Genomic DNA, 57,671 nt, shown 5'->3' on the forward strand with positions numbered 1-57,671 from the left:
CGAAAGCGCGAGTACGCCCAGTACGAGCACTTCCACCCGGCACACCGAGAGCACGCACCAGACGCCGCAGGGCCGCCCTTCGGGCAACGAGGGGACTGTGACGACAGGCCCTAGGACCTCGCCCGGCGGGCCAGGCCGAGGGCGTAGTCGGGCCACCAGGTCCCGGCGGCCGGGCCGCCCCGGCACTGGCCGTCCGAGTCGCCGGGGCGCTTGATCCAGAGGTAGGCGTCGACGAGCGGGTCGCCGGTGCGGTCCGTCGGCGGGACGCCGAGGGCCCGGCCGGGCGGATTGCACCAGGCGTCGGCCCGGCCGCCCGGGAGGGGGCCGTCGCCGTTGCGGCTGGTGTCGACCGTGAAGTGGGCGCCGCCGAGCAGCCCCGACAGCGTGGCGCCGAAGTGCCTCACCACGTCGTCGCGCTGGAAGTTGGACACGTTCAGGGAGAAGCCGTCCGCGTGCGCGACGCCCGCCCGGCGCAGCGGCTCGACCAGCTTGCCCGGGTCGTCGATCCACGCCGGGTTGCCGGCGTCCAGGTAGACCCGGGTGCGCGGCTGCCGCTTGAGCCGCGCGACCGCCCCGGCCAGCAGCTCGTAGCGCTCGCCGTGGTACTGCGACGGGGTGCAGCCGTCCACGACGTGCGGCACCGCGTCCGGCTCCAGGACCACGACCGCCGAGGCGTCGCCGATCGCCGTGGCGAACGCGTCGACCCACTCCCGGTACGCCCGGCCGTCGTGCGCGCCGCCCGCCGAGTAGGCCCCGCAGTCGCGGTGCGGGATGTTGTACGCGACGAAGACGGCGGTGCGGTCCGCGGCGGACGCGCCCCGGACCGTGCGGGTGATCTCGGGCACGGGATCGTCGCCGGCGGGCCAGTCCGCGACCGGTCGCTCCGCGATCCGCCTCAGGATCCGGGCGTCCTCGGTCCTGCCCTGCGCCTCGTACTGCCGCACCTGCCGGGCCGCGTCGCTCTCGGGGTCCACCCAGAACGGCGAGCCCGGCGCGGGGGCCTCCCCGCCGCGCGTGGACGGCGGCCCCACGGGCCCCTCCGTCGGCTCGCCCTCGCCGCAGCCGGTCAGGAGCAGCGTGGCGACGAGGACCAGGGCGGCGGCGGTGACGGTGCGGCGGGACATCCGGCCCCCAGGGTCTGGTACAAGACGGTGCGGAACCACGCTTTACGCGACATTCCGGGTCATCGTGGCACGGTGCTCAGTCGGTGCCGGGCTGCGACACCGCGATGCCCAGCGGCGTCCGCTCGTACAGCACCTGGTGGCCGTACCGCCGCGACGCCAGCAGCCCCGCGTCCCGCAGCACCGCCAGATGCGCGGAGACCGTGGAGGGGGCCCGGCCGAGCAGATGGGCGAGCGCCGTGGTCCCCATCGGCTCGGTCAGCGCGCACAGGACGTCCGCCCGGACCGGCCCGAGCAGCCGCCCCAGCGCCTCCGAGGTGCGCCCGGCGGGCTCGGTCCACAGCCCGCCGATCCCGCGCGCCGGATACGCCACCGTCGGCTGCCACGGCGGATCGAAGCCGCTCACCACGTCCGGCCAGGTGAACACCGACGGCAGCAGCACGAGCCCCTGTCCGTCCAGCGGCCGGTCGTGGTCGCCGGAGTACGCCACCCGCAGCGTGGCCGACTCGGCGGCCCAGTCGAAGGACGGGTGCAGCTCGCCCAGCAGCCGTTCGAGCCCGCCCTCGGCCAGCCGCCGCGAGTGGTAGGCCACGTCCGCCTCCAGGAGCGCCCGCAGGCGGGGCCAGTCCGGGGCGATCAGCGCCTCCCAGGCGTCCTCCAGGAGATCGGCGAGCCACCCCACCGCCCCGGCCGGGTCGGCGAGCATCCGCCGTCCCTCCGGCGTCCCGGCCGCCCCCGGCGTCTCGGCCAGCGCCCGCGCGAAGTCGTCCCGCGCGAGCGCCGGATCGGTCTCCCGGACGGCCGCGATCTCCTCCTCGAACGAGGCGACCGCCCTGATCGGCGGCGGATACAGGAAGTCCGGGCTGTGTCCGCGCCGGGGCATGAGCAGCTGGAGCGGCCCGAGGTCGAGCTCCCGCGCGGCTCCCTCGATCCGCCGCAGCCACGGCAGGTGGTACCCCTGCTGCCGCGGCCGGGCCAGCACCCGCACGGCCGAGTGCGTCTCCCACAGCGGCGAGACCGCGAACCGGATCCGCAGGGGATCGGCCTCCCCGAAGCGCAGGTGGTACGGCACGGCCCCTCCCGGACATTCGTCTCAGGCCGAAAGTCTAGGGTCCGGTCCCCGCGCCCGGCACGCTCCGTCCATGCCCACGAACGACACCCGGACGCCGGAGCCGGCGCCCTCGCACGACGACGCCCCCGCGCCGGGCGCCCCGAGCGCGGCCGCCGACGCGGCGGCCGCGGCCCCCACCGCCTCCGCCGACCCGGGCCCGGCCCCCGGCTCCGGCCCCGTCCCGGCCCCCGGCTCCTCCGCCGGACCCGGCTACCGCGCGGTCTTCGCCGTCCGCGAGTTCCGGTTCGTCTTCGTGGCCCATCTGTTCTCGCTGCTCGGCGTCGTCGTCAGCGAGCTGGCGCTGACCGTCCTCGTCTACGACCTGACCCGCTCCCCGCTGCTCTCCTCCCTCACCTTCGCGCTCGGGTTCCTCCCCTACCTCGTCGGCGGCACGCTCCTCGCCGGCCTCACCGACCGGCTGCCGCCCCGGCGGATCCTCGTCGTCTGCGACCTCTTCTGCGCGGCCTGCGTCGCCACGATGACGGTCCCGGCGACCCCCGTCGCCGTCCTGCTCGTCCTGCGCTGCGCGATCGCCGTCGTCTCGCCGGTCTTCAACGGCACCCGGATGGCGACCCTCGCCGACATCCTCGGCGAGGGCGACCTCTTCGTCCTGGGCCGCTCCCTGCTGCGGATCGTCTCGCAGAGCGCCCTGCTGGCCGGCTTCGCCGTCGGCGGCGTGCTGCTCACCGCCGTACCGCCGCGCGGCGCCCTCGCCGTCACCGCCGCCACCTTCCTCGCCTCCGCGCTGCTGCTGCGACTCGGCACCGTCCGCCGCCCGGCGAGGGCGGCCGGCGGGTCCCGGACCGGCCTCGCCGGCACCTGGGAGGTGCTGCGGAACCGGCGGGTGCGCGCCCTGATGCTGCTCTTCTGGGTGCCCCCGCTCTTCGCGGTCGTGCCCGAGGCGCTCGCCGCCCCGTACGCCGACGAGATCGGCGTCTCCACCGCGGCCCTCGGCCTCCTCATGTGCGCGCTGCCCGTCGGCACCATCGCGGGCGAGCTCTTCGCCGGCTCGTTCCTGAGCCCGGCGACCCGCTCCCGGATCGTCCTGCCGCTCGCGGTCGCGGCCGTCGTGCCGTACCTCCTCTACGCCCCCGCGCCCGGCCTCGCGGTCGCCGCCACCGCCCTCTTCCTGGCGGGCGCGACCGGCGCGTACACCCTCGGCCTCGACGCCTGGTTCGTCGCCGCCGTCCCCGAGGAGCAGCGGGGGAGGGCGATGACCCTGATGACCGCGGGCATGATGACCGTCCAGGGGGTCGGCATGGCGGGGGCCGGGGTCGCGGCCGAGTTCGCGGCCGTGCACACCGTCGTCGCGGGGGCCGGGGTCCTCGGCACGCTCTGCGTCGTCGCCGCCGTCGTCGAGCTGCGGGCGACCGAAAGGCGAGACGGGGCTGACCGGCATATGACCAGTCGGTAAGGTCGACGCGTGCCGAAGCCGCTCAGTCTCCCCTTCGACCCCATCGCCCGAGCCGACGAACTCTGGCAGAAGCGCTGGGGCCCGGTCCCCTCGATGGCCGCGATCACCTCGATCATGCGCGCCCACCAGATCCTCCTGGCGGAGGTCGACGCGGTGGTCAAGCCGTACGGGCTGACCTTCGCGCGGTACGAGGCGCTGGTGCTGCTCACCTTCTCGAAGGCCGGCGAGCTGCCGATGTCCAAGATCGGCGAGCGGCTGATGGTCCACCCCACCTCGGTGACGAACACGGTCGACCGCCTCGTGCGGTCGGGCCTCGTCGACAAGCGGCCCAACCCCAACGACGGCCGCGGCACCCTCGCCTCCATCACCGACAAGGGCCGGGAGGTCGTCGAGTCCGCGACCCGCGACCTGATGGACATGGAGTTCGGTCTCGGCGCGTACGACGCGGAGGAGTGCGCCGAGATCTTCGCGATGCTGCGCCCGCTGCGGGTCGCGGCGGACGACTTCGAGGAGAGGTAGCCCCGCGCGAAGATCGCCCGGAACGTGCCGTTACGCTCGACGGCATGAAATCCAGCGTGCTGACCCGCTACCGCGTCATGGCGTACGTGACCGCCGTCATGCTCCTCGTGCTCTGCACGTGCATGGTCTTCAAGTACGGGTTCGACATGGGCGAGGACGTGACCTTCGCGGTCTCCCAGGCCCATGGCGTCCTCTACATCATCTACCTGGTCTTCGCCTTCGACCTGGGCTCCAAGGCCAAGTGGCCGTTCGGGAAGCTGCTGTGGGTACTGGTCTCCGGGACCATTCCCCTCGCCGCCTTCTTCGTCGAGCGCAAGATCGTCCGCGAGACGCTTCCGCTGGTCAGCGGCGTGCGGCCGGAGCCGGTCGAGGTCTGACCCCCACCTCCGCACGCATGTGCGGAGGTTTGCCGTCGACATTTACTAGGACGTCCTAGTAAATTCGAAGCATGGACGCTGACGCCATCGAGGAAGGCCGCCGTCGCTGGCAGGCCCGTTACGACAAGGCCCGCAAGCGGGACGCCGACTTCACCACGCTCTCCGGTGACGCCGTGGAGCCCGTCTACGGGCCCCGCCCCGGCGACACCTACGAGGGGTTCGAGCGCATCGGCTGGCCCGGTGAGTACCCCTTCACCCGGGGACTCCACGCGACCGGCTACCGGGGTCGGACCTGGACCATCCGCCAGTTCGCCGGCTTCGGCAACGCCGAGCAGACCAACGAGCGGTACAAGATGATCCTGGAGGCCGGCGGCGGCGGCCTCTCGGTCGCCTTCGACATGCCCACGCTCATGGGCCGCGACTCCGACGACCCCCGCTCCCTCGGCGAGGTCGGCCACTGCGGTGTCGCCATCGACTCCGCCGCCGACATGGAGGTCCTCTTCAAGGACATCCCGCTGGGCGACGTCACCACCTCGATGACGATCTCGGGCCCCGCCGTGCCCGTCTTCTGCATGTACCTGGTCGCCGCCGAGCGCCAGGGCGTCGACCCGGCCGTGCTCAACGGCACGCTCCAGACGGACATCTTCAAGGAGTACATCGCGCAGAAGGAGTGGCTCTTCGAGCCCGAGCCCCATCTGCGCCTCATCGGCGACCTGATGGAGCACTGCGCGCAGGGCATCCCCGCGTACAAGCCGCTCTCCGTCTCCGGCTACCACATCCGCGAGGCCGGGGCGACGGCCGCGCAGGAGCTCGCGTACACGCTCGCCGACGGCTTCGGCTACGTCGAGCTGGGACTGAGCCGCGGCCTGGACGTGGACGTCTTCGCGCCCGGCCTCTCCTTCTTCTTCGACGCCCACCTCGACTTCTTCGAGGAGATCGCCAAGTTCCGCGCCGCCCGCCGCATCTGGGCCCGCTGGATGAAGGAGGTCTACGGCGCCAAGACCGACAAGGCGCAGTGGCTCCGCTTCCACACCCAGACCGCCGGTGTCTCCCTCACTGCCCAGCAGCCGTACAACAACGTCGTGCGGACCGCGGTCGAGGCCCTCTCCGCCGTCCTCGGCGGCACCAACTCCCTCCACACCAACGCCCTCGACGAGACCCTCGCGCTGCCCAGCGCCCAGGCCGCCGAGATCGCGCTCCGCACCCAGCAGGTGCTGATGGAGGAGACCGGCGTCGCCAACGTGGCCGACCCGCTGGGCGGCTCCTGGTACGTCGAGCAGCTCACCGACCGCATCGAGGCCGACGCCGAGAAGATCTTCGACCAGATCAGGGAGCGCGGCCGCCGCGCCCACCCGGACGGGCAGCACCCGATCGGCCCGATCACCTCCGGCATCCTGCGCGGCATCGAGGACGGCTGGTTCACCGGAGAGATCGCCGAGTCCGCCTTCCAGTACCAGCGGTCCCTGGAGAAGGGCGACAAGCGGGTCGTCGGCGTCAACGTGCACCACGGCTCGGTCACCGGCGACCTGGAGATCCTGCGCGTCAGCCACGAGGTCGAGTGGGAGCAGGTCCGGGTCCTCGGCGAGCGCAAGGAGCGCCGCGACGACGCCAAGGTCCGCGCCTCCCTCGACGCGATGCTGGCGGCGGCCCGGGACGGCTCGAACATGATCGTCCCCATGCTGGAGGCCGTGCGCGCCGAGGCCACCCTCGGCGAGATCTGCAACGTCCTGCGCGACGAGTGGGGCGTCTACACGGAGCCCCCGGGCTTCTAGGTCGTCCGGCGGGGCGCCTTCGACGCGGCAGGGGCGGTACGGGAACTCCCGTACCGCCCCTGCCGCGTGCTCGTCTCAGCCGGCGGCCGCCACCGCGCCCAGGCCGCCCACGAGGAGGGCGGAGAGGCGGGCCACCCACGCCTCGTCGACGGGCTCGGCGCTGACCAGGGCGCGGTGGACGACCGCGCCCGCGATCACGTCGAAGATCAGGTCGTCGGTGGCGTCCGTGGCCACCGGGTCGCGGCCCGCCGGGAGTTCGCCGCGCTGCTGCGCCCGCATGCGGCCGGCCAGGACCAGTCGCTTCTGCCGGTCGACGATCGAGGCGCGGATGCGTTCGCGCAGCGGTTCGTCGCGGGTGGACTCGGCGACCACGGCCATCAGGGCCGTCTTGGTCTCGGGGCGTTCGAGGAGCGCCGCGAACTGGAGGACGACGTGCTCGATGTCGGCCTGGAGGGAACCCAGGTCGGGCAGTTCGAGTTCGTCGAAGAGGACGGCGACGGCGTCCACCACGAGCTCGTTCTTGTTCGCCCAGCGGCGGTACAGGGTCGTCTTCGCTACCCCGGCACGGCCGGCGACGTCACCCATCGTGAGCTTGGACCAGCCCAGCTCGACCAGAGCGGCCCGGGTCGCCTCCAGGATGGCCGTGTCGGCCTCGGGGGAGCGGGGGCGTCCGGTCCGCCTGACGCGGGGGTTGGTGCGGCTACACATGGAAACCGACCATACCCGCCGGTAGGTATCGCGCCAGAGGCGTGCGATGTGAGGCAGTTCACCGTGCGGATCGCGCCCCGGCCCTCCCGCCGTCTCGCCCCGGACAGTTACGCTACGACCTGTAGCGAAAGGCAATGAGCGGCCTGAGCGACAACCACGGCGCCGGGTGGGGACCCGGCGCGACCGAACACGAGGAACCGTGTCGTCCACGCGTCTCGCACACCGGCGGGAGACCTGCGGACGGCACGGTTCAGCCATGGCTTACCGGTTACGCGCGCGGAAGGGGGAGGATGTACTCATGCAGCCCCGAAACATGTCCATGAGCGGCGTCGTCGACCTCGCCGCGGTGAAGGCGGCCGGTGAGGCCAAGGCCAAGGCGGAGCAGGTGCGCGCCGAAGCCGCCCGGCAGGGTGGGTCCGCCGCCGTCTCGCCCTCCGCCCTGGTGATCGACGTCGACGAGGCCGGCTTCGAGCGCGATGTGCTCCAGCGCTCGGCCGAGGTTCCGGTCGTCCTCGACTTCTGGGCCGAGTGGTGCGAGCCGTGCAAGCAGCTCGGCCCCCTCCTGGAGCGGCTCGCCGTCGAGTACGACGGCCGCTTCCTGCTCGCGAAGATCGACGTCGACGCCAACCAGATGCTGATGCAGCAGTTCGGCATCCAGGGAATTCCGGCCGTTTTCGCGGTGGTCGCCGGTCAGGCGCTGCCGCTCTTCCAGGGCGCGGTGCCCGAGGCGCAGATCCGCGAGACCCTCGACCAGCTGATCCAGATCGGCGAGGAGCGCTTCGGCCTCACCGGCATCGTGGTGGACCCGGACGCCGACGACTCGGCCCCCGCCGCGCGCCCGGCCGGCCCGTACGACGCGCTGCTCGAAGCGGCGCTCACCGCGCTCGACGCCGGTGACCTGGCCGGCGCCGTCCAGGCGTACAAGAACGTGCTGGCCGACGACCCGGCGCACCCCGAGGCCAAGCTCGGCCTCGCCCAGGCGGACCTCCTGCAGCGGGTGCAGGACCTCGACCCGGGCGTCGTCCGCAAGAACGCCGCGGACAACCCGGCCGACGTGGCCGCGCAGATCGCCGCCGCCGACCTGGACCTGGTGGGCGGTCACGTGCAGGACGCCTTCGGGCGCCTGGTGGAGACCGTGCGCCGCACGGCCGGTGAGGACCGGGACGCCGCGCGGGTGCGGCTCCTGGAGCTGTTCGAGGTGATCGGCGCCGACGACCCGCGCGTGACGGCGGGCCGCCAGGCCCTCGCCCGCGTGCTGTTCTGAGCCCTTTCCGCACCCCACGCAGGGCGCCGGATCGTCGGACGATTTGGCGACAGAACGACAGACAGCGGCCGCGCTTTACCAAAACTTGGTAATCGCGGCCGCTGTTACTTGTAGTAAATCAAGTCCGTGATTCTGTCCGGATTCATGCGGCGATCTGCCCATATCGGCGGTCACGCGACCGCACCCTGAGTGCTTGTTCGGCCCCACCCCGCCATCGCCCGGTTATCCACCCGTTACTAGCCAGTAACGAACCCCCTTGTGCGGGGGCCCGGAATGGACCACGATCGGCGACGCTCGGTCCGAACCGCACCACCCCGGCAAACCAACCGGGGAAGCGGCGAAGGTCCCCACCGGGCGGACCGGTGCCCCGGCACCGGTCGTGGACAGGGGGGTTCCCGCTCTCACCGAGTGGGGCCTGTCCAATCAGGTCACGCGAAAAGCGTGGCCCATGGTTGTCGCTCGGGGGTGATCGCCGGTGATTCGGACGCGCAACGCGCCGTTTGACGCCTCGGCGCTCTCCTTCCCGAGGACGTAGCTCTTCTCCCATCCCAGGACGGGCCCAGGGCCCTTCCGGAGATGTACGTCCGAGAAGGAGGAATTCTCATGAAGTCCCAGGTTCGTGGCGGGACCAGATGGAAGCGGTTCGCCGTCGTCATGGTCCCGAGTGTGGCCGCGACGGCCGCGATCGGTGTCGGCCTGGCCCAGGGCGCGCTCGCCGCGTCCTTCAGCATCTCCGGCCAGGAATTCAAGGTTAAGGCGAACAGCCTCGTCGGTACGGACTTCGTCCAGTACGGCAGCGTCGACGCCGGCAAGGACCTCGAGGGCAAGGACTTCGCCGCCCCGGTGGCGGTGTCCGGCTTCTCCGAGGCGTGGATCACCAACATGTGCCAGTCGGTCGTCACGCCGAAGATCCCCTTCGTCGGCGACGTGACCCTCCGCCTGGAGGCCGGCACCGAGGCCGCCAAGACCGGCAAGGCCGAGGACAAGGTCTACGCGAAGGGCATCTACCTCGATGTCTCCGAGCTCAAGGCCGACGCCGAGTTCACCAACATCGACATCGGCGTCGCGGCCGGTGCGCTCCCGAAGGCTCCGGGCAAGCCGGGCATCCAGCCCAACACCAAGGCGAACCCGTACGGCTTCGGCCAGCGCGCCGAGCAGGCGACCCTGAACAACGTCGAGCAGAAGGCGTGGGCCACCACGGCCGGCACCTTCAAGCTCCCGGACCTGCACCTCTCCCTGCACCGCGGTACCTCGCAGGAGTGCTACTAGGAAGACCGGTCCCTCCGGACCGATCGGCACTAGGGGGTGGGGCCGCCGCCCGCGGTCCCACCCGCCAGGTTCGACCTCTCCATCTTCTTTCTCAGCAACACCGCTTCCAGGGAGCTGTTCCATGAGCGCCGAGATCCCCGCCTCCCGCGAAGTCCCGCACAAGGACAACCGGTTCAAGGTCTGGCGGCAGACCCGGCCCTTCTGGGCGGGACTGCTCACCATGATCGGCGGCGTACCGATCGCCTACCTCCCGTACGGGGACATGCGGCTCGGCAACGTCACGCTCGCCATGCAGACGACCGCCGGAGCCGGTGCACTGATCATCGGCGTCCTGCTCATCACGCTCGGTCTGACGATGTGGTTCCAGCCCGTCGTCCGGGTGTTCGCGGGCATCGCCTCGATCGTGCTGGCGCTCGTCTCCATCCCGGTGTCGAACTTCGGTGGCCTGGTCATCGGGTTCCTGCTCGCCCTCATCGGAGGCGGCATGTCCGCCGCCTGGGCCCCCGCGCCCCCGGTCGAGGAGACCGACGACGCCGACGCACAGCACGACGGTCACCCCGAGGAATCCCACGAGGCCGGTGCGGAGCCCCTGTCCGAGCACGAGACCGGGACCGAGGCCGTTCCCGCGGCCGGCGTCCCGGAGCAGCGCGGGGCGGAGCACCAGCTGACCGACACGACGATCGACGCCAAGGGCGGGAGGAACAGTGCGGGGTGACGAGAATCAGTCTGCGCTCGCGAAGGAGGGCCCGCGGCACGCGGCCCCGCGCAAGTCGCTGCTGAACAGGATCCAGGGCCCCGCGGGCAAGGCGATGGCGCTGGCCGCCATGCCGACCGCGGTGTTCGTGGGCATGGGCCTCACGCCCAAGCTCGCCCTCGCGGACGAGAAGGACATCCCCTTCGCACCCGGCCCCTGCGTGACGCGCTCCGACGAGCCCACGCCGGAGGCGACGGAGACGGCGAAGCCGAAGCCGACGCAGACCGCGAAGCCGACGGACACCCCCTCGGCCACCGCCACACCGACCGCCACCGCGACGCCGACGCCGACCGCGACGGAGACCGGGCAGGCGACCACGCAGCGGACGCAGGAGCGGGCGAAGACCTCCCCCGCGCCGACCGCGACCCCGACGCCCACGGCGACCCCGACGCCGACGAAGTCCACGAACCCGCTCGACCCGCTGGGTCTCGGCGACGCGCTCAAGGACCTCTTCGACGGCCCGGACAAGCAGCCGACGGCCACGCCCACCACGGCGGCGCCCACCACGGCCGCGCCGCAGCAGACGCAGGCCCCGGCCCAGAAGCCGGCCACCGCCGACGAGCCGACCGCGACCGCCAAGCCCGAGACCGCCGCGGACCCGGCGGCCGAGAAGACGAAGACGGCGATCGAGAAGGCCGCCGAGCAGGCGGGCGCCGAGACCGAGGAGCTCCCCGAGAGCGCCAAGGGCCTCGATGTCACCAAGGACGAGTCCATACCCGACGGCGCCAAGCCGCGGTTCCCCTGCCCCGAGCTCGACGCGCAGGCCCTCGCGGACGCCGACCTGGAGCAGGGCATCGCCCTCCTGCCGGACGAGCCCTGGCGACTGGAGAGCTCGCTGCTCACGCTGAACGGCCTCAAGTACCACGGCATCGTCGAGGTCAAGACCGGCAGCGGCAAGATCAAGAAGGTCCTGAAGTTCACGGCAAGCTCCGTCGACATCAAGGACCTCCACCAGCTCACCGAGCACTCCGAGGGCCGAACCGGTCACGTCCGCTCCGACAAGGGCTCGACGTCGACCATCCGCAACGGCACGGTGACCATGTACACCGAGGAGCTGAAGGGCAACCTCTTCGGCCTCATCCCGATCACCTTCGGCCCCGAGTCCCCGCCCCCGCTCGACGTTCCGTTCGCCTTCTTCACCAACGTCAAGCTGAAGCAGGCGGGCCAGTTCGGCGGCACCCTCAAGGTCCCGGGTCTCCGCAACACCATCGAGCCCAACTGACCCACGCACGACGACGGTGGGCCGCACCCCTCTCCGGGGTGCGGCCCACCGTCGTGTCCGGGTGAGGTCAGGCGGTCTCGGTGCCGCCGAGGTGGTGGACGCGGACCATGTTGGTGGTGCCGGGGACGCCGGGGGGCGAACCGGCGGTGATGATCATGGTGTCGCCGGCGTTGTAGCGCTGGAGCTTGAGGAGCTCGGCGTCGACGAGGTCGACCATCGCGTCGGTGTTGTCCACGAAGGGGACGAGGAAGGACTCGACGCCCCAGCTCAGGGTGAGCTGGTTGCGGGTGCCCTCGTCGGTGGTGAAGGCGAGGATCTGCTGCTGCGTGCGGTAGCGCGAGAGGCGGCGGGCGGTGTCGCCGGACTGGGTGAAGGCGACCAGCGCCTTGCCGTCCAGGAAGTCCGCGATCTCGCAGGCCGCGCGGGCGACGGAGCCGCCCTGGGTGCGCGGCTTCTTGCCCGGGACCAGGGGCTGGAGGCCCTTGGAGAGCAGCTCCTCCTCGGCCGCGGCGACGATCTTCGACATCGTCTTCACGGTCTCGATCGGGTACGCGCCGACCGAGGACTCGGCCGACAGCATGACCGCGTCCGCGCCGTCCAGGATCGCGTTGGCGACGTCGCTCGCCTCGGCGCGGGTCGGACGCGAGTTGGTGATCATCGACTCCATCATCTGGGTCGCGACGATGACCGGCTTGGCGTTGCGGCGGCACATCTCCACCAGGCGCTTCTGCACCATCGGGACCCGCTCCAGGGGGTACTCGACGGCGAGGTCGCCACGGGCCACCATGACCGCGTCGAAGGCCGCGACGACGGCCTCCATGTTCTCGACGGCCTGCGGCTTCTCCACCTTGGCGATGACGGGGACCCGGCGGCCCTCCTCGTCCATCACCTTGTGGACGTCCTTGACGTCGTTCGCGTCGCGGACGAAGGAGAGGGCGACCATGTCGCAGCCCATCCGGAGGGCGAAGCGCAGGTCGTCGACGTCCTTCTCCGACAGCGCGGGCACGTTGACGGCCGCGCCGGGCAGGTTGATGCCCTTGTGGTCGGAGATGACACCACCCTCGACGACGATGGTCTTGACGCGGGGGCCGTCGACCTCGACGACCCGCAGCTCGACGTTGCCGTCGTTGATCAGTACCTGGTCGCCCTTGGAGACGTCGCCCGGGAGGCCCTTGTAGGTGGTGCCGCAGATCGACTTGTCACCGGGGACGTCGTCGGTGGTGATGGTGAACTCGTCACCGCGCACCAGCTCGACCGGTCCCTCGGCGAAGGTCTCGAGGCGGATCTTGGGGCCCTGGAGGTCGGCGAGGACGCCGACGGCGCGCCCGGTGTCCGCGGAGACCTGCCGGACGCGGTCGTACCGCTCCTGGTGCTCTGCCTGGGATCCGTGGCTGAAGTTGAATCGGGCCACGTTCATGCCGGCCTCGATGAGAGCCTTCAGCTGCTCATACGAGTCGACGGCGGGGCCCAGCGTGCAGACGATTTTGGAACGGCGCATGAGGCGGATCCTATCGGTTTGTTTCACTGCGGAATATTCCGGCTGGCGGAAAGTACAAATGGGCGCGGGGCCGCTCAGGCGTTCACTCGTTCGAGCTCCTGGCGCGCTGAACGAGCGCGTGGCTCTGGCGCGCGATCTCCAGCTCCTCGTCCGTCGGCACCACCGCGACGGCCACCCGCGCGTAGTTCGGCGAGATGATCCGCGCCTCGTCCGACCGCACCGCGTTCAGGTCCGAGTCGACCGCGAGCCCGAGCTCCTCCAGACCCGCGATCGCGGCCTCCCGCACCGGCGCCGCGTTCTCGCCGACGCCCGCCGTGAACACCACCGCGTCCACCCGGCCGAGCACCGCGTAGTAGGCGCCGATGTACTTCTTCAGACGGTGGACGTAGATGTCGAAGGCGAGCGCGGCCCGAGCGTCGCCCTCGTCGATCCGGCGGCGGATCTCCCGCATGTCGTTGTCGCCGCAGAGCCCCACCAGGCCCGACTTCTTGTTCAGCAGGACGTCGATCTCGTCCGCCGACATGCCCGCCACCCGCTTCAGGTGGAAGGTGACCGCCGGGTCGATGTCGCCCGAGCGGGTGCCCATGACCAGGCCCTCCAGCGGCGTCAGGCCCATCGAGGTGTCCACGCACCGGCCGCCCGCCACCGCCGAGGCGGAGGCGCCGTTGCCCAGGTGCAGCACGATCACGTTCACCTCCTCCGGCTCCCTGCCGAGCAGCCGCGCCGTCTCCCGCGACACGTACGCGTGCGAGGTGCCGTGGAAGCCGTACCGGCGGATCCGGTGCGCGTCGGCGGTCTCCACGTCGATCGCGTACCGGGCAGCCGCCTCCGGCATCGTCGTGTGGAACGCGGTGTCGAAGACCGCGACCTGCGGAAGGTCGGGCCGGAGCGCCATGGCCGTGCGGATGCCGACGAGGTTCGCCGGGTTGTGCAGCGGCGCCACCGGCACGAGCCGCTCGATCTCCGCGAGCACCTCGTCGTCGATGACCGTCGGCTCGGTGAACCGCAGCCCGCCGTGGACCACGCGGTGGCCGATCGCCGCCAGCTCGGGGGAGTCGAGGCCCAGCCCGTCCGCCGCCAGCTCCTCGGCGACCGCCTTCAGCGCGGCCGCGTGGTCGGTGATCGGACCGGTCGTCTCCCGCCGCTCGCTCCCACCGCCCTGGAGCGGGGTGTGCACGAGCCGGGAGGTCTCCTCGCCGATCCGCTCGACGAGTCCCTGGGCGAGCCGGCTGTCGTCGCGCATGTCGAGGAGCTGGTACTTCAGCGACGAGGAGCCGGAGTTGAGGACCAGGACGCGGGAGGGGGACGCGGGGGAGGCCGGGCGCGGCTCGTCGGACGGGGCGGCGCCGGGAGTCGGGTGGGCGGTCATGCGGGGAGCTCCTGACCCTGGGAGGGGACCTGGGACTGGATCGCCGTGATGGCGACCGTGTTGACGATGTCGCTGACGAGCGCGCCCCGCGAGAGGTCGTTCACGGGCTTGCGCAGACCCTGGAGCACCGGGCCGACGGCCACGGCGCCGGCCGAGCGCTGCACGGCCTTGTAGGTGTTGTTGCCGGTGTTGAGGTCCGGGAAGATCAGGACCGTCGCCTGCCCCGCCACCTCCGAGTCCGGCAGCTTCGTCGCCGCCACGGACGGCTCGACGGCGGCGTCGTACTGGATCGGGCCCTCGATCCGCAGCTCCGGGCGGGCCTGGCGGACCAGCTTCGTCGCCTCCCGCACCTTGTCGACGTCGGCGCCCGAGCCCGAGGTGCCGGTGGAGTACGAGAGCATCGCGATCCGCGGGTCCACGCCGAAGCGGGCCGCGGTGGCCGCGGACTGGGCCGCGATGTCCGCGAGCTGCTCGGCGTTCGGGTCGGGGTTGACCGCGCAGTCGCCGTACACGAGCACCTTGTCGGCGAGGCACATGAAGAACACCGACGAGACGATCGACGCGTCCGGCTTCGTCTTGATGATCTCGAAGGCCGGGCGGATCGTCGCGGCCGTCGAGTGCACCGAACCGGAGACCATGCCGTCGGCCAGGCCCTCCTGGACCATCAGGGTGCCGAAGTAGTTCACGTCCGAGACCACGTCGTACGCGAGCTCGACGGTGACGCCCTTGTGGGCCCGCAGCGCCGCGTACTTCTCGGCGAAGGAGTCCCGCAGCTCCGAGGTCTGCGGGTCGATCAGCTGGGTCGCGCGCAGGTCCACGCTGAGGTCCGCGGCCTTCTTGCGGATGGTCTCCACGTCGCCGAGCAGGGTCAGGTCGCACACGTCCCGGCGGATGAGGACGTCCGCGGCGCGCAGCACCCGCTCCTCGGTGCCCTCGGGGAGGACCACCCGGCGGCGGTCGGCCCGCGCCTGCTCCAGCAGCTCGTGCTCGAACATCATCGGGGTCACCCGGCCGCTGCGGGCCACGGAGACCCGGCTCAGGAGGTCGGCGGTGTCCACGTGCCGCTCGAAGAGGCCGAGGGCGGTCTCCGCCTTGCGGGGGGTCGCCGCGTTCAGCTTGCCTTCGAGGGAGAAGAGTTCGGTGGCGGTCGGGAAGCTGTTGCCGGGCACGGAGAGGACCGGGGTGCCGGGCGCCAGGCGGGCCGCGAGGGTCAGGATCTCCGCGCTGGGCCGCTCGTCGAGGGTGAGCAGCACCCCGGCGATCGGCGGGGTGCCGGCCGAGTGCGCGGCCAGCGCGCCGACGACCAGGTCGGCCCGGTCGCCGGGGGTGACGACGAGACAGCCCGGCGTCAGCGCGTTGAGGAAGTTCGGCAGCATGGCGCCGCCGAAGACGAAGTCCAGGGCGTCGCGTGCCAGGCCCGCGTCGTCGCCCAGGACGACGGAGGCGCCGAGCGCGTGGGCGATCTGGGCGACCGTGGGCGCGGCGAGCGCCGGCTCGTCCGGCAGGACGTAGCAGGGCACGGGGAGCCGGGCGGCGAGCCGCTCGGCGATGACCTCGCGGTCCTCGCCGGACACCCGGTTGACGACCATCGCGAGCACGTCGCAGCCGAGGACCTCGTACGCCCGGTAGGCGTTGCGCGCCTCGGCCCGGACGGACTCCGCGGGCTGGCCCTTGCCGCCGACCACGGGGATGACGGAGGCACCGAACTCGTTGGCCAGGCGGGCGTTGAGCGCGAGCTCGTCGGGGAGCTGGGTGGCGGCGAAGTCGGTGCCGAGGACCAGGACGACCTCGTACTCGCGGGCCACCGCGTGGAAGCGGTCGACCAGCTGGGACACCAGCTCGTCGGTGCCCCGCTCGGCCTGGAGCGCCGACGCCTCGTGGTAGTCCATGCCGTAGACCGTCGAGGGGTCCTGCGTCAGCCGGTAGCGGGCGCGCAGCAGGTCGAAGAGCCGGTCCGGTCCGTCGTGCACCAGCGGCCGGAACACCCCCACCCGGTCCACCTGGCGGGTGAGGAGCTCCATGACTCCCAGCTCGACGACCTGGCGGCCGTCACCGCGGTCGATCCCGGTCACGTACACGCTGCGCGTCACGCCGTGGTCTCCTGTCCAGTCCTGCGGAAGGGGCCGAGCGGTACCCTCGCGGCACCTTCACGGCCCGTGCGTCAATCGACAGTGCTCAGAAAGCCCCGATAGGGCGGCATTACCCCCTTGACAATACCTCCGTGGCTGGTTAGGTCGCCCGCCGGGCGAAGGGCCCTGACCATGGGACGAAGGGCCTCCGCGGGGTCGCCCCGGGGAACGCGCGGAGCGGCGACGAGCGCGGCCCGCAGGCCCGTCGTGTGAGAATTGCGCTGCTCCCCACCGACCGCGACCGAGCAGGAGACACAGCACGATGCGCATCGGAGTTCTCACCGCAGGCGGCGACTGTCCCGGCCTGAACGCAGTGATCCGGTCGGTCGTGCACCGGGCGCTGACCGGCCACGACGACGAGGTCATCGGCTTCGAGGACGGCTTCAAGGGCCTCCTCGACGGCCACTTCAGGCCCCTCGACCTCAACGCCGTGAGCGGCATCCTGGCCCGCGGCGGCACCATCCTCGGCTCGGCCCGGCTGGAGCGGAACCGGCTCCGCGAGGCCGCCGAGTCCGCCCCCGACCTGGCCCGGCAGTACGGCATCGACGTCCTCATCCCGATCGGCGGCGAGGGCACCCTGACCGCCGCCCGGATGCTCTCCGACGCCGGCATGCCGGTCGTCGGCGTCCCCAAGACGATCGACAACGACATCTCGTCCACGGACCGCACCTTCGGCTTCGACACCGCCGTCGGCGTCGCCACCGAGGCGATGGACCGCCTCAAGACCACCGCCGAGTCCCACCAGCGCGTGATGGTCGTCGAGGTGATGGGCCGCCACGCCGGCTGGATCGCGCTGGAGTCCGGCATGGCCGGCGGCGCCCACGGCATCTGCCTGCCCGAGCGCCCCTTCCAGGTCGACGACCTGGTGAAGATGGTCGAGGAGCGCTTCGCCCGCGGCAAGAAGTTCGCCGTCATCTGCGTCGCCGAGGGCGCGCACCCGGCCGAGGGCTCGATGGACTACGCGAAGGGCGAGATCGACCAGTTCGGTCACGAACGCTTCCAGGGCATCGGCAACCAGCTCGCCGTCGAGCTGGAGCGCCGCCTCGGCAAGGAGGCCCGCCCCGTCATCCTCGGCCACGTCCAGCGCGGCGGCACGCCGACCGCGTACGACCGGGTGCTCGCCACCCGCTTCGGCTGGCACGCGGTCGAGGCCGCGCACCGCGGCGACTTCGGCCGCATGACGGCGCTGCGCGGCACGAACGTCGAGATGGTGCCGCTCGCCGAGGCCGTGACCCGGCTCAAGACCGTCCCCGAGGACCGCATGCGCGAGGCCGAGTCGGTCTTCTAGACCGCCCCCACCCCACCGCCCGCGGGACCTCCGTCCCGCCGGCCGGGACCTCCGTCCCGACCTGTCCCGTCCCGGCGCCGGGACCCCCGGCAGCGGCGAGTGGCCCCGACCGTCCCCCCGTGGGCGGTCGGGGCCACTCGTGCGTGCGGGCCGTCGTCCGGCCCGCGGAATTGCCGGGATCCACTCTTGAGTCCGGACCGGCGATCAACAAGGCTTGGGGCCTGTCCCGGACATGTCCCAAGCCTGTCCGGTGGAGGGGGGAGTGGCGGATGACGCCGGGGGAACGGGCCCCTGACCCGCGCACGGCACGGAGCACCGCCGAGTTCCTCGCGCTGCTGCAGGACCTCAAGGACCGGTCCGGCCTGACCTATCGCGAACTCGCGGCCCGCGCGGAGGCGAGCGGCGACGTCCTGCCTCGCTCCACCGTGGCCAACATGCTCACCCGCCCCACCCTGCCGCGCGACGAACTCCTCGCCGCCTTCGCCCGCGCCTGCGGCCTTCCGCCGGGGGAGCTGGAGACCTGGCGCACGGTCAGGGACGAGCTGGCACGCCGCCGCCCGCCCCCGACCGGCGAGCCGGAGCCGCCGCCCGAGGACGTGCCCGCGGTCAGGGACGAGCACGAGTACGGGCACGAGCACGAGCACGAGACGGACCCGGGGGACGGGACCGAGGCCGTGGAGGGGCCGGTCGTGCCCGCCTGGCCCGGCGAGGCGGCGGGGACGGCGGAGGCCGCACCCGGCCGCCCCGCGCCGCGCGGCCGGATACGGAGGGCGCTCGTCGCGGTGGTCGCGTCGGCCGGGCTCGTGCTGGCCGGGGTCAGCGTCGTCGCGGTGCTCCGGGACGGGCACGGAGGGCACCCGCCGCGCACGGTCACCGCGCCGGCGGCCGGGGACGTACGCGTCCGGGTGGCCGGCACGGACTACTGCCTGGGCGAGCGGCGCGGGGCGCGGAGCGGGCAGGTCCACCAGGTGCCGTGCGCCGGGGCGGGGGTGCCGCTGTACTCGCTGGAGGAGCGGGGCGGAGGCCGGTGGAGGATCGTTTCGGACCATCCCGACTACGGGCCCGGCTGCTCCGGGATACCCTCCGGCGGCCGCGTTCCGGGCGCCGCGTTCGAGGACTCGGAGTGCGCCGACCCGAGCCGGGTGGAGGACTTCGCCCTGGAGCCGTACGGCTCGCCCGTCGAGGGGTACCGGATCGTGCCGGTCGGCTCCGCCACGCCCGGCAGCTGCGTCACGGTCGTCGGCGACCGCTCGGCCGCCTGGGCGAGACTCGCCCAGGCGCCGTGCGCACCGGACGCGGCGGGCCAGCTCTTCGACTTCGACCGAAGGGGGTGAGGGCCGGCCCCGTCGCGGTGCGGTCCCGCGGCGACCTCGTCAGGGAGCCTGCACCAGGCGGGACCTGAGCCGGGCGATCACCGCCGGGTCGAGGCCGACGTGGCCGGTGACGTAGCCGTGGACGGAGCCGTGCCGGTCGCGCAGGTCCGCGAGGAAGAGGCGGAGGACGTCGGCGGGGGCGCGGCCGTATCCGGGCCAGCGGAGTTCGCGGCCCGGGTGGGTCGCGCGCCAGTCGGCGACCAGCCGCTCGGTGGCCAGCTCGGTGAGGGCGAAGTCGGCGAGGATCTCCTCGTCCGGGACGTCCAGGAGGCCGAGGACGAGGGCCGCGAGCAGGCCCGTACGGTCCTTGCCCGAGGCGCAGTGGAAGACGAGCGGCCCGTCGGCGGCGGCGATCACCTCCAGGGCGGTGCGCAGTTCCTCCGCGCCGTCCTCGGCGACCTCGGCGAACCGGTCGGCGAGGTAGCGCCACGGGTCGACGTCGGGGTCGATCTCCGCCTGGTCGTAAGGGCGGTGCTCGATGGAGAGGTTGTGCCACGAGACGTCCTCGGTCTCCGGCAGGCGGCCCTTGGCGGCGATCTCCCACGGGTAGCGCAGGTCGATCACGGTGGTCACGGCCAGCGCCCGGAAGCGCTGGAGATCGGAGGGTTCCGCGTCCGTCAGCTTGGCGAGGGAGTCGGAGCGGTAGAGGGTCTCCCACCGCACGGTCCCGCCGTCGGCGGTCCGATAGCCGCCCAGGTCACGGAAGTTGTGGAGTCGTTCGAACGGTATGTGTCGTCTCACGGGGCCAATCTACGGTCCGGGTACACGACGATCTAGGAACCCACGGCCGTCCAGAAGTGGCCGCTGATCCCGTCCAGGTAGGCCCGGCCCTCGTCGCCGGTCCCGCCGGAGGCGCCCCAGCTGCCGGTGGCCGCCATCCGGGCGTGGTAGTCGGTGTGGAGCCGCTGGAGCGCGGCCTCCAGGGTGCGCCGGGGCAGCGGCAGGATCTTCACGGCCGGTTTCACGTAAGCCTGCCAGCGGGTGGTGGCGGCGTCGCGCAGCAGCTCGGCGAGGCGCTCGTCGCCGCCGGTCGCGGTGACCAGGGCCCGGGGGCTCAGACCGAGGGCCTCGGCGAGCGCGGCGGTCTGGCGCTCGGTGCCGCGCCACTGCCCCTCGTCCTCCATCCGCTGGTACGCGCCGGCCGCCACGCCCACCCGGCGGGCGAGGTCCTCGGCGGTGAGCCCGCGGGCCATCCGGTGTTCGCGGAGGGTGGTGGCGACGGCGATGAGTTCGGCGGGGGAGCACCACAGGACGCCGGCGAGCGCGGTCAGCTCCTGTTCGGTGGGGACGGCCCGGCCGCGCTCCCAGGAGGCGACGGTCTCGGGGGTGACGAGGAGGCCGTACTGCGCGCGCAGGCCGTAGGCGACGTGTCCGTGGGCCATGCCGAGGCCCTCGCGCAGCCGGCGCGCGGCCGGGGCGTCGAAGGGAGGGGAGGGTTGGTGCACCCGGTCAACGTAGGTGCGGACGGTGACGGGTGGCTACGGTGTGTTCGCCCAAATATGCGACGTCGTAGGAACGTCGGAACCGGTCAGTAACCGCGGGGCCTGCCGTCGAGCCAGCGGTACTGGAGCTCGGGCCGCCCTATCTGCCCGTACTGCGGCGCCCGCACCGCCCGGCCCTCGGTCACCAGGTGCTCCAGGTAGCGGCGGGCGGTGATCCGGGAGATGCCGACCGCCGTCCCGGCCTCGGCCGCCGTGAGCCCGGCCGGGGTGTCCCGCAGGGTGCGGGTGACGGACTCCAGGGTGGGGGCGCTGAGGCCCTTGGGGAGCGTGGCCGGGTGGGGGGCCCGCAGCGCGGCGAGCGCACGGTCCACCTCGTCCTGCCCGGACGCCTCCCCGGCCGCCGCCCGGAACTCGGCGTACCGCGCGAGCCGGTCCCGGAGCGTGGCGAAGGCGAACGGCTTCAGGACGTACTGGACGACCCCGAGCGAGACGCCCTCGCGGACGATCGCCAGGTCGCGGGCCGAGGTCACGGCGATCACGTCGGCCGCGTGCCCGGCCGCCCGCAGCGCCCGCAGCAGTTGGAGGCCGTGGCCGTCGGGCAGGTACAGGTCCAGCAGGATCAGGTCGACCGGCGTCCGGTCGAGGAGCCGCACGGCGGCGGCCCGCGAGTGGGCCACCCCGACGACGGTGAACCCCTCGACCCGCTCCGCGTACAGCGCGTGGGCGTCGGCCGCGACGGGGTCGTCCTCGACGACCAGGACCCGCAGGGGGGCGGCGGTCACGCGGTCACCTCCGCGGGGGAGCGGTCCGCCGGGGCGGACGGGTCCGGCAGCGGCAGCCGTACGGTGAACTCCGCGCCGCCGGCCGGGCCGTCGGCGACGGTCAGGGTGCCGGAGGCGCGGGAGACGGCCTGCCCGACGAGGGCGAGGCCGAGGCCCCGGCCCGGGCCCCGGGTGGACCAGCCCCGGCCGAGGACGGCGTCGCGGTCGCCGGCGCGGACGCCGGGACCGTTGTCGCCGACGCGCAGGAGGAGCTCGCCGTCGCCGGTCCGGGCCGCGACGGTGACGGCGACGCGGGCGTGGGGGGTGCCGCCGACGGCCTCCACCGCGTTGTCGATGAGGTTGCCGAGGATCGTCACCAGGTCGCGCGAGGGCAGCGCGGCCGGCACCCGGCCGTCGTCGATGCGGCTGTCCTCGGTGAGGACCAGCTCGACGCCCCGCTCGTTGGCCTGGGCCGCCTTGCCGAGCAGCAGGGCGGCGAGGACGGGCTCGCCGACCGCGTCGACGACCCGGTCGGTGAGCGCCTGGGCGAGTTCCAGCTCGGCCGTGGCGAACTCCACGGCCTCCTCCACCCGCCCGAGTTCGATGAGCGAGACGACGGTGTGCAGCCGGTTCGCCGCCTCGTGGGCCTGGGAGCGCAGGGCCTCGGTGAACCCGCGCTCGGAGTCCAGTTCGCCGGAGAGCGCCTGGAGTTCGGTGCGGTCCCGGAGGGTGACGACGGTGCCGCGCTGCTCGCCGCCCACCACCGGCCGGGTGTTGACGACGAGGACCCGGTCGGCCGTCAGGTGCGTCTCGTCGACGCGCGGCTCGGAGGAGAGCAGCGCCCCCGTCAGGGGCGCGGGCAGGCCGAGTTCGGCGGCGGGCCGGCCGACGACGGCGTCGTCCAGGCCGAGCAGTTCGCGGGCCCCGTCGTTGATCAGGGCGATCCGGCGCCGGCCGTCGAGCATCACGAGCCCTTCGCGCACCGCGTGCAGCGCGGCCTCGTGGTAGTCGTGCATCCGGCTCAGCTCCGTGGCGTTCATCCCGTGCGTGTGGCGGCGCAGCCGGGCGTTGACGACGTACGTCCCCGCGCCGCCGAGCGCGAGCGCCGCGCCCGCCATGCCGAGCAGCGCGGTCACCTGCTCCCGTACCTGCGCGCTGATCCGCTCGATGGTGATGCCTGCGCTGACCAGGGCGACGACCCGGCCGTCGGCGTAGACGGGCGCGATCGTCCGGACGGAGGGCCCGAGGACGCCGAGGTGGGTCTCGGAGTAGGTGCGGCCCGCCACCGCGGGCGCGATGTGGCCGAGGTAGGTGCGGCCGATCTGCTCGGGCTCCGGGTGGGTCCAGCGGGTGCCGTCGGGGGCCATGATCACCACGAAGGCGACGTCCGCGTGACGGCGGAGCGACTCGGTGTACGGCTGGAGGACGGCGGTCGGGTCGGCGGAGCGGGCTGCGGCGGCCACGGCGGGGGAGTCGGCGACGGCCGCCGCGGTCGCCGTGGACTGCCGCCGGGCGGTCTCCTCGGCCTGCGCCCGGTCCGTGACGTACGCGAAGACCGCGCACCCCGCCACGACGACGGCCACCAGCACGACCTGCATGGCGAAGAGCTGGCCGGCCAGGCTGCGGGGGCGGGGGAGGGGGAGACGCATGCGGGTAAGTGTGCACGGCCGGGCGGGCGGGCCGGCAGGCGCGTTCCCGAATCGTTCTCTTCCCGCTTGTCCGGGTTGTCCCCCGCCTGGGGCCCGGGTCGTGAACGAAACGCACGCAACCGTGACCCGGGTCACAGGCTGGTGGATAGTCGCGGAGTCCACCGGGACGTGGACACCCACCAGCACGAGGAGGACCCCGTGGCCGCACGCCGGGACCGTACCCACTATCTGTATCTGGCCGTCATCGGCGCCGTCCTGCTCGGCATCGCGGTGGGGTTCCTGGCCCCGGGCGTCGCCGTCGAGCTCAAGCCGCTGGGCACCGGCTTCGTCAACCTGATCAAGATGATGATCTCGCCGATCATCTTCTGCACGATCGTGCTCGGCGTCGGTTCCGTCCGGAAGGCCGCGAAGGTCGGCGCCGTCGGCGGCCTCGCCCTCGGCTACTTCCTGGTGATGTCGACCGTGGCGCTCGCGATCGGCCTGGTCGTCGGCAACCTCCTGGAGCCCGGCTCCGGACTCCACCTGACCAAGGAGATCGCCGAGGCCGGCGCCAAGCAGGCCGAGGGCGCGAGCGAGTCCACGCCGGACTTCCTCCTCGGGATCATCCCCACCACCTTGGTCTCCGCCTTCACCGGCGGCGAGGTCCTCCAGACCCTCCTCGTGGCGCTGCTCGCCGGCTTCGCCCTCCAGGCCATGGGGACGGCCGGGGAGCCGGTGCTGCGCGGGATCGGCCACATCCAGCGGCTCGTCTTCCGCATCCTCGGCATGATCATGTGGGCCGCCCCGGTCGGCGCGTTCGGCGCGATCGCCGCCGTCGTCGGCGCGACCGGTGCCGCCGCCCTCAAGTCGCTCGCCGTCATCATGATCGGCTTCTACCTGACCTGCGGACTCTTCGTCTTCATCGTCCTCGGGGCGCTCCTGCGGCTGGTCGCGGGGATCAACATCTGGTCCCTCCTGAAGTACCTGGGCCGGGAGTTCCTCCTGATCCTCTCCACCTCCTCCTCGGAGTCGGCGCTGCCCCGGCTCATCGCGAAGATGGAGCACCTGGGCGTCTCCAAGCCGGTCGTCGGCATCACCGTGCCGACCGGCTACTCCTTCAACCTCGACGGCACCGCGATCTACCTGACGATGGCCTCGCTCTTCACCGCCGAGGCGATGGGCGACCCGCTCTCGCTCGGCGAGCAGGTCTCGCTCCTCGTCTTCATGATCATCGCCTCGAAGGGTGCGGCGGGCGTCACCGGCGCGGGGCTCGCGACCCTCGCGGGCGGCCTCCAGTCGCACCGGCCCGAGCTGGTCGACGGGGTGGGCCTGATCGTCGGCATCGACCGCTTCATGAGCGAGGCGCGGGCCCTGACCAACTTCGCGGGCAACGCCGTCGCCACCGTCCTCGTCGGCACCTGGACGAAGGAGATCGACAAGGAGCGGGCCGCCGAGGTCCTCGCGGGCCGCGTCCCCTTCGACGAGCGGACCCTGGTCGACGACCACGCCCCCGCCGCCGTCCCGGACCAGCGGGCCGAGGACGGCGAGGAGAAGGCGCGCGCGGGCGTCTGACGGACCCCGGGTCCCGGGCCTTGAGCCGGATCCGGGCCCCGGGAGAAGGGCGGCCCCCCGTGGGCCGCCCTTCTCACGCGCGCGCCGCCGGAGCGCGGTCCGGCCCGGTCGCCGCCGCGCCGTCCAGCTCCGCGAGCTCCGCGCCGTCCAGGACCAGCTCCGCCGCCCCCGCCGAGTCCCGTACGGTCTCCGGCCGGCTCGCCCCCGGGATCGGCAGCACGGTCTCCGCGCGGGCGAGCAGCCAGGCGAGCGCCACCCGCTGCGGGCTGACCCCGCGCGCCCGGGCCACCCGGTGGAAGGCGCCGAACTCCGGGTCCTCCTCCCGTGCGGACGTCCCGTCCAGCGAGGACCGGGAGATCCCGCCGAGCGGGCTCCACGGCAGGAAGGCGAGCCCCAGCTCCGCGCAGAGCCGCAGCTCCGCCTCGCTCTCCCGGACCGCCGGCGAGTACCGGTTCTGCACGGAGACCAGCCGGTCGCCCAGGATCTCGCGGGCCAGCAGGATCTGCCCGGCGTCGACGTTCGAGACCCCCGCGAGCCGCACCGTGCCCGCGTCGATCAACTCCTTGATCGCGCCCAGGGATTCGGCGTACGGGACGGCCGGGTCCGGCTTGTGGAGCTGGTAGAGCCCGATCGCGTCGCCGCCGAGCCGCCGCGCCGAGCCCTCCGCCGCCCGCCGCAGGTGGGCGGGCCGGCCGTCCACGGTCCAGCCGCCGTCCGCGGTCCGCCCCCGGCCGCCCTTGGTCGCCACCAGGACGCCGTCCGTGCCGCCGCCGTACGAGGCCAGGGCCCGCGCGACCAGCAGTTCGCCCTCGCCCGGCGCGCCGCCCGGCGGGTGGTAGGAGTCGGCGGTGTCCAGGAGGGTCACCCCCGCGTCGAGGGCGGCGTGCACGGTGGCGACGGCGCGGGCCTCGTCCGGCCGCCCCTCGATGGAGAGCGGCATCGTGCCGAGCCCGATCGCCGAGACCCGGACGTCCCCCAGCGCCCCGTACCGCATCAGCGCACCGCCCCGACGGTCTCGGCGACGGCCCGGGCGAGCCATTCGCGGGAGTGGCCGAAGGAGTAACCCAGCTTCTCCGCACGGGAGTTGTCCATGCCGTAGGAGCGGGCGAAGGAGAACGGCGAGACCTCGCCGACCTCCACCTCCTCGAACACCGTCCGGCCGCCGACCCGCCTCTCGATCTCGGCGCAGAGGTCGGCCGTGATGAGCGGGCCGTGGGAGTGGGCGTTGACGGGCCCGGTGAACTCCGCCCCGACCGCCCAGGCGAGGAAGGCGGCGATCTCCTCCACGTACACGTACGTGGCCGGGTGGTTCACCGGCGGCACCGCGATCGGCTCGCCCGCGCGGATGCGCCGCGCGTAGTGGTCGAGCCGGCCGGTGAAGTCGTCCGCGCCGCCCAGCACGTGCGCCACCCGCACCGACGCCCAGGCGAAGGGGGAGCCGGCCGCGAACACCGCCTCGGCCTGCCGCTTGCCCTCCCCGTAGTGCGCCTCGCGGAACTCCGGGTCGTCCCACGCGAGGCCGGTGTCGACGGTCACCGCGCCCAGGTCGAGGGCCGACTCGGCGACGGGCACGGCCGAGTCCTCGTCCGCGTACACCTCCACCGTCGAGGTCATCACATAGCGCCGGGTGCGTCCGGCGAAGACCCGTCGGGCGATCTCCGCCTGGCGCGGGGTGTAGCAGACCTGGTCCACGACGACGTCGAAGGAGCGGCCCGCGAGAACGGATTCCAGGGCGGCCTCGTCGTCGCGGTCGGCGACCAGCCGCTCGATTCCCTCCGGGGTCCCGGAAGAACCCCGGTTGAGCACCGAGATCCGGTGCCCGGATTCCCGCAGCAGCGCGATGAGCCGCTTTCCGAAATACCGGTTCCCGCCGATGACCAGAATGTCCATGAATCCCAACTCCCTTGCTTCCGGGGTCAAGTGTTACGTTGTGCGCCCGCCGGATGAAGGGGGAGACATGGGAGTCCGGGCCGTTCCGCCGAAGGAACCACGGCATGCGCGCGCCGGCGCCGACGAAACGACGGCGAGCGCTTTCGACGCCATCGACCGGCAGATCCTGGAGCTCCTGCAGACCGACGGCCGGATCAAGCTCAGCGAGCTCGGCCGCCGCGTCCGGCTCAGCCCCGCGGCCGTCACCGAACGGGTCCGCCGCCTGGAGGCGTGCGGGGCGGTCACCGGTTACGGCGCCCACGTCTCCCCGGCCCGGCTCGGGTACGGCATCCAGGCGTTCATCCGGGTCGACCCGCACGGCGGCTACACCCTCAAGCACCCCCGCACCCTGGAGCTCACCGCGCGCCCGGAGGTCATGGAGGTGCACCACGTGGTCGGCGAGGACTGCTGGATCCTCAAGGTCGCCGTCGCCGACACGATCCACCTGGAGGAGGTCCTGGAGCAGACCTCGGCGCTCGGCCGGACCACGACCTCGATCGTCCTGTCGTCCCCGGTGGTCCGCAAACCGCTCCTCCCGCCCGCGCGCGCCTGACCTTCCGCCCGGCCCCTTGCCCTGACGCCGACGTCAAGCCCTACGGTCGGTCCATGCGCATCGGAGAGCTGGCCGAACGGGCCGGGACGACCACGCGGACTCTGCGCTACTACGAGTCCCGGGGCCTCCTGACCCCCCGGCGCACGGAGCAGGGGTACCGCACCTACGACGAGGACGACCTGCGGCTCCTCCGGCAGATCAGGACCCTGCAGGACTTCGGGTTCGAGCTGGAGGAGACGCGGCCGTTCGTCGACTGCCTGCGCGCGGGCCACCCGGCGGGGGACGCCTGTCCCGCGTCGATCGCCGTCTACCGGCGGAAGGTCGCCGAGCTGGACGGCCTCATCGCGCAGCTCCGGGCGGTACGCGACCAGGTGGGCGCGCAGCTGCTGCGGGCCGAGGCGGAGCTGCCGCACGGCCCGGAGCCCCGGTGCGAACTCGACACGACGGCGGGACGGGAGACGGAGAGGTGACGGGGATGACGACGTACGGCGAGGCCGTGGCCGAGGTCACGGACGAGGACTTCGGCACGCAGGTGCTCGAAGCGGGGCTGCCGGTCCTGGTGAAGTTCACCGCGGAGTGGTGCGGACCCTGCCGGCAGATGAGGCCGGTGCTCGGCGCGATCGCCGCCGAGGAGGCGGCGCGGCTGCGGATCGTGGAGATGGACGTGGACCGCAACCCGGGAACCGCCCTGAGGTACGGGGTCCTCGGGACCCCCACCCTCATGCTCTTCCGCGGGGGCGAGCCGGTGGCGTCCCTCGTCGGGGCCCGCCCGAAGCGGCGCCTCCTGGCGGAGCTGGAGGCCGCGCTGGGCTGAGGCCCGCCCGCTTTCCGGCGGAAGGACATACGGAAATGCCCCGACTAGAATTGACAGTCGGGGCATTGTGTCGCGTATATTCAAGGATTCCGTGTCCGGACATGCCGACGACGCGGAGAAGTTCAATAAACGCACTGTATCGCGCCGGGAGTCGAATTGTCAACCGAGGAATTTCGGAAAGAGCAGCAATTCATCACCGATCTGTACGCACGGCTCGACGACCTCAGGGACCAGGCCGAAGCCGCCGTCGACCGTGCCCTGCGCACGCCCGGAGTCGGCGGCAACCAGGGCCGGCTGGAGAGGGACGTGCTGGTCGCCGAGCAGTCCGGCCTGCTCGCCGCGCTCAACGCCGGGGAGAGCGGACTCTGTTTCGGCCGGCTCGTCTTCAAGGACGGCCGCGACCACCACATCGGCCGGCTCGGCATCCGCGAGGACGACCCGAACCGCACCCCGCTCGTCGTCGACTGGCGGGCCGAGGTCGCCCGCCCCTTCTACCTCGCCACCGGGTACGAGCCGATGGGCCTCACCCGCCGCCGCCACCTCACCACCCTCGGCCGCACCGTGGTCGCGCTCCACGACGAGGTCCTCGACCTCGCCGACGCCACCCGCACCGGCCACGAGAGCCGCGACGCCGACGAGGTGCTGCTCGCCGCGCTCGACGCCGCACGCACCGGCCGCATGCACGACATCGTGCAGACCATCCAGGCCGAGCAGGACGCCATCATCCGCTCGCCGCACCGCGGGGTCCTCGTCGTCGAGGGCGGCCCCGGCACCGGCAAGACCGCCGTCGCCCTGCACCGGGCCGCGTACCTGCTCTACGCCCACCGCGAGCAGCTCGCCAAGCGGGCCGTCCTCATCGTCGGCCCCAACCCGGCCTTCCTCGGCTACATCGGCAACGTCCTGCCCTCCCTCGGCGAGACCGGCGTTCTCCTCGCCACCCCCGCCGAGCTCTTCCCCGGCGTCCGCGCCACCGGCACCGACACCCCCCGGGCCGCCGCCGTCAAGGGCTCCGCCGCCATGGCCGACGCGCTCGCCGCCGCCGTCCGCGACCGCCAGCAGGTCCCCGAGCGCGGCGAGCCGCTGATCGTCCCGCACGACGACGGCGACCTCGTCATCGACTGGGACATGGCCCTGGAGGCCCGCCACAAGGCCCGCGAGACCGCCCTCCCGCACAACCTCGCCCGGCCCTACTTCGTCTTCCGCATCCTCGACGCGCTCGCCGAACAGCTCGCCGACCGCATCGGCGCCGACCCCTACGGCGGCCCCAACTTCCTCGGCCCCGACGACATCGCGCTGCTCGCCAAGGGCATCGCCGCCAACCCGGACGTGTACGCGGCGATCGGCACCCTCTGGCCCGCGCTCACCCCGCAGGACTTCCTCGCCGACTACCTCGCCGAGCCCACCCACCTCCCCGAGGCGGACGCCGCGGCGATCCGCCGCGACGGCGGAGCCTGGACCCCCGGCGACGTGCCCCTGCTCGACGAGGCCGCCGAACTCCTCGGCGAGGACGACTCCGCCGCCCGGGCCGCCGAGGAGGCCGAGCGGCAGAAGCAGATCCAGTACGCGCAGGGCGTCCTCGACGTCTCCTTCGCCTCCCGCACCTACGAGTTCGAGGACAAGGAGGAGCTCGACAAGGACGCCTCCGAGGTCCTCTCCGCGCACGACATCATCGACGCCGAGCGCTTCGCCGAGCGCCACGAGGAGGCCGACCACCGGACCGCCGCCGAACGCGCCGCCGCCGACCGCACCTGGGCCTTCGGGCACATCATCGTCGACGAGGCGCAGGAGCTCTCCGCGATGGCCTGGCGGCTCCTCATGCGGCGCAGCCCCAGCCGCTCCATGACGCTGGTCGGCGATCCCGCCCAGACCGGCGACCCGGCCGGGGTCGGCGCCTGGGAGAGCATCCTCGGCCCGTACGTCGAGGACCGCTGGGACCACGTCCGGCTCGGCGTCAACTACCGCACGCCCGCCGAGATCATGGCCGTCGCGGCCGAGGTGCGGCGGGCCGCGGATCCCGGGTTCGAGCCGCCCCGCTCGGTGCGCTCCACCGGCGTGGAGCCCTGGGACCGGACGGTGGAGGACCCGGTGAAGGAGGCCGCCGACGCGGTCGCCGCCGAGGCCCGCGCCGAGGGCCGGCTCGCTGTCATCGCCCCGCCGGCCCTCCACCCCGGGCTCGTCGCCGCGCTCCCGGACGCATCCCACGGGCCGAAGCCGGACCTCACGCGGCCCGTCGTGCTGCTCGACCCCCGGCAGGCCAAGGGCCTGGAGTTCGACACCGTCCTGGTCGTCGACCCGGACGCCGTGCGGGCCGCCGCCCCGCACGGCGTCAACGACCTGTACGTGGCGCTGACCCGGGCCACTCAGCGCATGGGGATCATCCGCCCGGCGGGCGTCACGCCGGCCTGAGCCAGACCGTCGCCAGCGGCGGCAGCGTCATCCGCAGGCTGGCCGAACGGCCGTGCCACGGCACCGACTCGGTCTTCACCGGGTCGGTGCCGACCACGTCCCCGCCGCCGTACCGGGACGCGTCCGTGTTCAGGACCTCCGCCCACGCGGCGAAGGCGTCGGGCACGCCGAGCCGGTAGTCGTGGCGGACGACCGGCGAGAAGTTCGAGACGGCGAGCAGCGGCGAGCCGAAGGCGTCGTGGCGCAGGAACGCGAAGACGTTGTCCTCGGCCGCGTCGCCCACGATCCACTCGAACCCCTCCGGCGAGGTGTCCCGCTCCCACAGCGACGGGGTCGCCGCGTAGACCGTGTTGAGGTCCCGCACGAGGTCCCGCACGCCCCGGTGGTCGGCCTCGGCCCCGTACGCCGGGTCGAGCAGCCACCAGTCGGGTCCGTGCTCCGCCGACCACTCCGCACCCTGGGCGAACTCCTGCCCCATGTACAGCAGTTGCTTGCCGGGGTGGGCCCACATGAAGCCCAGGTAGGCCCGGTGGTTCGCCCGCTGCTGCCACCAGTCGCCCGGCATCTTCGACACCAGGGACCGCTTGCCGTGCACGACCTCGTCGTGGGAGATCGGCAGGATGTAGTTCTCGCTGTACGCGTAGACCATCGAGAAGGTCATCTCGTGGTGGTGGTACTTGCGGTGCACCGGCTCCTTCCCGACGTAGCCGAGCGAGTCGTGCATCCAGCCCATGTTCCACTTCATGCCGAAGCCGAGGCCGCCGAAGCCGCCCGGGCCCACCTGGTCCGTCGCCCGCGTCACGCCGTCCCAGGCCGTGGACTCCTCGGCGAACGTCACGATCCCCGGGCAGCGCCGGTACACGGTCGCGTTCATCTCCTGGAGGAAGGCCACCGCGTCCAGGTTCTCCCGGCCGCCGAACTCGTTCGGCAGCCACTCGCCGTGCTCCCGCGAGTAGTCGAGGTAGAGCATCGACGCCACCGCGTCCACCCGCAGCCCGTCGATGTGGAACTCCTGGCACCAGTACACCGCGTTGGCGACCAGGAAGTTCCGCACCTCCTTGCGGCCGTAGTCGAACTCCAGGGTCCCCCAGTCCGGGTGGTGCGAGCGGCGCGGGTCCTCGTGCTCGTACAGCGTGCGTCCGTCGAACTCCGCGAGCGCCCAGTCGTCCTTGGGGAAGTGCGCCGGAACCCAGTCCATCAGGACGCCGATCCCGGCCCCGTGCAGCGCGTCCACCAGGTACCGGAAGTCGTCCGGCGTGCCCATCCGGGCCGTCGGCGCGTAGAAGCCGGTCACCTGGTAGCCCCAGGACCCGCTGAACGGGTGCTCGGCGACCGCCATGAACTCCACGTGCGTGAAGCCCAGGTCGCGCACGTACGCCGGCAGCTGCTCGGCGAGCTCCCGGTACGACAGCCCGGGACGCCACGACGGCAGGTGCAGCTCGTACACCGACAGCGGTGCCTCGTGGTGCGGCCGTGCCCCGCGCCGCGCCATCCACTCCGCGTCGTCCCAGACGTGGTGCGCCTCGGTGACGACCGAGGCGGTGTTCGGCGGGCACTCGGCACGCCGGGCCATCGGGTCCGCGCGCACGGTGTGCGAACCGTCGGGGCGGGTGATGTCGTACTTGTAGACGGCGCCCTCGCCGATCCCCGGCACGAACAGCTCCCACACGCCGGTGGAGCCCAGCGACCGCATGGGCAGTCCGGTGCCGTCCCAGCAGGTGAACTCGCCGGTGACCCGGACGCCCCGGGCGTTCGGCGCCCACACGGCGAACCGGGTGCCGGCGACGCCCTCGTGGGTCATGACCCGCGAGCCGAGCGCCGTCCACAGCTCCTCGTGCCGGCCCTCGCCGATGAGGTGGAGGTCGAGCTCGCCCAGGGAGGGCAGGAAGCGGTACGGGTCCGTCACGGCGATCTCGTCCGCGCCCTCCTCGTACCGGACGCGCAGCTCGTAGGCCGGGACCTTGCGTAGCAGCGGCAGCAGACCGGAGAAGAGGCCGTCGCCGTCGGCGCGCAGCGGGACGCGGCGGCCCTTCGTCACGACCGTCACCTCGCGGGCGAACGGCCGCAGCACCCGCACCACCACGCCGCCCCGGACCGGGTGCGCGCCGAGGACCGCGTGCGGGTCGTGGTGCTCGCCGGCCAGCAGCCGGGCCCGGTCACCGGGGTCGAGCGGTGGCGCCTCGCGTACCGCGGTCCGGTCCGGCGCGGGCGTCTTCTTGGTACGGGACGTCTTGCCTGCGGATCGGGCGGTCACCGGGAGCCTCCTGAGGGGCGGGGGGAACGGGGGTACGGATGGGCAACGCCGCGACGCGGCGCCGGGACACTCGGCCGAACGGGGCCCCTCCCCGTTCCCCCTGGCAGACGCCGCGGCGGACCGGTCCGCACCTGCTCCGAACGGGTCCGCCCGCCGGGGCGGGGAGGGGAGGCGGGGATCACGGGGCGGCGGCGAGGCGCTGGATGGCGGACATGGGGACGGGGAGCCAGTCGGGGCGGTGCCGGGCCTCGTAGACCACCTCGTAGACGGCCTTGTCGGTCTCGTAGGCCCGCAGCAGCGCGGGGTCGGTGCGCGGGTCGGCGCCCGACGCCTCGGCGTAACCGGAGCAGAAGGCGGCGCGGCAGCGGGCCGCCCAGTCGGCGTTCCACGGGCGGTGGGTGCGGGCCGCGTAGTCGAAGGAGCGGAGCATGCCGGCGACGTCGCGGACGGTGGGCTGCACGCCGCGCCGTTCGTCGAGCGGCTTCGCCGGCTCGCCCTCGAAGTCGATGACCGCCCAGCCGCCGTCGGACCCGCGGAGGGTCTGCCCGAGGTGCAGGTCGCCGTGGATGCGCTGGAGGACGCCGGTGCCGGGCGCGCCGCTCGCCGCCGCGAAGACGGCCCGCAGACCGGGCACGTGGGGGAGGAGCGCGGGGACCGCCTGAGCCGCCGCGTGCAGCCGCCGGTCCATGGCGGCCGTCAGCTGCTCGGTCTCGGCCCGCTCCAGCCGCCGGGTGGGCAGCGCCTCCGCGAGGGCGAGGTGGACCTCGGCGGTGGCCCGGCCGAGGGCCCGCGCCTCGCCGGTGAACTCGCGGCCGTCGGCGAGCGCGTCGAGCGCGAGCCGCCAGCCGTCCCGGGAGTCGCGCAGATAGGGCTGGAGGACGCCCAGGGTGGAGGCGCCGGACTCGAACCAGGCGACCGGTGCCGGGACCCGCTCGCAGCCGGCCCGCCCGAGGGCGAGCGGGAGTTCCAGGTCCGGATTGGCGCCGGGGCTGACCCGGCGGAAGATCTTGAGGATGAACGCGTCGCCGTAGACGATCGAGGAGTTGGACTGCTCGGCGTCGAGCATGCGGGGGGCGAGCGCGGCCGGCAGGGCGGCGGTGGCGTGGAAGCGCAGCGGGCCCGTCGGGCCCGGGGTGCGCAGCCGCTCGTAGAGGAGTCCGGCGAGCCGCGGGTCGCGCAGCCCTTCGTAGACGGCCCGTCCGGCGAGCGGGCCCTGCCGGATCCGGCCGATCAGGGCGGGGGCGAGGCGGGGCGGCAGCTGGCTGCGGACGCCCAGGAGGAGTTGGTAGCAGTCGGCGGGTGCCCCGGCCGGGCGTCCCGGCTGTTCGACCCGTACGAGGAGGTGGAGGAGGCCGGGGCCCGTGCCGTCCAGGGGCAGCAGCTCGGTGGCCGCGTCCAGCGTGAATCCGGTGACCCGGCGGCCCTTGCCCGCGAACCAGCGCTGCCGTGGCAGCCATTCGTGGAGCAGGGGGGCGAGGGACGGCAGGAGGGCGTCCGGGGCCCGGGTGGTGGATGCGGTCTCCGGCATGGCATCGCGTCCTTTCCCCGGGGCGCGCAGTTGGGTTTCGTGTGCTTTCAAATGCGCAGAGTGTCCCGGATTGCGGCTGTGGCTGTCCGGATGTGCGGGACGTGTCGGAAAGGGAAGATCCGTACGGGTCCGCCAAGTGGGCCCGGATGGACCTGAATCGTGGCCTCGAACGTGTGTGGGTCACAGTGCCCAGAGTGGGACGGGTGAAAACCGTCCCACCCCGGACGAATCCGAACCGACCCTCGGTCAGCCCTTCTTGAGACGGAACCAGTAGAAGCCGTGTCCCGCAAGGGTCAGGAGGTAGGGCAACTGGCCGATGGCCGGGAACCGCACCCCGCCGATCAGCTCCACCGGCCTGATGCCGTCGAAGCGGCGCAGGTCGAGCTCGGTCGGCTGCGCGAACCGCGAGAAGTTGTTCACGCAGAGGACCAGATCGTCGCCGTCCTCCCGGAGGAAGGCGAGCACCGCCGGGTTGGACGCCGGGAGTTCCGTGTACGTCCCCGTGCCGAAGGCCCGGTTCTGCTTGCGGATCTCGATCATGCGCTTCGTCCAGTGCAGGAGCGAGGACGGGGAGGCCATCCCGGCCTCGACGTTCGTCACCTGGTAGCCGTGGACCGGGTCCATGATGGTCGGCAGGTAGAGCCGCCCGGGGTCGCAGGAGGAGAAGCCGGCGTTCCGGTCGGGCGTCCACTGCATCGGGGTCCTGACCCCGTCGCGGTCGCCCAGCCAGATGTTGTCGCCCATGCCGATCTCGTCGCCGTAGTACAGCACCGGGGAGCCCGGCAGCGAGAAGAGCAGCGCGGTGAACAGCTCCATCTGGTTGCGGTCGTTGTCGAGGAGCGGGGCGAGACGGCGCCGGATGCCGATGTTGGCCCGCATCCGCGGGTCCTTGGCGTACTCGGCGTACATGTAGTCGCGCTCTTCGTCCGTGACCATCTCGAGGGTGAGCTCGTCGTGGTTGCGCAGGAAGATGCCCCACTGGCAGCCGGAGGGGATCTCCGGGGTCTTCGCCAGGATCTCCGAGACCGGGTAGCGCGACTCGCGCCGCACGGCCATGAAGATCCGCGGCATGACCGGGAAGTGGAAGGCCATGTGGCACTCGTCGCCGCCCGAGCGGAAGTCGCCGAAGTAGTCGACGACGTCCTCCGGCCACTGGTTCGCCTCGGCGAGCAGCACCGTGTCCGGGTAGTGGTCGTCGATCTCCTTGCGGACCCGCTTGAGGAAGGCGTGGGTGGCCGGGAGGTTCTCGCAGTTGGTGCCCTCCTGCTGGTACAGGTACGGCACCGCGTCGAGCCGGAAGCCGTCGATCCCGAGGTCCAGCCAGAACTTCAGCGAGGAGAGGATCTCCTCCTGCACCGCCGGGTTCTCGTAGTTCAGGTCCGGCTGGTGCGAGAAGAAGCGGTGCCAGTAGTACTGCTTGCGGACCGGGTCGAAGGTCCAGTTGGAGGTCTCCGTGTCGACGAAGATGATCCGTGCGTCCGCGTACTGCTTGTCGTCGTCGGCCCAGACGTAGTAGTCGCCGTACGGTCCCTCCGGGTCGCGCCGCGACTCCTGGAACCACGGGTGCTGGTCGCTCGTGTGGTTCATGACGAAGTCGATGACCACGCGCATCCCGCGCTGGTGCGCCGCGTCCACGAACTCGACGAAGTCGGCCAGGTCGCCGAACTCCGGGAGGACCGAGGTGTAGTCGGCGACGTCGTAGCCGCCGTCCCGCAGCGGGGACTTGAAGAACGGCGGAAGCCAGAGGCAGTCCACGCCCAGCCACTGGAGGTAGTCCAGTTTGGACGTGATGCCCTTGAGGTCGCCGACTCCGTCGCCGTTGCTGTCCTGGAAGGAGCGGACGAGGACCTCGTAGAAGACGGCCCGCTTGAACCAGTCGGGGTCGCGGTCCTTGGCGGGGGTGTCCTCGAAGGTGTCGGGGACGGGCTCGTTGACAGTCATGATGTGGGTGACCCTCCGGTCTGCGGGGACGGTCGCAGGGCGAGTACGTGCGCGGGCGTGACGCCCGGCTCTAGGCGCACGTAAGCGGCCCTGCCCCAGTGATAGGTCTCGCCGGTGAGCTCGTCGCGCACCGGCACGGTCTCGTGCCAGTCGAGGCTGAGTTCCGGCATGTTCAACGAGACCGTCGCCTCCTGGGTGTGGTGCGGGTCGAGGTTGACGACCACCAGAACGATGTTCGAACCCGAGCGCTTCGAGTACGCGATCACCTGGGGGTTGTCCGTCTCGTGGAACGACAGGTTCCGCAGGCGTCGGAGTGCCGGGTGGCGGCGCCTGATCCGGTTGAGGGCGGTGATCAGCGGAGTGAGCGTCGTCCCCGCCCGCTCCGCCGACTCCCAGTCGCGCGGCCGGAGTTCGTACTTCTCCGAGTCGAGGTACTCCTCGCTGCCGTCCCGCAGCGGGGCGTTCTCGCACAGCTCGTACCCGGCGTACATGCCCCAGGACGGCGAGAGCGTCGCGGCGAGCACCGCGCGCGCCGCGAACGCGGGCCGGCCGCCCTCCTGGAGGTAGGCGGGCAGGATGTCGGGGGTGTTCACGAAGAAGTTCGGCCGCATCTGCGCGGCCGTCTCCCCGGACAGCTCGGTCAGGTACTCCGTCAGCTCCTCCTTGGTGTTGCGCCAGGTGAAGTACGTGTACGACTGCTGGAAGCCCACGGCCCCCAGGGTCCGCATCATGGCCGGCCGGGTGAACGCCTCCGCCAGGAAGACCACGTCCGGATCGGCGCCGTTGACCTCGCCGATCACCCGCTCCCAGAACACCACCGGCTTGGTGTGCGGGTTGTCGACCCGGAAGATCCGGATGCCGTGGTCCATCCAGAACCGCAGCACCCGCACGGTCTCCGCGACGATCCCGTCCATGTCCCGGTCGAAGGCGATCGGATAGATGTCCTGGTACTTCTTCGGCGGGTTCTCCGCGTAGGCGATCGAACCGTCCGTACGGTGGTGGAACCACTCCGGGTGCTTCTCCACCCACGGGTGGTCCGGGGAGCACTGGAGCGCGAAGTCCAGCGCGATCTCCAGCCGCAGCTCCCGCGCCCGCGCCACGAAGGCGTCGAAGTCCTCGAAGGTCCCGAGGTCCGGGTGGAGGGCGTCGTGCCCGCCCTCCGGCGAGCCGATCGCCCACGGCACGCCCACGTCGTTCGGCGACGCCGACAGGGAGTTGTTCGGGCCCTTGCGGTGCGTCTCGCCGATCGGGTGCACCGGGGGCAGGTACACCACGTCGAAGCCCATCGCCGCGATCGCCGGCAGGCGTTCGGCCGCGGTGCGGAAGTTCCCCGGCACCGTGCGGCCCTCGACCGTCCGCACGCCCTCCGAGCGGGGGAAGAACTCGTACCAGGAGCCGAAGAGGGCCCGCTCACGCTCCACCTGGAGCGGCAACGCGGGTGAGGAGGAGAGGAGTTCGCGCAGCGGGTGGCGCTCCAGCGACTCGACGACCCGGGGCGCGAGCGCCGCGGCGAGCCGGACGGCGGCCGGCCGGGAGGGGTCGCGCAGCGCGTCCGCCGCCGCGAGCACCGCCTCGCGCCCGCCGCCCTTCTTCGGGACGCCCTTCGCGGCCCGCTCGTGCAGTTCGGCCCCCTCGGCGAGGACCAGTTCGGAGTCGATCCCGGCCGGGATCTTGATCCTCGCCGTGTGGCGCCAGGTGGCCACGGGATCGCTCCACGCCTCGACGGTGTACGTCCAGGAGCCCTCGGCGTCCGGGGTGACCTCGGCACCCCACCGGTCGGTGCCGGGGGCCAGTTCGCGCATCGGGGTCCAGGGGCCGGGGCGACCGGAGGGGCCGCGCAGCACGACATTGGCGGCGACCGCGTCGTGGCCCTCGCGGAAGACGGTCGCCGTCACCTCGAAGGTCTCTCCGGCGACCGCCTTCGCGGGGCGGCGGCCGCAGTCGACCAGCGGGCGTACGTCCAGTACGGGAATGCGTCCCATGAGCGGATTCACAGCATCACCTGACGGGTTACGGGGGTGCGGGTGGTGGTGCGCTCTTTCTAGCTCCGTCGACGGCCGGCGGGTTGCGGGCATGGCCGCTCCTGTCCGCGTTCACTCGGATGGCGGGTCCACAGGGAGTACGGGGGTCCACGGTGTGTACGGGGGTCACGGGGGACGGTTTCGGGGTGTGTACCGCAGGAGCCTTCCACCGTCCCCGGGCGGGCAATCCGGCGCTTTGTTAACTACTCGGGCGTAGCCGGACCGGCAAGCACGTGGGCCGGACAAGAAACGAGCCCCGCCTTTGTAGGGGCGGGGCTCGGTTTCCGGCCGTGCTTCCCGGCGATCACCGAGGCCGACGGGGCACCGGTGACGGGGCGGCACGACGCGGTCCCCGCGGGCACGGTGGGGCGGCGCGGGCGTCAGACGTGCGGTGGGGCGTCCGGTTCCTCCGTGTCCGTCGCCCACACCTGCCAGGGCTGGCGCGCCACCCACTCCTCCACCGGCGCCGGCCGGACCGCCAGCGACCCCGCCGAGCGGCCGTCGTCGCCCGCCATCAGCAGCGGGTCCGCGCCGGTCGCCAGGTGGTGGTAGATCCCGGCCACCCCGGCGGCCGTCTCCCGGCCCAGAAGCTGCGCGACCCCGTGCTCGAAGACGGCCGGATCCAGCTCCTCGTACCGCACCGCGCGCCCCAGGGCCCGGCCGAACGCCGTCGCCAGCTCGCCGCCCGTCAGGGACCGTTCGCCGCCGATGTCGAAGGTCCGGCCCTCCACGCCCTCCCGCGTCAGCGCCGCGAGCGCCGCCTCCGCCAGGCCGCGGTGCGACAGCCACGCCGTCCGCGCCCCCTCCGGCAGCGGATACGCCAGCACGCCCTCGTCGACCAGGGCCGGCCCGTTCCACGGCGAGAACAGGTTGTCCAGGTAGACCGGCGGCCTGATCACCACCAGCGGCACCCCGCTCTCCCGCAGCACCCGCTCCGCCAGCCGCCGCGTCTCGAAGGCGGGCACCGCCGTCGGACCCGGGGGTATCCGCGTGTTGGTGTTGAACACCAGCCGCAGCGTCCCCGCCGCGAGCGCGGCCTCGGCGACATGCCGCGCGTACGCCTCCACCCGGCCGGCGTCGTACACCAGCGGCATCGTGACGAACGCGTGCGTCGTCCCGTCGAACAGCCGCCGCACCGCCGCCGGCCGGCCCAGGTCGCCGGCGACGAACACCGCACCGGGCACCGGCGGCCGGTCGGCCTCCGGCCGCCGGGTCAGGGCCCGCACCCGGTGCTGCCGCTCGGCGAGGAGTCGGGTCACCGCACCGCCCTGGAAGCCGGTCGCGCCCACCACCGCCACCCGCATCGGAATCTCACTGGACATGTGTGTTCGAGGCCCTTCGATAGGCTGTCGCCGCTGTCGTGTCGGCGTCTTCCAGGCTCGCCGCGGCGGCTTCGGCCGTTCAATTAACAAACAGGGGCGGAAGTTGAAGGATCGTCCATGGAAACCGTGGGAACCGACCGTCACGACCAGCGCGAGGACCTCCTCAGCGAACTCCTGAAACACCTCCGGCTCACCGGCGTCTTCGACAGCCGCTGGCACGTCCGCGCACCCTGGGCCATCGAGGGGGACGCCGAGCGCGACTGCGCCGTCCTCCACTACGTCGTCGAGGGCGACTGCTGGATCACCGGCGACGACGAGCCCCCCGTCCACCTGCGCACCGGCGACCTCGCCGTCTTCCCCACCGGCACCGCGCACCGCCTCTCCGACCGGCCCGACCGCCGCGGCGTCCCCCTCGGGGCCGTCCTCCCCGCCCGGCACCCCGGCACCTCCGGCGAGATCGTCATCGACGGCTCCGGAGCCGAGAGCCGGCTCCTGTGCGCCGGACTCCGCTACGACGCCGGCGCCGCCACCGGCCTCTCCACCTCCCTGCCCCGGACCCTCGTCCTCGCCGGAGCCCAGGTCGACCGGGAGCCGCTGCTCCGCGACACCCTGCGGCTGCTCGCCGCGCCCGACCGGCCCGCCGGCCCCGGAGACCGGCTCATCACCCTGCGCGCCTTCGAGATGGCGCTCGTCCTCGCGCTCCGCCCGCTGCTCCGCGAACTCGCCGGAAGCCCGGCCTCGCTGCCGCTGCTGCGCCACTCCGGGATCAGCCGCGCCGTGGTCGTCCTGGCCACCCGGTTCGCCGAGCCCTGGACCATCGACTCCGTCGCACGGGAGGTCGGCATGTCCCGGTCCGCCTTCACCGCCGCCTTCCGCGCCCTGGTCGGCGAGTCGCCCGCCCGGTACCTCGCCGCCCGCCGCATGCAGGAGGCCGGCCGGCTCCTCGCCGAGACCTCGCTGCCGCAGTCGGCCGTGCCCGCCCGGGTCGGCTACCGGAGCGCCGTCGGCTTCCACCTCGCCTTCCGCAAGTGGTTCGGGGTGACCCCGGGCGAGTACCGCTCGGGAGAGGAGAGGGCCGCCTGAGCCACCCGACCTGACATCTTCGGGCGCCCCCTGGACGGTTCTTAAGGAGCCCCGGCCGGACGCTCATTGTCCGGCCGGAACCCGCGGGGCAGGCTCGGGACGGCCCCGCGGCACGGTCCGGCGTCCGCCGCCACCGGCGAGGGGGCCGCAGAGGAGAGGAGCCGGTCCTTGCTCGGCGAGCCGCGCCACCGCACCGAGGACATCCGCGCCGCCGACCCGCTGGGCGCCGACGCGCTGCTCGCCGCGGTGCCCCTGATGAACGAGCGGGCCGACGTCGCCGCCCTGACCGTCGCGCTCCGCGCCCTGGTGCCCGACCAGGAGCGGGCCGCGCTGTGGAGCGTCGGCGGCGCGGCGGCGGCGATGCGGGACCTCGGCATCCTGCTGGGATCGCTGCGCCGGCACGGGACCCAGCCGCTCGCCGCGGTGCCGGAGGCGCTGCCGGTACTGGAGATCCTCGGCCGCCGCACCGACATGGTGCCCCGTGACACCGTCCACCACTACACGGACTGGAACCCGGCCGGCCCGCGCCGCCGCTCGTACACCGGTCATCCGGCGGAGGCGCGGCTCCAGGAGGCGGGCCGCGCCGTCCTGCCCGTGCTCTCCGCGACGCTCGACGACTGCGCCCTGGTGACCCGGCTCGAACCGCACGACGCGCGCTTCGCCTGCGCCCTGGACCGGATCGCCCGACGGCTGCGGGCCACGGCCGACGCCATGGAGCGGACCGTCGCCGAGGTCTCGCCCGAGTACGTCGCCCTCACCCTGCGCCCGTACTTCGACGAGGTCGAGGTCGCGGGCCGCGCCCACCCCGGCCCGGCCGCCGTCACGCTCCCGCTCTGGCCGGTCGACCTGGCGCTGTGGGCCTGCGACCGCGCCGACCCGGCGCACGACGCCGTCCTCGCCGAGGAGGTGCCCTACGCCCTGCCGGCCTGGCGGGAGTTCCACGCCCGCCACCGCGACGGGGTGTCGGCGGTGACCAGGCTGGCGGTGTCCGGAGGGACGGGCGCGGACCGGCCGGCCGCCGAGGCACTCGCCCGCGCGCTGCGGATCCTCACCGGGCTCCGGGCCCGCCACCTCGGCGTCGTCCGCCGGGCGCCCCGCCCCGAGACGCCCCGGTCCCCGGCCGCGCTGCTCCGCTCGGTCCTGGACATGACCGAGGAGAACCGCACCATGCTGCGCCGCGCGACCCACCACCGCGCCGCCACCGGAGCCGCCGCCCGCTGAGGGGCGGGGGCGGTCCGGGCGGGCGGAGGGCGCTCCCGTGCGCCGTGGCGGCACGGCCCCGGCGTGACCTAACGTCGGCGGCACGCCGGACGCACAGCGTGGTGCGCCCGCTCCGCTCCGTACTCGCCTGCGAAGGTGGACAACGTGAAGGCAATCCGTCGATTCACCGTGCGTCCCGTCCTCCCCGACACCCTTCGACCCCTCGCCGACCTCGCGCACAACCTGCGCTGGTCCTGGCACGAGCCCACCCGGGCGCTCTTCGACTCCCTCGCCCCCGACGGGCCGGCCGGCGCCGACCCCGTCCGGATCCTCGGCGCCCTGGAGGCCCCCCGGCTCGCGGCGCTCGCCGCCGACCCGGAGTTCCTGGCCCGGCTGCGGACCGCCGCCGAGGACCTCGACGACTATCTGCACGCCCCCCGCTGGTACCAGGGCCGGTCCGGGGACACCCCCGCCGCCGTCGCCTACTTCTCGCCCGAGTTCGGCGTGGCCGCCGCCCTGCCCCAGTACTCCGGCGGGCTCGGCATCCTCGCCGGAGACCACCTCAAGGCCGCCAGCGACCTCGGCGTCCCGCTGATCGGCGTCGGACTGCTCTACCGGCACGGCTACTTCCGCCAGTCCCTCGGCCGCGACGGCTGGCAGCAGGAGCAGTACCCGGTCCTCGACCCCGGCGAGCTGCCGGTGCACCTGCTGCGGGAGGCCGACGGCGACCCGGCCCGGATCACCCTCGCGCTGCCCGGCGGCCGCAGCCTGCACGCCCACCTCTGGATCGCCCGGGTGGGCCGGGTGCCGCTCCTCATGCTCGACTCCGACGTCGAGGAGAACGCCCCCGGCGAACGCGGCGTCACCGACCGGCTGTACGGCGGCGGCAGCGAGCACCGGCTGCTCCAGGAGATGCTGCTGGGCATCGGCGGCGTCCGCGCCGTCCGCACCTACTGCCGGCTCACCGGTACCCCCGCCCCCGAGGTCTTCCACAGCAACGAGGGCCACGCCGGATTCCTCGGCCTCGAACGCATCCGCGAACTCCAGGGCGAGGGGCTGGACTTCGACAGCGCGCTGGAGACCGTCCGGGCCGGGACCGTGTTCACCACCCACACCCCCGTCCCCGCCGGCATCGACCGCTTCGAGCGGAGCCTGGTCGCCCGCCACCTCGGCGAGGACGGCGCGCTCCCGGGCGTCGACACCGGCCGCGTCCTCGCCCTCGGCGACGAGACCCCGCTCGGCGGCGACCCCGGCGTCTTCAACATGGCCGCCATGGGCCTGCGGCTCGCCCAGCGCGCCAACGGCGTCTCCACCCTCCACGGGGCCGTCAGCCGGGACATGTTCGCCGGGCTCTGGCCGGGGTTCGACGCCGAGGAGGTGCCGATCGGCTCGATCACCAACGGCGTCCACGCACCCACCTGGGTCGCCCCCGAGGTCGGCCGGCTCGGCGACGCCCCCACCGACCGCGAGCTGTGGGAGCTGCGCCGCACCCTGCGGGAACGGCTGGTCACGGACGTACGGGACCGGCTGCGGGCGTCCTGGCGGCAGCGCGGCGCCGCCGCCGCCGAACTCGGCTGGACGGACGCCGTCCTCGACCCCGACGTCCTCACCATCGGCTTCGCCCGCCGCGTCCCGTCGTACAAGCGGCTCACCCTGATGCTGCGCGACAAGGACCGGCTGCGGTCGCTGCTGCTCCACCCCGAGCGGCCCGTGCAGCTCGTCGTCGCCGGCAAGGCGCACCCCGCCGACGACGGCGGGAAGCGGCTCGTCCAGGAGCTCGTCCGGTTCGCCGACGACCCCCGGGTCCGGCACCGGATCGTCTTCCTGCCCGACTACGGCATGGAGATGGCCCGCGGCCTCTACCCGGGCTGCGACGTCTGGCTCAACAACCCGCTGCGGCCTCTGGAGGCGTGCGGCACCAGCGGGATGAAGGCCGCCCTCAACGGCTGCCTCAACCTGTCCGTCCTCGACGGCTGGTGGGACGAGTGGTTCGAGCCGGACTTCGGCTGGGCCATCCCCACCGCCGACGGGGCGGCGGCCGAGGACGAGGACCGCCGCGACGACCTGGAGGCCGCCGCGCTCTACGAGCTGATCGAGCGCCGGGTCGCCCCGCGCTTCTACGACCGGGGCCCCGACGGCGTGCCGGCCGGCTGGACGGCGATGGTCCGGCGCACCCTCGCCGACCTCGGCCCGAAGGTCCTCGCCGACCGGATGGTCCGCGAGTACGTCGAGCGGCTGTACGTCCCCGCCGGCGCGGCCCGCCGGGCGCTCACCCCGGACCGGGCGCGGGACCTCGCGGCCTGGAAGGCGCGGGTCCGGGAGGGCTGGCCGCGGGTGGCGGTCGACCACGTCGAGGTCGGGGACGGGCTCGCCGACGACCTCGCGGACGCGGAGCTCGGTGCCACCCCGGTCGTCCGGGTCCGGGTCGCCCTCGGCGCGCTCGGCCCCGACGACGTCGAGGTGCAGGCCGTCACCGGCCGGGTCGACGCCGACGACACCCTCACCGCCCCCCGCACCGTCACCCTCAAGCCGGCCGGCGGCCCCGACCTGGAGGGCAGGCTGCCCTACGCGGGCACCCTGGAACTCGACCGGACCGGCTCCTTCGGCTGCACGGTCCGCGTCCTGCCCGCGCACCCCCTCCTCGCCCACCCCGCCGAACCGGGCCTCGTGGCCCTCCCGGCGGAGGCGAAGGCGGAGGGCGCCGGGGTCCTCCTGCGGTAGAGCCGGGGGGTGGGCGCAACGCGCGGACGCCCGGAGGGGGTTCCCTCCGGGCGTCCGTCCTGTCACTTCAGGCCGTGCGGGCCTTCCGGCCTACGGGAAGGTCAGCTTGAAGCTGTTGATGTAACCGGTGTCGGCGCCGGCCTTGTCCTGGACGCGGAGCTTCCAGGCACCGTTGGCGACCTCCGAGGAGGCGTTGACGGTGAAGGTCTGCTGGATGTTGTCGGCGCTGCCGCCGGAGCGGTTGCTCAGGCTGTAGACCGAGCCGTCGGGGGCGATCAGGTCGACCACGAGGTCACCGCGGTAGGTGTGGATGATGTCCACGCCGACGGCGAGGTTGCTCGGGGCGTTGCCGGTGACGCCGGTGACGTTGACCGTCGAGGTGACCGCGGCTCCGGGGGAGTCCGGGATGGTCACGTCGGCGGTGTTCTCGAAGACCTTGCCGCCGGGGTTGCCGCCGCCGGGGCGGGTGCCGACGTTGATGCCGGCCCAGGCGTTCTCGACGGCCGTGACCTCGGGGCTGCCGGCGCCGTACAGCTCGGTGGCCGCCGCGACGGTGCCCGTGCGGGCGCCGGCGTAGTTGGTCGAGGAGCCGAACTTGGTGGTGAGCGCCTTGAACCAGATCAGCCGGGCCTTGTCGATGCCGATGCCGGTGACCGGCAGGCCGTCGGAGGTCGGCGAGTCGTAGTTCACGCCGTTGACGGTCTTGGCGCCGCTGCCCTCGGAGAGCAGGTAGAAGAAGTGGTTCGCCGGGCCCGAGGAGTAGTGGACGTCGATGGAGCCGATGCCCGAGTACCACGCGTCCTTGGACGAGCCGTCCTTGCTCGGCTTGTCCATGTAGCGCAGCGGGGTCCCGTTGCCGCGGATGTCGATCTTCTCGCCGACGAGGTAGTCGCCCGGGTCGCTGGCGTTGTTGGCGTAGAACTCGACCGCCGCCGCGAAGATGTCCGAGGTGGCCTCGTTGAGGCCGCCGGACTCGCCGCTGTAGACCAGGCCGGCGGTGTTGGAGGTGACGCCGTGCGTCATCTCGTGCGCGGCCACGTCGATGGAGGTCAGCGGCTTGGTGTTGCCGGTGCCGTCGCCGTAGGTCATGCAGAAGCAGGAGTCCGACCAGAACGCGTTGACGTACGCGTTGCCGTAGTGGACCCGGGAGTACGCGCCGACGCCGTCACCGCGGATGCCGGAGCGGCCGTGCACGTTCTTGTAGTAGTCCCAGGTGAGCGCGGCGCCGTAGTGGGCGTCGGCGCCGGCGGTGGCGCGGTTGGACGGGAGGCCGTTGCCCCAGGTGTCCGTGGTGTTGCTGAACAGCGTCCCGGTGCCCGACGTACCGCCGTTGAGGTCGTACGTCTTGTGGTTGCCGCGGCCCGTGTCGGTCAGCGTGTACGAGGGCGCGGTGCCGAGGGTCACCTGGCCGCTGTACATCGTGTTGCCGACGCCGGTCTCGATGGCCTGCCACTCGAAGAGCTTCGCGCCGGACTTCGCGTCCGTCACGACGTGCAGCTCGTTGGGCGTGCCGTCGTGCTGGAGGCCGCCGACGACGGTCTCGTACGCGAGGACGGGGGCGCCCTGTGCCATCCACACGACCTTGCGCGGGGCGCGGTCGGCGGCGGCCTTCTTCGAGCCCTCCGCGGCGGCGAGGCCGACGGCCTGCTTCTCGGCGGCGGCCGGGGCGACGTCGGCGCTGAGGTCGACGTTCTTCAGCTCGGCGCGCGAGGACTTGGTGACCGCGGTGGTGGCGCCGGCCTTGGACTCGGCGACGATCAGGTCACCGCCGAGGACGGGGAGTCCGGCGTAGGTGCGCTCGTAGCGCGTGTGGGTCGTGCCGTCGCGGTCCTGGACCACGTCGCGGACGACGAGCTTCTCCTGGGCGCCGAGGCCGAGGGACTTGGCCGTGGCGGCCTTGTCGGCGTCCGCCGCCTTGATCAGCGCGGCGCGCTGGGCGGGGGAGAGGTCGGCCGGGAGCTTGCCGGGGTTGGCCTTGCCGGCGGAGAGCGCCTGCGGCGCGGCGGCGAAGGTGTCGGCCGCGGCCGGGCCGGACTGGACGCCGAGGGTGAGCATCGCGGCGGCAGCGATCAGGGCGCCGGTCGCGGTGGCACGGCGGCTGGGCGTGGATCTCACGCAGACTCCTTATGCGAGGGGGGTACCGGCGGACTGGGGTGAGCCCGTCCGGGCAGAGCAAGGAGAGCTGTGGAGCACGTTCGGGTGAAGCGCTGAACATTGATGCGAAGAGCCGGGGAGAGAGTGACAGGAATGACGGGGACCTGTCAGGAGCGCGTCGGTAAGTTGGCCAAAAATCGTCCGCTGCCCGTACGTCCGTGTTCGTTAACCGGACGTTTCGTCGATCATGGACGCGATGCCGTCCAGCGTTCGCCTCAGCCCGAATTCGAAGAGCGCCTCAAGGTCCAGACCGAAGCCGCCCCCCTCCGTGACGGTGGCCAGCTCGGGGTACGAGCCGCCCGCCTGGATCGCGTCGAAGCGTGGCTCATTCTGTTCCATCCACTCGCCGTCCGAGATGCCCGTGTCCTGACGCGCCCGCTCCTCCAGGTCGTCCGCCATCGACAGCCCCTGGACGAAGGCGAAGATCAGCAGATGGGCGTGGAGCTTGTCCTCGTGCGACAGCGGAGTGCCCCGCATCGACCGCAGCACCCACTCCGTGTACGCCATCGCGTGCGGCGTCGCGACCGGCCGCGTGAACGACGCCATCGCGTGCGCCATCCACCGGTGCCGGGCGTACACCCCGCGCAGCCAGCGGGCCCCCCGTTCGAGGCCGGTCCGCCACTCCGCCGGCACCGGCCCCAACGGGACCTCCCCGCACGCCGCGTCCGCCATCAGCCGCACCAGCTCCGCCTTCCCCGGCACGTGGCGGTACAGCGTCATCGTCGACACCCCCAGGACCGACGCCACCCGACGCATCGTCAGCGAGCCCAGCCCCTCGGCGTCCGCGAGGTCCAGCGCGGCGGCCACCAGCCGCTCCCGCGACAGCGGCGCCGCGTCCGGGTCCACCGCGGCGGCCACCACCGTGCCCACCCCCGGCTCGGCCCGCACCAGACCCTCCTGGCGCAGCACCGCCAGCGCCTTCGTCGCGGTGGCCATCGCCACGCCCCACTCGCGCGTCACGGCCCGCGTCGACGGCACCCGGTCGCCCGGGGACAGTTCGCCCGCGCGGATGCGGCGACGGAGTTCGGCGGCGATGGCGAGATAGGGCGGTCGGTTCGTCACGGCGGTGAGTGTACTAGTGCGCCAGGGACGTCGTACGCGCCGCTGAACTGCACCTTCCCGACCGCACCCGCAGGTGCACTAGGGCGGGAGTGGCGCCGTACGCCGGCGGCTGCTTCCTTCGCCGCATGACACTCACCGCAGAACCCGGGCCCACGACGGAGCCCGCCCGCGCCGGACGGCGCGAATGGACCGCCCTGGGCGTCCTCATGCTGCCGCTGCTCCTCGTCTCCATGGACGTCTCCGTCCTCTACTTCGCCCTCCCCTCCATCAGCGCCGACCTGCGCCCCGGCGCCACCGAACAGCTCTGGATCCTCGACACCTACGGCTTCGTCCTCGCCGGACTGCTCGTCACCATGGGCGCGCTGGGCGACCGCGTCGGCCGCCGCCGGATGCTCCTCGGCGGCGCCGCCCTCTTCGGCATCGCCTCCGTCGCCGCCGCGTACGCCCACACCCCCGGCGCGCTCATCGCCGCCCGAGCCCTCCTCGGCGTCGGCGGCGCCTGCCTCATGCCCGCCACCCTCGCCCTCATCCGCACCCTCTTCCCCGACCCGGCCCAGCGCGCCAAGGCCGTCACCCTGTGGACCTCCGTCATGGCGAGCGGCATCTCCCTCGGCCCGGTCGTCAGCGGCGCGCTCGTCGAGCACTTCTGGTGGGGCTCCGTCTTCCTCCTCAACCTGCCCGCCATGGCGCTCCTCCTCGCCCTCGGCCCCCTGCTCCCCGAGTCCAAGGGGGCGGCCGCGGGCGGCAGGTTCGACCTGCTGAGCGGCGGCCTCTCGCTCGCCGCGCTGCTCCCCGTCATCCACGGCGTCAAGGAGCTCGCCAAGGACGGCTGGGCGCCCGTGCCGGCCGCCTCCGTCGCCGCCGGGCTCGCCGTCGCCGTCGTCTTCGTGCGCCGGCAGGCCCGGCTCGACCACCCGATGGTCGACCTGAAGCTCGTCCGGAACCGCGCCTACGGTGGCTCCGCCCTCGTCAACCTGCTCGCCATGGCCGCCACCGTCGGCTTCGCCGTCTTCCTCACCCAGTACCTGCAGTCCGTCCTCGGACAGAGCCCCTTCGAGGCCGCCCTCTGGAGCCTCGTGCCCACCGGAGGCGTCCTCGTCGCCGCACCCACGGCCGCCGTGCTCGCGAAGAGCCTCGACCGCGCCCACGTGATGGGCGGCGGCTTCCTCGTCTCCGCCGCCGGCTTCGCCTGGCTCGCCACCGTCGACCGCGCCACGCCCCTCTGGTGCGTCCTCGTGGCGAGCGCCGTGTACGCCGCCGGGCTCGTCTCCGCCATGACCCTCGCCAACGAACTCGCCCTGGGCGCGGCGCCCCCCGAGCGCGCCGGCTCCGCCGCCGCCGTCATGGAGTCGGGCCAGGAGCTGGGCGGAGCCCTCGGCATGGCCGTCCTCGGATCCGTCGGCGCCGCCCTGTACACCGCGGGCGTGCCCGCCTCCGCCCCGCCCGCGGCCCGCGAGACCCTGGGCGGCGCGCTCGGCGCCGCCCCGGCCGTCCTCGACGCGGCGCGGACCGCCTTCGTGCGGGCCATGGGCGGCGCGGCCGTCGGCGCCGCCCTCCTGATGGTCCTGGCGGCCGTCCTCTCCTTCGCCCTGCTGCGGACCCGCCGGACCCCCTCCTGAATTCCCTTGCCACGGGCCGCGTGCCGGTGGCACAGTCCTGCGGCCGGCCGAGCGGCCGGGGGACCAGGGGAGGAACGACGATGGTGGTGGGGATCGTGATCGCGGCGATGGGCGTCGCGTGCGCGGTATGGGGAGGGATGTTCCTCTTCAACGTGCGCGGGGCGGCCGACCGGGCCGCGGAGCGCCGCAACGCGGTACGGGCCGTGACCGCGGCCCGCACGGGGGACCTGGCCCTCCTCGAACCCTCCCGCTTCAAGGCGGGCTTCTTCCGGGTCCTGGGCGGCTTCCTGGTGCCGGGCGGCCTGTTCATGGGGCTCGTCGGGGCCGTCATCGCGACCATCGGCTGACGCCGGGGTACGACCCGCGCGGCCCGGCGGGAGCAACCCGCCGGGCCGCCCGGAACTCAGCCCACCAGGCTGTCGCGCCACGCCTGGTGGAGACCGGCGTAGTGCCCGTCGCCGGAGACCAGGGCGGACGGGGGGCCGTCCTCGACGATGCGGCCGGACTCCATGACGAGGACGCGGTCCGCGACCTCGACGGTGGAGAGGCGGTGGGCGATGACGACGGCGGTACGCCCCGCGAGGACGGTGTCCATCGCCTGCTGGACGGCCCGCTCGCCGGGGACGTCCAGGGAGCTGGTGGCCTCGTCGAGGATGAGGACGGCCGGGTCGGCGAGGAGGGCGCGCGCGAAGGCCACCAGCTGGCGCTGGCCGGCGGAGATGCGTCCGCCGCGCTTGCGGACGTCGGTGTCGTACCCGTCGGGCAGGCCGGAGATGAACGCGTGCGCGCCGATGGCCTCGGCCGCGGCCTCGATCTCGGCACGGGTGGCGTCCGGGCGGCCGATCGCGATGTTCTCGGCGACCGTCCCCGAGAAGAGGAACGCCTCCTGGGTGACCATGACGACCCCGCGCCGCAGGTCGGGGGTGGCGAGGTCGCACAGGTCGACGCCGTCGAGGAGGACCCGGCCGTCGGTGGGGTCGTAGAAGCGGGCGAGGAGCTTGGCGAGGGTCGACTTGCCCGCGCCCGTGGCACCCACGACCGCCACGGTCTGGCCCGCCGGGATCGTCAGGTCGAAGCGGGGGAGCACCTCCCCGCCGGTCCGGTAGGCGAAGCGGACGCCGTCGAAGACGACCTCGCGGCCGGGCGAGCCGGCGCGCGGGGGCAGCGGCCGGGGAGCCGCCGTCTCGGGCACGCCGGGCTCCTGGGCGAGCAGCCCGGCGATCTTGGCGAGGGAGGCGGCGGCCGACTCGTACGAGTTGAGGAACATGCCGAGGCGGTCGATCGGGTCGTACAGGCGCCGCATGTAGAGCACGGCCGCCGCCAGGACGCCGAGGTCGAGCGAGCCCCCTGCGACCCGGTAGGCGCCCCAGAGGCACATGCCGGCGACGGCCGTGTTCGCGACCAGGCGGGAGCCGACGACGTAGCGGGCCATCTCCAGGAGCGCGTCGCCGTTGCTGCGCTCGTGACGGCGGTTCAGGACCGCGAACTCGGCGTCGTTCGCCTCCTCGCGGCGGAACGCGCGGACCGGGCGGATGCCGTTCATCGTCTCCGCGAACTTCACGATCACGCCGGCGATCGCCGTCGACCGGTGCGTGTAGACCTCGCCCACCCGCCGCCGGTAGCTGCCGACCAGCAGGTACAGCGGCGCGAAGGAGAGGACGGCCACCGCGCCGATGCCCAGGTCGAGCCAGAGCAGCACCAGGGAGATGGAGACGAAGGACAGGACGACGCCGATCAGTTCCTGCAGGCCCTCGGAGAGCAGCTCGCGCAGCGACTCGACGTCCGTGGTGGAGCGGGAGATCAGCCGGCCCGAGGTGTACCGCTCGTGGAAGTCGACGCTCAGCACCTGGGCGTGGCGGAAGATCCGGCCGCGCAGGTCGAGCAGCACGTCCTGGTTGACGCGGGCCGCGCCGCGCACGAAGACGTACTGCAGGAACCCCGACAGGGCCGCGCACAGGAGGTAGCCGACCGCCACCGCCACCACGGGGCCGTGGTCCCCGGCACGGAAGGCCGGGACGCCCCGGTCGATGGCGTACGCGACGAGCAGCGGGCCCGCCTGGACGGCGGCCTCCTTGACCAGCAGGACCAGCGCGGCACACGCCACCCGCGTCCGGTGGGCGGCGAGCAGCGACCGCAGGAGCGCGCCGGTCGCGCCGGGCGGCGCGGGCAGGTCGTCCTGGTCGAAGGGGTCGGACAGTGGGTCCGCCGCCGCCTCCGCGGGCTTCTTCTCGAGCGTGGTGTCCGTCATCGCCCCTCCCGGGCCGTCTTCTCGCCGGACATCAGCCAGGCGTACTCCGTGCTGCTCCGCAGCAGTTCCTGGTGGGTGCCGACCGCCGCGATCCTGCCCCCGGAGAGCAGCGCCACCCGGTCGGCGAGCATCACCGTCGACGGGCGGTGCGCCACGACCAGGGCCGTCGTGTCCCGCAGGACCTCGCGCAGGGCGGCCTCCACCCGCGCCTCGGTGTGCACGTCGAGCGCCGACAGCGGGTCGTCGAGGATCAGGAACCGGGGCCGGCCGACGACCGCCCGCGCCAGGGCGAGCCGCTGGCGCTGGCCGCCCGAGAGGCTCAGGCCCTGCTCGCCGACCCGGGTCGCGACGCCCTCGGGCATCCGGTCGACGAACGCGTCCGCCTGCGCCACGCCGAGGGCGCGCCGCAGCTCCGGCTCGCCGGCGGTGCTCCCGGCGCCCATCAGGACGTTGTCGCCGACGCTCGCGGAGAACAGGGTCGGTTCCTCGAAGGCCATGGAGACCAGGGACCGCAGCCGGGCCCGCTCCATCAGGGCGATGTCCTCGCCGTCCAGCAGGATCCGGCCGCCGGTCGTCTCGTGCAGGCGGGGGACGAGCGCGGTCAGCGTCGTCTTGCCGGACCCGGTGCCGCCGACCAGGGCGAGGGTCTCGCCCGGCCGGATGTGGAGGTCGACGCCGTCGAGGACCGGCGGCGCGTCCCCGGGCGCGTCCGGGTAGCGGAAGGTCACGCCCTCGAAGCGGACCCCGCCGTCGGCCCGGGGCGCCGTGACCGGGGCCGTGACCGGGGCGCTGTCCGGCTCCTCCTCGGCGTCCATCACCTCGAAGTACCGCTCGGTGGCGGTGACCGCCTCCTGGGTCATGGCGAGGAGGAAGCCGATCGACTCCACCGGCCAGCGCAGCGCCAGCGCCGTCGACAGGAACGCGACGAGCGTGCCCGCCGACAGGTCGCCGTCGGCGACCTGCACGGTGCCGAGGACGAGGGCCGCCCCGATGGCCAGCTCCGGCACGACGGTGATGACCGCCCAGATCATGGCGAGCAGCCGGGCCTTCGCCAGCTCGGTGCCCCGCAGCCGCTCCGAGAGGGACCGGAACGCCTCCGCCTGGCTGCGGTGCCGGCCGAAGCCCTTGACGATCCGGATGCCGAGGACGCTCTCCTCCACGACCGTCGTCAGGTCGCCGACCTGGTCCTGGGAGCGGCGCGCGACCACCCCGTACCGGCTCTCGAAGAAGGAGCAGACGATCACGAGCGGCACGACGGGCGTCAGCAGCACCAGGCCCAGCGACCAGTCCTGGGCGAGCAGCAGCGCACAGCCCGCGAGGATCGTCACCGAGTTGACCAGCAGGAACGTCAGCGGGAACGCCAGGAACATCCGGACCAGCATGAGGTCCGTCGTCCCGCGCGACAGCAGCTGCCCGGACGCCCAGCGGTCGTGGAAGGCGATCGGCAGCCGCTGGAGCCGGTGGTACAGGTCGGCCCGCATCCCCGCCTCGACGCCCGACAGCGGCCGCGCCACCAGCCAGCGCCGGAAGCCGAAGAGCACGGCCTCGGCCACGCCGAGCAGCAGCAGGTACAGCGCGCCCCGCCAGACCCCGCCCGGGTCGCGGTCGGTGATGGGCCCGTCGACCATCCACTTCAGCACGAGCGGGATGACCAGCGACAGACAGGACGCGACGATCGCGACGACCGCCGCCGCGATCCACCTCCCCCGCACCGGCCGCACATACGGCCACAGGCGCAGCAGCACGCGCACCGCCGACCGTGCGCGGTGGTCGGAGGGGTTCGCTGGGGTCACAGGATTCTCGGGCATCAGGCCCGACCTTACGGTTCACCCCTGACGGTCTCATCCGGTTTTTCCCGCCCCGAATGGTCTTGACCACGCGAAGCCACACGTCGGAGACTTGCGCGACCTCCACCGGGGGGCACGTACAGGGAGCACCACATGACCACGCCAGACGCCTTCGGTGACCGCTGCGAGCAGCTCTTCCTCGCCGGTGGCCCGGCAGCCGTCCGACGCACCGCCGGGCAGGGCCTCGACGAGCTCGGCCCCCACCCCGACCTGTACTGCTGGCTCGCGCTCGGCCACGTCGCCGAGGACGACGACGACCACGACGACGAGGCCGAGCGGGCCTTCCGCGCGGGGCTCGCCCTGGACGGCGACCACCTCGGACTGCTCGCCGGCTACGCGGAGCTGTGCCTGCGCGCCGACGGCTTCGACCGCCCCGGCCGGGCCTCCCGCGCCGACGGCCTCGCGCGGCGGCTCAGGGAACTCGCCCCGGAGTCCGCCGAATCCGAACGGCTCGCCGCCGTCGAGCGCTGGTCCCGGCGCGGCTACTGGGACGACCTGCGGATGAACGCCGCCCACGAGAGCGCCGTCAAGCGCGAGGCGCACACCGCGACCGTGTCCCAGGCCCGCGCCGCCACCGACGCCCTCGCCGAGGGCGGCCACGCGGCGGCCCTCGCGGCAGCCCGCGCGGCCGAGGCCGCCGACCCCACCGACCGCGACGCCGCGGTGCGCGCCGCGACCCTCGAAGCCCTCGCGGGACCCCGGGACGCCCCCGTACGGCTGCTCGGGCGGCACCGCCCGGCGGCCTGGACGGTCTCCCTCGTGCTGGCCCTCGTCACCAACCAGGTGCTCCGCCAGACCGGCGTCGTCGACTCGTTCAGCCTCTGGGGCTACCTCTGGCTGCTTCCGGTCCTCCTCGTCGACCGTCGTTTCGCGGCCGTGCGCAAGGACGCCGAGGCGCGTCATCTCGCCCGGCTCGAAGCGGAACTCGCCGCCGGGGACTGACGGCCGCGCCGCCGGTGCCCGAGCGCGGCTCCGTGCGCGCAGCGTCAAGGAATCGTGCGTCGGATGCCTAGGATCCGGGTGTACGGCGCACGACACTGGTCGAGTGCGTGGGCCGTCGGACGGGGGCTGAGGACGGTCCACGGCACGGGTGCCCCTGTGGACCGCGCCCCGGCCCACAGGGACGGGCACCCTCGCTCCGCCCGGCCACCGCCGTCGCGCCGTGGTGGCCGGGCGCGAGCGCTCACCCCCCGACCCGCAGCAGGACCGTCGACCGCGCGGCGACCGTGATCGTGCCGCCGCCCTCGTGGCGGGTGCCCGGGGCGTGCGCCTGGTCGTCGCGCGCCGTGTCGACGACGAGCTCGTACGACGCCGCCCAGGGCGGGCCCGGAAGGCGGAACTCCAGCGGGCGGGGGCCCGCGTGGAGGACGGCGAGGAAGCTGTCGTCGGTGATCCGCTCGCCGCGCTCGTCCCGACCCGGGATGTCCCGGCCCGACAGGTAGAGACCGAGCGTGGCGGTGGGCGCGTACCAGTCCGGCTCGGTCATCTCGGCGCCCTCGGCGGTGAACCACGCCAGGTCCCGCAGCCCGTCGGCGCGCTGCGGGCGGCCGGAGAAGAAGGCGCGGCGGCGCAGCACCGGATGGCGGTGGCGCAGTGCGAGGAGCCGGCGGGTCAGGGCGAGCAGCCCCGCCCGGCCGGGGTCCTCCGGCAGGGACCAGTCGAGCCAGCCGATCTCGTTGTCCTGGCAGTAGGCGTTGTTGTTGCCGCCCTGCGTGCGGCCCATCTCGTCGCCGGAGACCAGCATCGGCACCCCGGTGGAGAGCAGCAGGGTGGTGAGCAGGTTGCGCTGCTGGCGCAGGCGCAGGGCGTTGGTCCCCGGGTCGTCGGTCTCGCCCTCGGTACCGCAGTTCCAGGAGCGGTTGTCGTGGGTGCCGTCGCGGTTGCCCTCGCCGTTGGCCTCGTTGTGCTTGCGCTCGTAGGTGACCAGGTCGCGGAGGGTGAAGCCGTCGTGCGCGGTGACGAAGTTGACGGAGGCGTACGGCCGCCGCCCACCCCAGGCGTACAGGTCGCTGGAGCCGGAGAGCCGGTAGCCGAGGTCCCGGACGTCGGGCAGCGCCCCGCGCCAGAAGTCCCGTACGGCGTCCCGGTAGCGGTCGTTCCACTCGGTCCACAGCGGGGGGAACGCGCCGACCTGGTAGCCGCCGTTGCCGACGTCCCAGGGCTCGGCGATGAGCTTGACCCGGCGCAGCACCGGGTCCTGGGCGATGACGGCGAGGAACGGCGAGAGCATGTCGACGTCGTGCATCGAGCGGGCGAGGGCCGCCGCCAGGTCGAAGCGGAAGCCGTCGACGCCCATCTCCGTCACCCAGTAGCGCAGCGAGTCGGTGATGAGCCGCAGCACCTGCGGCTGCACGACGTGCAGGGTGTTGCCGCACCCCGTGTAGTCCGCGTAGCGCCGGGCGTCGGACTGGAGCCGGTAGTAGCCGCGGTTGTCGATGCCCTTCAGGGAGAGGGTGGGGCCGAGCTCGCCCGCCTCGGCCGTGTGGTTGTAGACGACGTCGAGGATGACCTCGATGCCGGCCGCGTGCAGCGCCCGCACCATCCGCTTGAACTCGCCGACCTGCTGACCCGCCGTCCCGGACGAGGAGTAGCCGGCGTGCGGGGCGAAGTACCCGAGCGAGTTGTAGCCCCAGTAGTTGCGCAGGCCGCGCCGCAGGAGGTGGTCCTCGTGCGCGAACTGGTGCACCGGCAGCAGCTCCACCGCCGTCACGCCGAGGCTGGTGAGGTGCTCGATCGCCGCCGGATGCGCGAGACCCGCGTAGGTGCCCCGCAGGTGCTCGGGGATGCCAGGGTGCCGGCGGGTGAAGCCCTTGACGTGCACCTCGTAGATGACCGAGTCCTGCCAGGGCGTCTTCGGCCTGCGGTCGTCCGACCAGTCGTCGTCGTCGTGGACGACGACCCCCTTCGGGACGTACGGGGCCGAGTCCCGGTCGTCGCGGACGGTGTCCGCCACGTGCTGCTGCGGCCAGTCCCGCACGTGCCCGTACGCCTCCGGGGGCAGCGCCCCGAAGTCGCCGTCGACGGCCCGCGCGTACGGGTCGAGGAGCAGCTTCGAGGGGTTCCAGCGGGCCCCCGTCCACGGGTCCCAGCGCCCGTGCACCCGGTAGCCGTACCGCTGCCCGGGGCCCGTCCCGGGCACGAAGCCGTGCCAGATCTCGTGGGTCAGCTCGGTCAGCGCCAGCCGCCGCTCCGTGCCGTCCGCGTCGAAGAGGCACAGCTCCACGGCCTCCGCGCCGCCCGCCCACAGGGCGAAGTTGGTGCCCGCGACCCCGTCGGGGCCGACCCGGCACCGGGCGCCGAGCGGAGTCGGGGTCCCCGGCCACACGGGTGGTCCGGCCCGCTCCAGGGCATGCTCGTGTACCGCCTCCTGCTCGGCTGCGCTCGACACCGTCCCGGCCTCCCGCGGCTCGTCGGGCCCGTATCCCGCGGGAGCGGCGGCGTCCCGGCCGCCGCTCCCGCGGGTGGTTCTCCCCCTGTTCTTCCCGCACCGCCGTGCTCCCAACATGACCCGCACGCACGTTTCCCCTGGAGGGTGGCCGTCGTTGGGCCGAGCGTGAATCGAGTATGGAAGCGGACGAGGCACGCGCTGGCGGTCGCGGGACTGATCGCCGGCCTGGCGGGCTGCACGGGCGCGGACGGCGGACGCGGCATCGACATCTCCCTCCCGGGCAAGGCGAGGGCACCCGGGGACGTCATCCGGATCAGCCCGGAGGACGGCAGCAGGGCGGTGCCGCCGGAGGGCCCGGTCGAGGTGCGGGTGGACAGCGGCCGGCTGGAGCGGGTGACGGTCGTCCAGGTCGAGGACGCCCAGCGGATCCAGGTGGCCGGGGAGATCTCGGCGGACGGGCTGCGCTGGCGGCCCCGGGACGGCGGCCGGCTCGCGCTGTCCGCGAAGTACAGCGTGGACGCGGTGGCGCTGGACGCGCACGGGCGCCGGTCGGCCCGGCACACCACCTTCACCACGGTGGTGCCGGAGAGCCGGTTCATCGGCTATTTCAAGCCGGAGAACCGTTCCACGGTCGGCACCGGCATGATCGTCTCCTTCGGCTTCAGCCGGCCCGTCGAGAACCGGGCCGCGGTCGAGCGGGCCATCCGCGTCACCTCCGTGCCGCCGGTGGAGGTGGTCGGCCACTGGTTCGGCAAGGAGCGGCTCGACTTCCGCCCCGCGGCGTACTGGCGGCCCGGCACCGAGGTCACCGTGGAGCTGGCCCTGCGGGACGTCGAGGGGGCGCCCGGCGTGTACGGCATCCAGCGCAAGAAGGTCGGCTTCACGGTCGGCCGCTCCCAGGTCTCGCTGGTCGACGCCGCCGCGCACACCATGGAGGTCCGCAGGGACGGGGAGCTCCTGGCCACCGTGCCGGTCACCGCGGGGGCGCCG

General features: G+C 73.3%; 44 protein-coding genes (1 of these 44 running past the window's edge). 22 read left to right on the forward strand and 22 right to left on the reverse strand.

Annotated features, from left to right (window positions below; all coding sequences use genetic code 11):
- Nucleotides 1-110 precede the first annotated feature (110 nt).
- Complete coding sequence (locus tag AB0424_RS27150; protein WP_366309178.1) at nucleotides 111-1,124, reverse strand: glycoside hydrolase family 6 protein; 1,014 nt, start codon at nucleotides 1,122-1,124, stop codon at nucleotides 111-113.
- Between the two features lie 76 nt (nucleotides 1,125-1,200).
- Nucleotides 1,201-2,193, reverse strand: coding sequence for a DUF5937 family protein (locus AB0424_RS27155; protein WP_366309179.1), 993 nt, complete (start codon nucleotides 2,191-2,193; stop codon nucleotides 1,201-1,203).
- 70 nt (nucleotides 2,194-2,263) lie between these two features.
- Here AB0424_RS27155 and AB0424_RS27160 point away from each other — a divergent pair, with 70 nt between their 5' ends.
- The 4 genes from AB0424_RS27160 (at nucleotide 2,264) to AB0424_RS27175 (ending at nucleotide 6,314) form a co-directional block, all read left to right on the forward strand.
- Nucleotides 2,264-3,646 carry an MFS transporter gene (locus tag AB0424_RS27160; RefSeq protein ID WP_366309180.1) on the forward strand — a complete coding sequence of 461 codons (1,383 nt, stop codon included), beginning with the start codon at nucleotides 2,264-2,266 and terminating at the stop codon, nucleotides 3,644-3,646.
- A 9-nt stretch (nucleotides 3,647-3,655) separates the two neighbouring features.
- On the forward strand, nucleotides 3,656-4,165 hold the full coding sequence (locus AB0424_RS27165) for a MarR family transcriptional regulator (protein ID WP_366309181.1): 510 nt from the start codon (nucleotides 3,656-3,658) through the stop codon (nucleotides 4,163-4,165).
- A 44-nt stretch (nucleotides 4,166-4,209) separates the two neighbouring features.
- A complete protein-coding gene (locus AB0424_RS27170) occupies nucleotides 4,210-4,542 on the forward strand; it encodes a DUF3817 domain-containing protein (RefSeq protein WP_366309182.1) in 333 nt (110 codons plus the stop codon).
- Nucleotides 4,543-4,613: 71 nt separating this feature from the next.
- Nucleotides 4,614-6,314, forward strand: coding sequence for a methylmalonyl-CoA mutase family protein (locus AB0424_RS27175; protein WP_366309183.1), 1,701 nt, complete (start codon nucleotides 4,614-4,616; stop codon nucleotides 6,312-6,314).
- Nucleotides 6,315-6,389: 75 nt separating this feature from the next.
- Here the strand turns inward: AB0424_RS27175 and AB0424_RS27180 are convergent, their stop codons facing one another.
- Nucleotides 6,390-7,022: a TetR/AcrR family transcriptional regulator gene (locus AB0424_RS27180; RefSeq protein WP_366309184.1), complete on the reverse strand. Its 633-nt coding sequence runs from the start codon at nucleotides 7,020-7,022 to the stop codon at nucleotides 6,390-6,392.
- 298 nt (nucleotides 7,023-7,320) lie between these two features.
- Here AB0424_RS27180 and AB0424_RS27185 point away from each other — a divergent pair, with 298 nt between their 5' ends.
- The 4 genes from AB0424_RS27185 to AB0424_RS27200 all read left to right on the forward strand — a co-directional run bounded on the left by AB0424_RS27185 (nucleotide 7,321) and on the right by AB0424_RS27200 (nucleotide 11,531).
- Nucleotides 7,321-8,286 (forward strand): tetratricopeptide repeat protein, encoded by a 966-nt coding sequence (locus AB0424_RS27185; protein ID WP_366309185.1) that lies wholly within the window; start codon nucleotides 7,321-7,323, stop codon nucleotides 8,284-8,286.
- A gap of 603 nt (nucleotides 8,287-8,889) precedes the next feature.
- Nucleotides 8,890-9,555 carry a DUF6230 family protein gene (locus AB0424_RS27190; RefSeq protein WP_366309186.1) on the forward strand — a complete coding sequence of 222 codons (666 nt, stop codon included), beginning with the start codon at nucleotides 8,890-8,892 and terminating at the stop codon, nucleotides 9,553-9,555.
- A 121-nt stretch (nucleotides 9,556-9,676) separates the two neighbouring features.
- Entirely contained in the window at nucleotides 9,677-10,270 is a 594-nt protein-coding gene (locus AB0424_RS27195) for a DUF6114 domain-containing protein (protein ID WP_366309187.1), read from the forward strand.
- Nucleotides 10,260-11,531, forward strand: a complete 1,272-nt coding sequence (locus tag AB0424_RS27200) for a hypothetical protein (RefSeq protein WP_366309188.1) — start codon at nucleotides 10,260-10,262, stop codon at nucleotides 11,529-11,531. The genes AB0424_RS27195 and AB0424_RS27200 overlap by 11 nt, the downstream gene beginning before the upstream one ends.
- Nucleotides 11,532-11,598: 67 nt before the next feature.
- On the opposite strand, the gene pyk is transcribed toward AB0424_RS27200, so the two are convergent.
- The 3 genes from pyk to pta all read right to left on the reverse strand — a co-directional run bounded on the left by pyk (nucleotide 11,599) and on the right by pta (nucleotide 16,488).
- Nucleotides 11,599-13,029: a pyruvate kinase gene (gene pyk / locus AB0424_RS27205; protein ID WP_366309189.1), complete on the reverse strand. Its 1,431-nt coding sequence runs from the start codon at nucleotides 13,027-13,029 to the stop codon at nucleotides 11,599-11,601.
- Between the two features lie 82 nt (nucleotides 13,030-13,111).
- On the reverse strand, nucleotides 13,112-14,398 hold the full coding sequence (locus AB0424_RS27210; protein WP_366309190.1) for an acetate kinase: 1,287 nt from the start codon (nucleotides 14,396-14,398) through the stop codon (nucleotides 13,112-13,114).
- Nucleotides 14,395-16,488: a phosphate acetyltransferase gene (gene pta / locus AB0424_RS27215; RefSeq protein WP_366309191.1), complete on the reverse strand. Its 2,094-nt coding sequence runs from the start codon at nucleotides 16,486-16,488 to the stop codon at nucleotides 14,395-14,397. Before pta ends, AB0424_RS27210 begins: the two co-directional genes overlap by 4 nt.
- Before the next feature lie 301 nt (nucleotides 16,489-16,789).
- Here pta and AB0424_RS27220 point away from each other — a divergent pair, with 301 nt between their 5' ends.
- Both AB0424_RS27220 and AB0424_RS27225 read left to right on the forward strand, forming a co-directional pair.
- Complete coding sequence (locus AB0424_RS27220) at nucleotides 16,790-17,815, forward strand: ATP-dependent 6-phosphofructokinase (protein WP_366309192.1); 1,026 nt, start codon at nucleotides 16,790-16,792, stop codon at nucleotides 17,813-17,815.
- Nucleotides 17,816-18,084: 269 nt separating this feature from the next.
- The gene (locus AB0424_RS27225) at nucleotides 18,085-19,149 is read left to right on the forward strand and encodes a helix-turn-helix transcriptional regulator (RefSeq protein ID WP_366309193.1); all 1,065 of its coding nucleotides are present in this window, start codon (nucleotides 18,085-18,087) and stop codon (nucleotides 19,147-19,149) included.
- Between the two features lie 39 nt (nucleotides 19,150-19,188).
- On the opposite strand, the gene AB0424_RS27230 is transcribed toward AB0424_RS27225, so the two are convergent.
- The 4 genes from AB0424_RS27230 to AB0424_RS27245 form a co-directional block, all read right to left on the reverse strand.
- Nucleotides 19,189-19,929, reverse strand: coding sequence for a tyrosine-protein phosphatase (locus tag AB0424_RS27230; RefSeq protein WP_366309194.1), 741 nt, complete (start codon nucleotides 19,927-19,929; stop codon nucleotides 19,189-19,191).
- A 32-nt stretch (nucleotides 19,930-19,961) separates the two neighbouring features.
- Nucleotides 19,962-20,570 (reverse strand): helix-turn-helix transcriptional regulator, encoded by a 609-nt coding sequence (locus tag AB0424_RS27235; protein WP_366309263.1) that lies wholly within the window; start codon nucleotides 20,568-20,570, stop codon nucleotides 19,962-19,964.
- Between the two features lie 146 nt (nucleotides 20,571-20,716).
- Nucleotides 20,717-21,412, reverse strand: a complete 696-nt coding sequence (locus AB0424_RS27240) for a response regulator (RefSeq protein WP_366309195.1) — start codon at nucleotides 21,410-21,412, stop codon at nucleotides 20,717-20,719.
- Nucleotides 21,409-23,040 carry an ATP-binding protein gene (locus AB0424_RS27245; RefSeq protein ID WP_366309196.1) on the reverse strand — a complete coding sequence of 544 codons (1,632 nt, stop codon included), beginning with the start codon at nucleotides 23,038-23,040 and terminating at the stop codon, nucleotides 21,409-21,411. Before AB0424_RS27245 ends, AB0424_RS27240 begins: the two co-directional genes overlap by 4 nt.
- Before the next feature lie 198 nt (nucleotides 23,041-23,238).
- Between AB0424_RS27245 and AB0424_RS27250 the strand changes: the two genes are divergently transcribed.
- Nucleotides 23,239-24,591 carry a cation:dicarboxylase symporter family transporter gene (locus AB0424_RS27250; protein ID WP_366309197.1) on the forward strand — a complete coding sequence of 451 codons (1,353 nt, stop codon included), beginning with the start codon at nucleotides 23,239-23,241 and terminating at the stop codon, nucleotides 24,589-24,591.
- A 73-nt stretch (nucleotides 24,592-24,664) separates the two neighbouring features.
- Here AB0424_RS27250 and AB0424_RS27255 read toward each other — a convergent pair whose 3' ends face one another.
- The gene (locus AB0424_RS27255; protein ID WP_366309198.1) at nucleotides 24,665-25,585 is read right to left on the reverse strand and encodes an aldo/keto reductase; all 921 of its coding nucleotides are present in this window, start codon (nucleotides 25,583-25,585) and stop codon (nucleotides 24,665-24,667) included.
- Entirely contained in the window at nucleotides 25,585-26,481 is an 897-nt protein-coding gene (locus tag AB0424_RS27260) for an NAD-dependent epimerase/dehydratase family protein (RefSeq protein WP_366309199.1), read from the reverse strand. The genes AB0424_RS27255 and AB0424_RS27260 overlap by 1 nt, the downstream gene beginning before the upstream one ends.
- A gap of 67 nt (nucleotides 26,482-26,548) precedes the next feature.
- On the opposite strand from AB0424_RS27260, the gene AB0424_RS27265 reads away from it, so the two are divergent.
- The 4 genes from AB0424_RS27265 (at nucleotide 26,549) to AB0424_RS27280 (ending at nucleotide 30,293) form a co-directional block, all read left to right on the forward strand.
- A complete protein-coding gene (locus tag AB0424_RS27265) occupies nucleotides 26,549-27,073 on the forward strand; it encodes an Lrp/AsnC family transcriptional regulator (protein WP_366309200.1) in 525 nt (174 codons plus the stop codon).
- Between the two features lie 53 nt (nucleotides 27,074-27,126).
- Nucleotides 27,127-27,543 carry a MerR family transcriptional regulator gene (locus AB0424_RS27270; RefSeq protein WP_366309201.1) on the forward strand — a complete coding sequence of 139 codons (417 nt, stop codon included), beginning with the start codon at nucleotides 27,127-27,129 and terminating at the stop codon, nucleotides 27,541-27,543.
- Between the two features lie 5 nt (nucleotides 27,544-27,548).
- The gene (locus AB0424_RS27275) at nucleotides 27,549-27,887 is read left to right on the forward strand and encodes a thioredoxin domain-containing protein (RefSeq protein WP_366309202.1); all 339 of its coding nucleotides are present in this window, start codon (nucleotides 27,549-27,551) and stop codon (nucleotides 27,885-27,887) included.
- Between the two features lie 156 nt (nucleotides 27,888-28,043).
- Complete coding sequence (locus AB0424_RS27280; protein WP_366309203.1) at nucleotides 28,044-30,293, forward strand: UvrD-helicase domain-containing protein; 2,250 nt, start codon at nucleotides 28,044-28,046, stop codon at nucleotides 30,291-30,293.
- On the opposite strand, the gene glgB is transcribed toward AB0424_RS27280, so the two are convergent.
- From glgB to AB0424_RS27305, 5 genes are all read right to left on the reverse strand, one after another.
- Nucleotides 30,280-32,547 (reverse strand): 1,4-alpha-glucan branching enzyme, encoded by a 2,268-nt coding sequence (glgB, locus tag AB0424_RS27285; RefSeq protein WP_366309204.1) that lies wholly within the window; start codon nucleotides 32,545-32,547, stop codon nucleotides 30,280-30,282. The genes AB0424_RS27280 and glgB overlap by 14 nt on opposite strands.
- Nucleotides 32,548-32,725: 178 nt before the next feature.
- Nucleotides 32,726-34,075, reverse strand: a complete 1,350-nt coding sequence (locus AB0424_RS27290) for a maltokinase (protein ID WP_366309205.1) — start codon at nucleotides 34,073-34,075, stop codon at nucleotides 32,726-32,728.
- 246 nt (nucleotides 34,076-34,321) lie between these two features.
- A complete protein-coding gene (gene treS, locus AB0424_RS27295; protein WP_366309206.1) occupies nucleotides 34,322-36,016 on the reverse strand; it encodes a maltose alpha-D-glucosyltransferase in 1,695 nt (564 codons plus the stop codon).
- On the reverse strand, nucleotides 36,013-37,998 hold the full coding sequence (locus AB0424_RS27300) for an alpha-1,4-glucan--maltose-1-phosphate maltosyltransferase (RefSeq protein ID WP_366309207.1): 1,986 nt from the start codon (nucleotides 37,996-37,998) through the stop codon (nucleotides 36,013-36,015). The genes treS and AB0424_RS27300 overlap by 4 nt, the downstream gene beginning before the upstream one ends.
- A 419-nt stretch (nucleotides 37,999-38,417) precedes the next feature.
- Nucleotides 38,418-39,359: an NmrA family NAD(P)-binding protein gene (locus AB0424_RS27305; protein ID WP_366309208.1), complete on the reverse strand. Its 942-nt coding sequence runs from the start codon at nucleotides 39,357-39,359 to the stop codon at nucleotides 38,418-38,420.
- 117 nt (nucleotides 39,360-39,476) lie between these two features.
- Here AB0424_RS27305 and AB0424_RS27310 point away from each other — a divergent pair, with 117 nt between their 5' ends.
- The 3 genes from AB0424_RS27310 (at nucleotide 39,477) to glgP (ending at nucleotide 44,363) form a co-directional block, all read left to right on the forward strand.
- A complete protein-coding gene (locus tag AB0424_RS27310) occupies nucleotides 39,477-40,442 on the forward strand; it encodes an AraC family transcriptional regulator (RefSeq protein ID WP_366309209.1) in 966 nt (321 codons plus the stop codon).
- 168 nt (nucleotides 40,443-40,610) lie between these two features.
- On the forward strand, nucleotides 40,611-41,663 hold the full coding sequence (locus AB0424_RS27315) for a monodechloroaminopyrrolnitrin synthase PrnB family protein (RefSeq protein ID WP_366309210.1): 1,053 nt from the start codon (nucleotides 40,611-40,613) through the stop codon (nucleotides 41,661-41,663).
- Nucleotides 41,664-41,807: 144 nt separating this feature from the next.
- Nucleotides 41,808-44,363 (forward strand): alpha-glucan family phosphorylase, encoded by a 2,556-nt coding sequence (gene glgP, locus AB0424_RS27320; RefSeq protein WP_366309211.1) that lies wholly within the window; start codon nucleotides 41,808-41,810, stop codon nucleotides 44,361-44,363.
- 90 nt (nucleotides 44,364-44,453) lie between these two features.
- On the opposite strand, the gene AB0424_RS27325 is transcribed toward glgP, so the two are convergent.
- Nucleotides 44,454-46,478 (reverse strand): M4 family metallopeptidase, encoded by a 2,025-nt coding sequence (locus AB0424_RS27325; protein ID WP_366309212.1) that lies wholly within the window; start codon nucleotides 46,476-46,478, stop codon nucleotides 44,454-44,456.
- A gap of 204 nt (nucleotides 46,479-46,682) precedes the next feature.
- Entirely contained in the window at nucleotides 46,683-47,579 is an 897-nt protein-coding gene (locus tag AB0424_RS27330) for a TetR/AcrR family transcriptional regulator C-terminal domain-containing protein (RefSeq protein ID WP_366309213.1), read from the reverse strand.
- A 125-nt stretch (nucleotides 47,580-47,704) separates the two neighbouring features.
- Between AB0424_RS27330 and AB0424_RS27335 the strand changes: the two genes are divergently transcribed.
- Nucleotides 47,705-49,198, forward strand: a complete 1,494-nt coding sequence (locus AB0424_RS27335; RefSeq protein WP_366309214.1) for an MFS transporter — start codon at nucleotides 47,705-47,707, stop codon at nucleotides 49,196-49,198.
- A gap of 80 nt (nucleotides 49,199-49,278) precedes the next feature.
- Complete coding sequence (locus AB0424_RS27340; protein ID WP_366309215.1) at nucleotides 49,279-49,545, forward strand: hypothetical protein; 267 nt, start codon at nucleotides 49,279-49,281, stop codon at nucleotides 49,543-49,545.
- A 56-nt stretch (nucleotides 49,546-49,601) separates the two neighbouring features.
- Here the strand turns inward: AB0424_RS27340 and AB0424_RS27345 are convergent, their stop codons facing one another.
- Nucleotides 49,602-51,446: an ABC transporter ATP-binding protein gene (locus AB0424_RS27345; protein WP_366309216.1), complete on the reverse strand. Its 1,845-nt coding sequence runs from the start codon at nucleotides 51,444-51,446 to the stop codon at nucleotides 49,602-49,604.
- The gene (locus AB0424_RS27350) at nucleotides 51,443-53,254 is read right to left on the reverse strand and encodes an ABC transporter ATP-binding protein (RefSeq protein WP_366309217.1); all 1,812 of its coding nucleotides are present in this window, start codon (nucleotides 53,252-53,254) and stop codon (nucleotides 51,443-51,445) included. Before AB0424_RS27350 ends, AB0424_RS27345 begins: the two co-directional genes overlap by 4 nt.
- Before the next feature lie 132 nt (nucleotides 53,255-53,386).
- Here AB0424_RS27350 and AB0424_RS27355 point away from each other — a divergent pair, with 132 nt between their 5' ends.
- A complete protein-coding gene (locus AB0424_RS27355) occupies nucleotides 53,387-54,235 on the forward strand; it encodes a hypothetical protein (protein WP_366309218.1) in 849 nt (282 codons plus the stop codon).
- 241 nt (nucleotides 54,236-54,476) lie between these two features.
- Here AB0424_RS27355 and glgX read toward each other — a convergent pair whose 3' ends face one another.
- Nucleotides 54,477-56,681 carry a glycogen debranching protein GlgX gene (gene glgX / locus AB0424_RS27360; protein ID WP_366309219.1) on the reverse strand — a complete coding sequence of 735 codons (2,205 nt, stop codon included), beginning with the start codon at nucleotides 56,679-56,681 and terminating at the stop codon, nucleotides 54,477-54,479.
- A gap of 165 nt (nucleotides 56,682-56,846) precedes the next feature.
- Between glgX and AB0424_RS27365 the strand changes: the two genes are divergently transcribed.
- Nucleotides 56,847-57,671, forward strand: the 5' portion of a protein-coding gene (locus AB0424_RS27365) for an Ig-like domain-containing protein (RefSeq protein WP_366309220.1). The gene runs 393 nt beyond the window's last position; the window shows 825 of its 1,218 coding nt (coding positions 1-825); it begins with the start codon at nucleotides 56,847-56,849; its stop codon lies beyond the right edge, outside the window.

It is taken from the genome of Streptomyces sp. NPDC051180, from assembly GCF_040689545.1.
In the GTDB taxonomy this organism is placed as follows: Bacteria; Actinomycetota; Actinomycetes; order Streptomycetales; family Streptomycetaceae; genus Streptomyces.

Coding starts and splice junctions, on each gene's coding strand:
- AB0424_RS27300 (WP_366309207.1), bottom strand. CDS start 37,998: ATGGGACGCATTCCCGTACTGGACGTACGCCCGCTGGTCGACTGCGGC.
- AB0424_RS27305 (WP_366309208.1), bottom strand. CDS start 39,359: ATGTCCAGTGAGATTCCGATGCGGGTGGCGGTGGTGGGCGCGACCGGC.
- AB0424_RS27345 (WP_366309216.1), bottom strand. CDS start 51,446: ATGACGGACACCACGCTCGAGAAGAAGCCCGCGGAGGCGGCGGCGGAC.
- treS (WP_366309206.1), bottom strand. CDS start 36,016: ATGACTGTCAACGAGCCCGTCCCCGACACCTTCGAGGACACCCCCGCC.
- AB0424_RS27310 (WP_366309209.1), top strand. CDS start 39,477: ATGGAAACCGTGGGAACCGACCGTCACGACCAGCGCGAGGACCTCCTC.
- AB0424_RS27235 (WP_366309263.1), bottom strand. CDS start 20,570: ATGGCCCACGGACACGTCGCCTACGGCCTGCGCGCGCAGTACGGCCTC.
- AB0424_RS27190 (WP_366309186.1), top strand. CDS start 8,890: ATGAAGTCCCAGGTTCGTGGCGGGACCAGATGGAAGCGGTTCGCCGTC.
- AB0424_RS27185 (WP_366309185.1), top strand. CDS start 7,321: ATGCAGCCCCGAAACATGTCCATGAGCGGCGTCGTCGACCTCGCCGCG.
- AB0424_RS27340 (WP_366309215.1), top strand. CDS start 49,279: ATGGTGGTGGGGATCGTGATCGCGGCGATGGGCGTCGCGTGCGCGGTA.
- AB0424_RS27220 (WP_366309192.1), top strand. CDS start 16,790: ATGCGCATCGGAGTTCTCACCGCAGGCGGCGACTGTCCCGGCCTGAAC.
- AB0424_RS27290 (WP_366309205.1), bottom strand. CDS start 34,075: ATGCCGGAGACCGCATCCACCACCCGGGCCCCGGACGCCCTCCTGCCG.
- pyk (WP_366309189.1), bottom strand. CDS start 13,029: ATGCGCCGTTCCAAAATCGTCTGCACGCTGGGCCCCGCCGTCGACTCG.
- AB0424_RS27255 (WP_366309198.1), bottom strand. CDS start 25,585: ATGCGGTACGGGGCGCTGGGGGACGTCCGGGTCTCGGCGATCGGGCTC.
- AB0424_RS27245 (WP_366309196.1), bottom strand. CDS start 23,040: ATGCGTCTCCCCCTCCCCCGCCCCCGCAGCCTGGCCGGCCAGCTCTTC.
- AB0424_RS27195 (WP_366309187.1), top strand. CDS start 9,677: ATGAGCGCCGAGATCCCCGCCTCCCGCGAAGTCCCGCACAAGGACAAC.
- AB0424_RS27225 (WP_366309193.1), top strand. CDS start 18,085: ATGACGCCGGGGGAACGGGCCCCTGACCCGCGCACGGCACGGAGCACC.
- AB0424_RS27175 (WP_366309183.1), top strand. CDS start 4,614: ATGGACGCTGACGCCATCGAGGAAGGCCGCCGTCGCTGGCAGGCCCGT.
- AB0424_RS27275 (WP_366309202.1), top strand. CDS start 27,549: ATGACGACGTACGGCGAGGCCGTGGCCGAGGTCACGGACGAGGACTTC.
- AB0424_RS27270 (WP_366309201.1), top strand. CDS start 27,127: ATGCGCATCGGAGAGCTGGCCGAACGGGCCGGGACGACCACGCGGACT.
- AB0424_RS27210 (WP_366309190.1), bottom strand. CDS start 14,398: ATGACCGCCCACCCGACTCCCGGCGCCGCCCCGTCCGACGAGCCGCGC.
- AB0424_RS27150 (WP_366309178.1), bottom strand. CDS start 1,124: ATGTCCCGCCGCACCGTCACCGCCGCCGCCCTGGTCCTCGTCGCCACG.
- AB0424_RS27265 (WP_366309200.1), top strand. CDS start 26,549: ATGGGAGTCCGGGCCGTTCCGCCGAAGGAACCACGGCATGCGCGCGCC.
- AB0424_RS27160 (WP_366309180.1), top strand. CDS start 2,264: ATGCCCACGAACGACACCCGGACGCCGGAGCCGGCGCCCTCGCACGAC.
- AB0424_RS27170 (WP_366309182.1), top strand. CDS start 4,210: ATGAAATCCAGCGTGCTGACCCGCTACCGCGTCATGGCGTACGTGACC.
- AB0424_RS27350 (WP_366309217.1), bottom strand. CDS start 53,254: ATGCCCGAGAATCCTGTGACCCCAGCGAACCCCTCCGACCACCGCGCA.
- AB0424_RS27180 (WP_366309184.1), bottom strand. CDS start 7,022: ATGTGTAGCCGCACCAACCCCCGCGTCAGGCGGACCGGACGCCCCCGC.
- AB0424_RS27355 (WP_366309218.1), top strand. CDS start 53,387: ATGACCACGCCAGACGCCTTCGGTGACCGCTGCGAGCAGCTCTTCCTC.
- AB0424_RS27260 (WP_366309199.1), bottom strand. CDS start 26,481: ATGGACATTCTGGTCATCGGCGGGAACCGGTATTTCGGAAAGCGGCTC.
- AB0424_RS27335 (WP_366309214.1), top strand. CDS start 47,705: ATGACACTCACCGCAGAACCCGGGCCCACGACGGAGCCCGCCCGCGCC.